Raw genomic sequence first — 57,671 nt, 5'->3', positions numbered from 1 at the left:
TATTGTATTACTCCACAAGAGCTGGAAGAAAAGCAAGAGGAATTGAAGAAAAGCGGAGGGGCGAAGGCGTTAACAGATAAACTCCATGATTTGCAGACGATTTATAGTGACTTTGAAGAAGTGCTGATGGGCAAGTATGTCGACTCGGAGGATTATTTGCACTTACTGGCAGAAGCTATAGCTGTTTCAGATTATATCCAACAAGCGGAAGTGTTTGTGGACGGTTTTCACAGCTTTACTCCACAGGAATACATGGTGCTGCATCAGGTAATGAGACGGGCGAAGAAGGTAACGATCGCTTTAACCATCGATGAGCCCTTTCGTTCTGTGCTGCCTGAAGAAACTCATTTATTCCGCATGACCGGGGAAACGTATGCGACTGTTTATGAATTGGCAAGAGATAGTGGTATACACGTAGAGGAAGATATCATTTTAACTGCGCCAGAACGATACAAGACGGACAGCTTAAGACATTTGGAAGCATCTTTCGACAGCCGTCCGCCTCATTCATTCGAATCAACGGAAAATCTTTGCGTGATGCAGGCAGCAAGCAGGAGAGCAGAAATTGAAGGGGTAGCAAGAGAAATTCGAAAACTTTCCCGTGAAGAAGGCCTGCGCTTTAAGCAAATGGCTGTGCTTGTCCGTAATGGAAAAGAATATCAACAGCTGATTGAGACCGTATTTCGAGATTATGAGATTCCTTTTTTCATTGATCAAAAGCGCCCAATGCTGAATCATCCATTAATTGAACTGATTCGCGCCACGCTGGAAACGATCAGCAGCAACTGGCGATATGAATCTGTTTTTCGTGTCGTGAAAACAGATTTGCTGTTCCCGATGCAGGAGAATTGGCCGCGGCTTCGTGAGAAAATGGATCGGCTTGAAAACTACGTGCTCGCTTATGGCATAAAAGGCGACCGTTGGATAGAAAAAGAAAACTGGAGTTATCGCCGCTATCGGGGACTAGATCAGATAAATAAAATTCAAACAGATGAAGAACGTGCGATTGAAGAAGAGTTAAATGAAGTAAGAAAGATGATCTCTGAACCAGTATCCCGATTGGCCCGCCGATTGAAAAAAGCAGCGACAGGCAAAGAATATGCTGAAGCACTTTATTTATATTTAGAAGAACTTCATATTCCTGAAAAACTAGAGAAGTTCGGCTTAGAAGCGGAGGAGAGGGAAGATCTGGTTGCAGCAAGAGAACATAACCAGGCATGGAACGCGGTCATGGAGCTGCTCGATCAATATGTAGAAGTGCTTGGCGAAGAAGCGCTGACATTAAAAAATTTTTCTTCAGTGATCGACGCTGGGCTTGAAGCGATGAAATTTGCTAACGTGCCGCCTGCTGCAGACCAAGTGACAGTAGCGAATCTTGAACTTTCCCGCTTAAGTGATGTCGATACTGTATTTATGATTGGCGTCAATGATGGTGTATTGCCGGCAAGGCAAATAGAAGATGGCATATTAGCAGATGAAGACCGTGAAAAGCTGCTGGCGGACGGTATGAAACTCGCACTCAGCAGCAGGAGGAAAATGCTGGATGAGGAGTTTACGGCATACCGCGCATTCACTGTTTCATCACGCCGGTTGTATATCTCCTACCCGATTGCCGATGATGAAGGTAAATCATTGCTGCCCTCCTTATACATTAAAAGAATCAAAGAATTGTTTCCGGCTATGGAAGAAAAGTTACTCGTAAATGAACCTTCTGAATTGGATGAGCAGGCGCAGCTGCAATACGTATGTCATCCTGATCCAACGTTAGCTTATTTAGTCTCTCAGCTTCAGTTAAAGGGACTTCACTATCCGGTGTATGACTTCTGGTGGGACGTGTATAACTTTTACATGGACCACCCGCAGCAGAAAGAAAAAGCGAAACGGGTATTATCGAGCTTATTTTATAAAAATGAAGCCGTAAAGCTTGATGAGACAGTCACTACAGATTTGTACGGAGAGGAAATGCTGGCAAGTGTTACACGGATGGAGCTGTTTAACAGCTGTCCATTTTCACACTTTGCCAGACACGGACTAAAGCTGCGGGAGCGGGATGTTTTTCGTCTGCAGGCGCCTGATATAGGCAACTTGTTTCATGGTGCATTAAAGTGGATCGCTGATGAAGTAGAAAGACGAGGATTAAAATGGCCTGAACTATCGAAGGAGCAATGTCAAAGATTAGCGGGCGAAGCAGTGACACAACTGGCGCCTCAGCTGCAAAACCAAATACTATTAAGTTCTAACCGTCATCTTTATTTAAGTAAAAAACTAGAGCAGATTATTTGGCGGGCTTCCTACGCCTTGAGCGGACAGGCGAAAGCGAGCGGCTTTTCTCCTGTCGGTATTGAGCTTGGCTTCGGACCGGGAGAAGAACTGCCGCCATTGTCTTTTACGTTAAAAAATGGTACGAAAATGGCGCTCGCCGGCCGCATTGACCGGGTGGATCAGGCGAAAGGAAAAGAGGGCGTGTATTTGCGGATCATTGATTACAAATCAAGCAGTCGTGACCTCGATTTGACGGAAGTGTATTATGGTCTTTCCTTGCAGATGCTTACTTATTTAGACATTATATTGACGTATTCGCCGCAGATCGTCGGTACCCAGGCTTCCCCAGCGGGTGTGCTATATTTTCATGTGCACAATCCGCTCATCAGCAGCAAGAAAATCATGACATTAGAAGAGATCGAGCAGGAAATGTTTAAGAAGTTTAAAATGAAAGGGCTCATTCTTGGAGAAGAGGAAGCGCTGCAGCTCATGGATATGAACCTAGCGACAGGCATTTCAGACATTGTCCCGGCTTCTTTTACAAAGAGCGGCAAACTAGCTAAAGCATCACAAACAGCTGATAGACAAGTGTTTAAAGGAATGAGAAGCCATATTCGGCAGCTATACCAGCAGTCGGGTGACCAAATTGTTGATGGAAGCGTCGATATTACACCTTATCAATATAAAAAGACGACACCGTGCCAATTCTGTTCTTATCGGCCTGTCTGTCAATTTGATGAATCACTTGAAGAGAATAATTATCGGCTCATTATGCCGAAGAAAGATATACTTGAAAAACTGGCAGAGGAGGGGCAGATGAATGAGTGAATTAATGATTCCTGCTAAACCAGAAGGAACCACGTGGACGGATGATCAGTGGAAAGCAATTGCAGCGAATGGAAGAGATATTCTCGTCGCTGCGGCTGCCGGTTCGGGAAAGACCGCCGTTCTTGTTGAGCGGATTATTCGTAAAGTGATAGATAAAGATCATCCGATAAACATTGATGAGATGCTCGTCGTGACTTTCACCAATGCGGCCGCCGCGGAAATGAGGCAGCGTATCGGAGCAGCACTGGAGAAAGAAATGGAGTTAGATCCGTCGTCGAATCATCTGCGCCGGCAGCTGACGCTGTTAAATAAAGCATCCATTTCAACGCTTCATTCTTTTTGCTTGGAAGTCATCCGTAAATATTATTATTTAATCGATATCGACCCTGCTTTTCGAATTGCTGATGAAGGCGAATTGAAGCTGCTTTGGGATGAAGTGCTCGATGACTTTTTTGAAGAGGAATACGGCAGAGAAAACAATGAAGAGTTTTACCGGCTTGTTGATACATTTTCTAATGACCGCAGTGACGCAGAACTGCAAACGATGATGAATACATTATATGACTTTGCGCAGTCACATCCCCGCCCTGACGAATGGCTGGACAGCCTTGATCAGTTGTATAACGTATCAGGCGGAATAGAGGAAATGGACAGCCTGCCGTTTATGGACTCTTTAAAATTTACGGTTGATCTCTCCTTGGAAGCAGCTGAGAGGAAACTTGTGGAATGCCTCGATATGGTACAAATGCCGGGCGGCCCTGTGCCGAGGGAAGACATGTTTGCCGCAGAACTGCAAATGGTCCGCCGTCTTCGTGCTGCCCTTCCATCGTGGCAAAAGCTGTACGAAGAAATGCAGACCGTTCAATTTCCCCGGCTGAAAACCTATAAAGGGGAAGAGTATGATCCGGAATTGGCCGAACAGTCAAAAGTGCTGCGTTCAGAGGCGAAAGAGGTTGTCAGCAAGCTTCAAGACGAATACTTTTCTCATAAACCGGAAAGTTATTTGAAAAATATGGGTGAGATGAAGGAAACGATCGCTGCGCTTGCTCGTCTTGTTCAGCGCTTTACTCTTAAATTCCAAGTGGCCAAACGAGAAAAAGGGCTCGTCGATTTTAACGATTTAGAACACTTTACGCTGGCCATTTTAACCGGAGAGGAAAATGTTCCTTCTGAAGCAGCGCTTGCTTATCAGCAGCATTTTAAAGAAATCTATTTGGATGAGTATCAGGATTTTAATATCGTTCAAGAATCGATTATCGAGTTGTTAAAGTCAGGTGAGGAAGAAAGCGGGAACTTGTTCATGGTCGGCGACGTGAAACAGAGTATTTATCGTTTCCGTCAGGCGGAGCCGAATTTATTTTTAAGCAAGTACAAACGATTTTCAACGAAAGGCCAACATAGCGGCCTGCGGATTGATTTAGCGCAAAACTTTAGAAGCCGGGCCGAAGTATTGTCCGGGACGAATTTTTTGTTTAAGCAAATCATGGATGAGAAAATCGGTGAAATTGAATATGACCGGCAGGCAGAACTTGTCAAAGGGGCCAGTTATCCAGAACATATGCCGTTTCCGGTTGAAACCATCCTCATTGATCAAACGGATAATAGCTCGGACGATCCAGAGATGGCAGAAGCAGCACAATCTGAACTTGAGGCGAGATGGATGGCTGAAAAGATTAAAGAACTTGTCGCATCAAGGCATCCTGTGTATGATCCGAAAACAAAAACAGAACGCCCAATTCAATATCGGGATGTCGTGCTGCTAATGCGCTCAATGACATGGGCCGGTGTCATCAAAGAAGAATTCAAGCAGGCGGGCATTCCGCTCCATGCGAAAGTATCAGGCGGTTATTTTCAAGCGATGGAAGTAGCTGTGATGATTTCGTTGTTAAAAGTGATTGATAATCCGTACCAAGATGTTCCTCTTGCTTCGGTCTTGCGCTCTCCTATTGTCCGCTGTACGGAAAATGAGTTATCCATCATTCGGCTTGCAGCCAAATCAGGCTCCTATTATGAAGCTGTTCAGGCATTCGCAGCTGTCCGCCCCGAACCGCAATATGAGCAGCTGCATGAGAAAATCAGCAAGTTTTTGGAGAAACTATTAGGCTGGCGTGCCCTTGGCCGTCAAGGTGCACTGTCGACATTGATTTGGCAGCTGTATCGTGATACACACTTGTACGATTTCGTCGGCGGCATGCCGGGCGGAAAGCAAAGGCAGGCTAATTTGCGCGCTCTTTACGACAGGGCACGGCAATATGAAGAAACTTCTTTTCGTGGATTGTTTCGTTTCTTACGATTTGTGGAGCGGATGGAGGACCGGGGCGATGATTTAGGAGAAGCCGGTGCACTCAGCGAACAGGAAGATGTCGTTCGCCTAATGACAATCCATGCTTCGAAAGGGCTGGAATTTCCTGTCGTATTCGTAGCAGGTTTAAATCGATCGTTTAATATGATGGATTTGCGAAAAAATTATTTGCTTGATAAAGAACTTGGCATCGGTGTGAAGTATGTTCATGCGGAGAAGAGAATCAGTTATCCATCATTGCCGCAGCTCGCGTTAAAACAGAAGAAGAGGATTGAACTGCTTGCGGAAGAAATGCGTGTGCTCTATGTTGCATTGACCCGGGCGAAAGAAAAGCTATTTTTGCTCGGCACGGTGAAAGAAGCAGAAAAAGAGCTAAACAGATGGACAAGAGCCCGCCAACAATCGAATTGGCTTTTAGATGATGAGGCAAGAGCTGCAGCTACCTCTTATTTAAATTGGATAGGACCGGCGCTTACTCGTCATGTTGATTTTACTTTGACAGGCACTAGTCATTTAGCGGTGCCGGCTGCTTTAGCGGAACACCCTTCGAAGTGGAGTGTGCAAGTGGTGCCGGCTGCAGCTCTTCAACAGACAGTCATTGACCCAATGGGAGAAGGCGACAGCTGGCTGGAGAAGGTGCAGTCATTTACACCTATTCCTGCTTCTTCTGAATTTAGAGAAGAAATTGAAAAAAGGATGAACTGGGAATATGCAAATAAGCCTGCAACGCATCTGCGTTCAAAGCAGTCGGTTTCTGATTTAAAACGGATGAATGACATCTTTAATGAAGGGGCGGGAATTGATATTTCTAGAGAATACCAGCGTCCTATTTTTCGTCGGCCTTCGTTTATGCAGGAAAAGACACTATCGCCAGCGGAAGCGGGAACAGCTCTTCATACGGTCATGCAGCACGTATCATTGGAGAAGCAGCCTGAGGTGGAAGACATCCAACGGCTGTTAAGCGAACTGATTACGCGAGAGCTGCTAACTGCTGAGCAGACGGCGGCAGTTGACCCTGAAAAAATAGCTGTCTTTTTCCAAACGGACCTTGGACAGGCGTTACTGCAGGCTGACCGTGTACACAGAGAAATCCCATTTAACATGGGCGTGAAGGCGGACGAATGTTACCCTGAATGGGAAGGGCCAGAAGAAATCATCATCGTTCAGGGAGTGATCGACTGTCTCATTGAAAAAGACGAAAAATTATACTTGCTTGATTATAAAACAGACAAAATAACCGGGCGTTTTCCAGGAGGAATGGAGCAGGCTGGACCGATTCTTGAAAAACGCTACCGTGTGCAAATCAATTTGTATGCACAAGCTATCGAACAAATATGGAAGCGGAAAGTGGATAAAAAGTTTCTCTTCTTTTTTGATGGGGCACATTTGCTTGAGGTTGATAGCTGATCGTGTGTAATGGGAGGACGAAATGTGTGCAATTAACACCGATGAAAGAAGAACAGCGTATTACAGCGCTGGATAGCTTACGGGGCTTAGCACTGTTAGGTATTTTCATAGTAAATATGATTTCTTTTCATTCACCTTACTTGTATTATGATCCTTATGAATGGTGGAAAGGGGCAGAAGATGCCTGGCATTATCGCTGGATTGATTTGTTTATACAAGGGAGTTTTTATCCGCTGTTTGCGATGATGTTTGGCTTCGGAGCAGCGATGCAAAGGGAACATGCTATTGAAAGCGGCAGGTCGTATACAGCGGCGGGCATTCGCCGCTTTGCTTTTTTACTATTGATTGGCGTTATTCATGCTTTTTTTATCTGGCCGGGTGATATTTTAATCAATTATGCGGTCTTTGGATGTTTATTGTTGCTGTTTTTACGGCTTTCTGGAAAAATATTAATTATCATAGGTAGTCTTTTATTGTTTTTGCCAAATGTATTCTTGAGTATCCTGCTCGTTCTCATGGCGGCTGTTGATCCGACGAGCGCACTGCATTGGACGGATATAGGCGGCATTGAGAGTTCTATTGCTGCTTATAGCAGCGGCACCTTTACAGAAATCACGAAACAAAGGGCAGCGGACTGGCTGCTTACGAATGGGCCAGCCGCATTTTGGATGCAGCTCATTGCTATTTTCCCGCACTTTCTTATCGGGGCAGGTGCACAGAAGCTGCAAGTATTTAAGAGAGGGCAAGAGCGTCCGGCTGTTGCTTTTGGTGTTTTTATCTCTTTTTTTGTGACAGGGATTATTTTAAAAGCGATGCCGCATGTTCTTGAGCCGAATCTTGCTTACGTATATATTCAAGATTCTGTCGGCGGCCCGCTTCTCGCTGTCAGCTATGCGGCACTTGTCATTTGGACCAGTTCGTTGAGAGGAGCAGGCAAGTTTTTGAAGCCGTTTGCAGCTGCTGGCAGAATGTCATTAACCAATTATTTGCTGCAATCAATCATTGGTACGCTGCTTTTTTACCATTATGGTTTTGATTTGTATGGTCAGATCAAACTTTCTACGGGTGTTTGGATTGCCGTTGCTATCTTTGCTGGACAGGTGATTTTCTCTGAACTATGGTTATCCAAGTGTAAGCGGGGGCCGGTGGAAGCGTTATGGCGTAAAGTTACTTATGGGTTTCAAAAAGAAGGAAAAGTCGATCATCAATAAAGGGGGAGCACATGATGAAATGGATTAGCTATCGTGTAAATGGACAAGAAACGTATGGGGTATATATGGAGGAAGAAAAAGTGATCTGGAACGTGCCGGCATTAGAAGAAAGTGTGTCTGGAAAAAGAACGCTTCCAAATACACTGGTTGAAGGCATTGCTTCTGGAGAAGAGTTCACTCAGCAAGTGAAACAATGGCTAAAAGCTGCTGGAGAAAAAGAAACGAAAGCAACGGCTATTTCTGCAGAAGAAGTTGAGTGGCTGGCTCCAATTCCGCGACCATTAAAGAATATTATGTGCATTGGGAAAAACTATCGCGATCATGCCATTGAAATGGGTGGCGTAGAAAGCATTCCAACCGATCTAATGGTGTTTACGAAAGCGCCTACTTCTGTCATTGCATCGAATGAACCAATCCCCGCTCATGCTCATTTGACGGAAACGCTTGATTATGAAGGAGAACTTGGCGTCATTATCGGTAAAAAAGGAAAGGATATTCCAAGAGAAGAAGCGCTTGACTATATTTTTGGCTACACGATTATTAACGATGTGACAGCCCGCGATATTCAAAAGCGTCATAAGCAGTTTTTTCTTGGCAAAAGCCTAGACGGCACTTGTCCAATGGGGCCGTGGATCGTTTCAAAAGATGAAGTGCAGGATCCGCACCGCTTGAACATTGAAACAAAAGTAAATGGAGAAGTACGTCAGCAGTCTAACACGGAGTATTTGATTTTCCCGATTGATGAAATCATTTCTACACTTTCTGAAGGGATGACACTCGAGCCTGGTGATATCATTGCGACAGGTACCCCGGCAGGAGTAGGTCAAGGGATGAATCCGCCGAACTTTTTGAAATCAGAAGACACAATTGAGATTAATATTGAACAAATTGGTACATTGTCAAATAAAGTCCAATAACGCGTAGTACAATCTTTCCTTCTCTTTTGCCAAAATGATACTATAGAAAGGAAAAGCAGAAAGGAGGGGGACTGACATGGAAAGTTTATTTTTTAACAGTACCCATTTACATATCACAACATGGGTGATCGCGATTATTTTATTTTTTATCGCTCTTGGTAAATATTCAACGGGTGCTCATATGGCATTGAGGCTATTTTACGTACTCGTATTAGTAACCGGTGTACTTCTCTTTATTCGACATCACAGCATTAACGATATGCTGTATGGCATGAAGATGCTTGCCGGCTTATTAACAATCGGGCTCATGGAAATGGTGCTCGTCCGCAAGAAAAAAGGAAAAGAAACGAGCAAAGTACTGATCGGCGCCATTGTTTTGCTGATCGTCACTCTTTACTTAGGATTCAAACTGCCAATGGGCTTGAATTTCTTTGCTTGATGGATCATTTAGAGAAAGGCTGTACCTGCTTCATAAGGCGGGGCAGCTTTTTTTGCAGAAGGGTAATCATTATCACATGATGGATAACGTGGCTAATAGAACGATTCTGCATCTAAGTGGGACATGGATGTTTAATCCTTGTAGATTTAATGAACTTTCTTTTTTGCGTTTGACGGCAGTCGTGGAAAAGCGTAATCTAAGAAGCGATATGATCATTTATTGTAGGGGGAAGCGGAAGTGAAAAAGAAACTATGCTCGCTCGTCTTATTGCCGTTTCTTCTTTTATACGCCTTTCCTGTCGGCGCTGTAGAAAAAGAAGAACGAACGTGGCAAGATGAAACGATGTATTATTTAATGACCGATCGTTTTTATAATGGGGATAATAAAAACGATACAGAAATAAATAACAATGATATGCACGCGTATCAAGGTGGAGATTTTACAGGTGCAGCATCCAAATTAGATTACATAAAAGATATGGGGTTTACTTCCATTATTATTAGTCCGGTTTTCCAAAATGCCGACGCTGGATATCATGGCTACTGGATAACTGATTTCTATGAAACAAACAAACAATTTGGTTCGCTGAAAGAATTGCAGCAACTTGTCAAAGAAGCGCATGATCGCGGCATGAAAGTGATCGTAGATTTTCCGATTACACGGGTCAGTCCTGCCCATCCATGGGTGAAGGACACAGGGAAAGCGGAGTGGTTTAGAGCGAAAAGCGAACAGCAAGAAGAAAAATGGCTCGGACCGATGGCTGTGCTCAATCTAGAAAATGAGGCCGTGAAACAGGAACTAATGAAAGTGGGCAAGTGGTGGATCGAAAAAACGGACGTGGATGGCTACTATTTAAGCGATGCTGTTCATTCCCCAATTTCTTTCCTGCAAGACTTTTCAAAAGAAGTGAAGCAGCAAAAAAGCTCTTTCTTTTTGCTTGGTGAAGGCAGTGAAGAAGAGGACATAGAGCGCTTTAAGGAGGCAGGAATAGACAGCATGATGAATGCTAAACTATCTGCTTCGCTGCGGGAACAGTTTAAAACGGTGAATCAGCCTTCTGATCAAAGTGCTTCCCTGCTGAACGAAACGACAGAAAAAGATTCTTTCTTATCAGCAAATTATTTTGATTCTAACAAAACGGCTCGTTTTACAAAAATGATAGAGCAGGAAAATATGTTTCCTGGCACACGCTGGATGCTGGCGTTCACTTATTTATATACAATACCCGGATTTCCAGTTGTTTATTACGGTTCAGAAGTCGCCCTTAATGGGGAAGAAGGAGTCGAAAGCCATCGCCTGCTGAGCTTCAAAGAAGATCAGGAATTAATTGATCATATGAAGAAGGTTAGTGAATTGCGTCAGAAACTGCCGGCGTTGACAAAAGGAACCTATGAACCGATCTATGATAAAGATGGCATGACCGTCTTTAAACGGCAATATCAAGATGAAACGATCGTAGTAGCCGTTAATAACTCTGATAAAGCGCAAAAAGTCGTTATTCCTGCCGAAGAACTGAATGGAAATAAAGAGCTGCGCGGTTTACTTTCCGGCGGCATGGTTCGTCCGGAAGAAGAGAAATTTACGCTCATCATCGACAGAGAGGAATCTGAGATATTTGCATTAGCTGAAAAAACGGGCGTGAATAAGTTGTTTATCACAGCACTTGCTGCTGTGTATGTCATTTTTATGATCTTCATTTATCTCGTTTGGAAACGGGGAAAAGCAGCACGTGCCAGCAATGACTAACACTATTTTGTTTATGGGCTCCATGACCGCCCGATAGAAAAAACTGAGGATGTCCAAAGGATAAGACTTTTAGGACATCCTCAGTTTTTTTGTTGTGATATTTTATCCGTTTACAATCGTTCCGCCATTAATATGGATCATCTGGCCGGACATGTAGCTGGAGTCATTGCTTGCCAAAAACACATAAGCAGGTGCTAGTTCAGCTGGCTGTCCTGCACGTCCAAATGGTGTGTCCGCACCGAATGCTCCCACCTTTTCAGCAGAAAAAGTAGAAGGAATAAGAGGCGTCCAAATGGGGCCGGGAGCTACGCCGTTGACGCGAATGCCATCTTTAGCAAGTGACATGGCAAGAGAACGTGTAAACGATACAATAGCTCCTTTCGTGGCTGAATAATCAATTAGCGTTGGGTTGCCTTGATAGGCTGTAATCGAAGCTGTATTAATAATGCTTGCTCCTTTTTTCAGATGTGGCAGCACGGCTTTTGTCATATAAAAATAGCCGAAAATATTCGTTCGAAAGGTCTTTTCCAGTTGTTCGGCCGTAATATCGAGCAGGCTGTTCTGCGGATGCTGTTCGCCGGCATTGTTGACAAGAATATCAATTTGACCAAACGAATCCAACGTTTTTTGAACGGCTTCTTCACAAAAATCTTCAGAGCCGATATCACCTGAAATAAGCAGGCATTTCTGGCCTTCTTGTTCGATTAATTTTTTTGTTTCGTTTGCATCTTCATGCTCATTTAAATAAACAATGGCGACATCTGCACCTTCCCGGGCATAATAAATAGCTGCTGCCCGTCCGATACCGCTGTCTGCTCCTGTAAATAACGCTTTTTTGCCTGATAGCTTACCGCTGCCCTTATAATCATCGCAAATGTGATCAGGTTTTGGATTCATTAGCTCTGTTTTTCCGGGCTGTACGTCTTGATGCTGTTTCGGAAATGTTTGTTTTTGTTCTTGTTGACTCATTTAATCACCCCTGATACCAGTTTTGTCATCCATTTATGTTTACCCGGGGAAGATTTATTTAATCGCATACAAAACAAAAACCGGATGGAATGGTTCCACCCGGAAATATTGAATCAGCGAAAGTTAACGAATTGTACATCTACTGCCAAATCGGCTTCGCGGACTGCTGCCATGATTTTCTGAAGGTCGTCTTTATTCTTGCCAGTTACTCGCAGCTGATCCTCTTGGATTTGTGATTTGACCTTCAATCCGCTTTCTTTAATGATCGTATTGAGTTTTTTTGCTGTATCTTTATCGATGCCCTGCACCAATTTTGCCCTCTGGCGGACCGTTCCGCCTGAAGCGCCTTCCACTTTCCCGTAATCAAGGTTCTTTACAGGCACAGATCGTTTAATTAGTTTTCCGAGCAGCACATCCTTGAGTTGTTCGAGTTTAAACTCGTCGTCAGAGAGAAGAACAAGCTCTTCATTATCAAGTGAAATATCACTTTTACTCCCTTTGAAATCATAGCGTGTTTTAACCTCTTTCATTGCTTGCTGAATCGCGTTTGTTACTTCTGAAAAATCTACTTTTGAAACAATATCAAATGAGTTTTCTTTAGCCATTCTTGTGTCCACCTTTCTTTTCATCTATGATTGATGCTGTTTTCATTTAGCTAAACGTTTCGGCAGAGGGAGATTCATTTAAGAAAAACAATGCCATCGTACCTGGTCCTGCATGAGAAGCGATGACTGAGCCGATAATATGGATATCAATCTTTTGACAGCGGAAACGTTCAGTGATTTTGTTTTTTAGCCATTCCGCTGTTTCGGGATCATCGCCATGACTGATGGCGATTCGCTGTGAGTCAATGTGCTTCCCGCGTTCCTCCATAAGGTCCAGCATACGGTTTAACGCTTTTTTACGGCCCCGGATTTTTTCGAGAGGAACGAGTCTGCCTTCTTCCACATGCAAAACGGGTTTGATATTTAACAGCCCGCCGATCCAGGCAGCACCATTAGAGAGCCTGCCGCCTTTCGCCAAGTAGCCAAGGTCTTCAACGGTGAAAATATGCTCCATGTGCTGACAGTGGAATTGTATATCTGCTTTCACATGTTCTTTAGACCAGCCTTTTTTAAGGCATTCAGCGGCCCTCATGACAATTAAACCGTAGCCTAAAGAAGCAGCTTTCGTATCAATAATTGTTAAATCAAGTTCGGGATAAATTTCTTTTACTTGATCGCGCATCATCACAGCCGTCTGATACGTACCGGAGAGAGCCGAAGAAAAGGCTGGATAAATACCGGGCTCACCACTTTTCGCTAGTTCAGTGAATAGTTTTTCTAAAAGGAGCGGGGAAGCCTGGGAGGTTTTTGGCATGTCACCTTGACGGATGGCTTGGTACACCTCTTGTGGCTGAATGCCTTTTATATCTTCATAGTCCTTGCCATTCAAATGAACGTGGAGCGGGATCAGCGTGATTTGATTGCGCTCGAAAAAATCCAATGGCAAATCGCAAGCCGAATCAGCAAATAGTTTCATTTGTTGAATCTCCCCCTTTATCTGTAATAATTGTAAAGGCTTTATTAAAAAATAACAATTAAATTGAATCCAGGATATCGAGCAGCCTGGAGGAGGAGTTGAAAATATATTGCTGAAAGAATCCACTTGGGGATTAACGAAAAAAGTATGTATTGTGATCTTTGGCTCCTTTTTAAATGCGATGGCGATGAACTTTTTCCTCATTCCAGCTAATGTATACTCAAGCGGATTTCAAGGTGTAGCTCAGCTGCTGTCAAATATCTTTACATCATTTACATCGCTTCATGTATCAACAGGGATTCTATTGCTCTTATTGAATATTCCCGTAGCCATTCTCGGCTGGGTAAAGGTAGGTAAATCATTTACACTCTTTAGCTTTTTGTCTGTCTTGCTTTCAACTTTTTTCCTTGAATGGATTCCTGTGAAGGCCTTATCAGATGATATTCTTTTGAATGCTGTTTTCGGAGGTGTCATCAGTGCAGCTGGTGTCGGTTTGACGTTGAAATGGGGGGCCTCTACTGGAGGACTCGATATCATTGCGATGATTCTTTCACGGACGAAAGACCGGCCGATTGGAAATTACTTTTTAGTGATGAATGGTGTCATTATTTTGCTTGCTGGCCTCATTTTTGGCTGGGAAAAAGCATTGTACACACTTGTGGCCTTATATGTATCCACGCGCGTTGTGGATGCCATTCATACACGTTATGCTAAGCTGACGGTAATGATTGTGACGGAAAAATCGGAAGAAATGAAAAGAGCCATTCATGCTAAACTTGTCCGCGGCATTACTGTGATTCCAGCAAAAGGCGGATATTCAGGAGAGCAGCGTGAAATGCTTATGAGCGTCATTACGCGGTATGAATTATATGATTTAGAGCGAATTATTAAAGAGGTGGATCCCCGTGCATTCACGAATATTTTGGAGACATCGGGTGTGTTCGGTTTCTTTAGAAAAGAATAACGAATCAAAAAGCCGGCTTGTACGCAAAAGAAGCGCACAAGCCGGCTTTTTCTTAGATCGTTGGTTTTTCGATCTTAAGGTTTAATTTAGCTTCTAAGAAAGAAGCGACACCGTCTTCTTCATTCGTTAATGTCACTTCATTTGCAATAGTTTTCAGTTCGTCAATGCCATTGCCCATGGCGACGCCGATCCCTGCATATTCGATCATTTCAAGGTCGTTGTCTTCGTCGCCGAAAGCGATAATACGCTCTTTAGGGATATTTAAATCAGCCGCAGCCCGCTGGATGCCGATCGCTTTATTTAATCCGAGCTTTACAAGCTCTATCACATGCCATGGGGGTGACCAGCGGCGATGATGAATCACTTCTGCGTGGACATCACTTAAATGATCGCGGATAAGGGGAGCTGTTTCCTCTGTCGCATGAATGAGCATGCACGTAGGATCATGAATAAGCATCTGCCGCAAATCTCCAGTAGTGACAGCAGGATTTCCCATACTAAATAGATTAATGAGCTTTTCGTCGTGGTAATGAAAGTATAGATCGTCTTGTACTTCAGCAACGATATTATGAAAGTTAAAATCATGGCACGCTTCCACAACTTCCGCAGCTGTTTTCATATCCATTGGCTCATGATATATCCCCCAGCTATTGTTTCGCGGGTGATGAACAAAAGCACCATTGAAATTCACCATTGGTGTTGTTAATTCAAGTTCACGGTAATAGATTCCGCTCGAGCGATAAGGACGGCCTGTAGCGATCATCACTTCATGCCCTTGTTCCCTCGCTTTTGCTAATACTTGTTTCGTACGAGGAGAGATTTTTTTATCATCTGTAAGCAGCGTTCCATCCAGATCGACTACAATTAAATGCTTTTCAGCCATAGACTGCAACACTCCTTTTCATAGTTTCCCTGTTACAAGTGTACGCCTAACTAGATACATATGTCCAATGAAGCACGAATATTTACATAAAGTTTACTTATTTGCCCGAAAATAAGTGTTCAAGCTGATAAATAATGCGTCACTTTGTTATCATAAGGAATAACACATAGTTAGAAGGAGGAAAAAAGCATGGATCAGGATTTAAAAGAAAATATTTTAGGGGCGCTGGAACAAGTGATTGACCCGGAACTGGGCATTGATATTGTCAACCTTGGTCTCGTTTATGATGTAGACATGGATGAAGAAGGGAAAACGAAAGTCACAATGACGTTAACGTCGATGGGATGCCCGCTTGCCGGCGTGATCGTGGATCAGGTAAGAGCAGCCCTTGCAGATATTCCAGAAGTAAAGGAAGTAGAAGTGGATATCGTTTGGAATCCACCGTGGTCACGAGACAAAATGTCCCGCTACGCAAAAATTGCCCTTGGCATCCAATAATTAAAAAAGCATCGGCGATGTGCCGATGCTTTTTTTAATGGCAGGGAAGTAGTGAACAAGTGGGCGAAATGATAAACAAAACCTCGAAAATGTGAATAACACGATCAAGGTCGTGAATAACTCTCATCTAATCTACTAAACTAGATTATTGATTAAAGGAAAATTAATACAAGCGGTCCAACGATAAAGCAGTAAATTGCAAAGTATTTTAAGTTTCCTTGAGCCATGATATTCATGAACCATTTTAATGAGACATAAGACATGATAAATGATCCAATAAACGCTAAAGTGTACGGGATCGCCAGCTGCTTCAGGTTGGGATCACTTAGAATGTCTGAGAAACTTAAAACCATGCCGCCGACGCTGACAGGAATAAATAGCAGAAAAGAGAAGCGGAGGGCGGTTTCCTGTTTCATGCCAAGCCCCATCGCAGCAACAATCGTTGCCCCAGAACGGCTGATTCCCGGGATGAGAGCGACTGCTTGGGCACAGCCGATAATGATGGCATCACTTAATTTCATGTCACCGTCATTTTTGCGGCCTCTTAAATTACGAATGGTCCAAAGAGCGATTCCGGTAATAATAAGTGTAATCGCAACTGTGCGGACAGAAGACAGCTGACCTTCAATAAAATCACCAAACACGACACCAATGACTCCCGCAGGAATCGTTGCGATGATTAAGTATACAATAAACATAAACTCGGACCGATCTTCTGGATTTCGGTCTTTTACATAATTCAATCCATTTACAGCGAGATGCATAATATCAGCACGATAAATAGCCAGTACTGCGAGCAGCGACGCAGAGTTAACAAGCAGTTCGAAAGACAGTCCTTGAATTTCAATACCGAAGAAATGTTTAGCAATTTGCAAATGACCGCTTGAAGAAATAGGAATCGGCTCCGTAAAACCCTGAAACAAGCCTAAAAATAAGTATTTTAGCAGTAAATAAGCGTTTTCCACTATAAAATCCCCCACTGATAAAAGTTTCATTTTATAATGTAGCACGTTCGGGTAAGAAAGTATAAAGATATCCTTTTTACGTTTACAATGTCGTATCGCTTTACAATTTGCCCTACAAGGAAATATAATCTAATCAAAGGTCAATAAAGGTCAAAGGAGGGTGGAAAGTGATATGGATATCGAACGGATGACGCTGTCGGTGCAGGAAGCGCTGGCGCAAGCACAAGAAACAGCGGAAGAAAATAAACATACAGAAATTGATCTTGTCCATTTTCTACTGGCACTTGCCGGCCGGACAGACAGTTTAATGGCGCGGATCATTGAACGAGCAGGCAGCAGTAATACACGCTGGCTTGCCTTTCTTCAGGAAGAGCTGACAAAGAAGCCGTCCATTTCTGGAGAAGGAGTGAAATACGGAGCCTATGTTGCGGCTGCTTTGCAAACTGTACTAAATCAAGCAGATCAAATTCGGGAGAGATGGGAAGATGACTATCTTTCTGTCGAACATATTATGTCTGCCTTATCAGAGACAAATGATTACGAAATCAAAAGGTTTTTAGAAAAAGAACAACTGACAACAGCCAAAATAAATGAAGCCATTAAAGAAATAAGGGGGAATCAAAAAGTGACATCACAGCAGCCAGAAGCAAGCTATGAAGCATTAACGAAATATGGCCGTGATTTAGTGGAAGAGGTTCGTTCAGGGAAGGTTGATCCTGTTATTGGCCGCGACAATGAAATCCGTCATGTTATTCGTATCCTTTCTCGAAAAACGAAAAATAATCCGGTGCTGATCGGGGAGCCGGGTGTCGGGAAAACAGCAATTGTTGAAGGACTTGCGCAGAGAATTGTCCGCAAAGATGTACCGGAAGGATTGAAAGATAAAACGATTTTTGCGTTAGATATGAGCGCTCTCATTGCTGGAGCGAAATTCCGCGGAGAATTTGAGGAAAGACTGAAAGCTGTGTTGAACGAAATTAAAAAAAGTGATGGCAGGATTCTATTATTCATTGATGAACTGCATACGATCGTCGGGGCGGGAAAAACAGAGGGAGCGATGGACGCAGGCAATATGCTGAAGCCGATGCTTGCCCGCGGGGAACTGCACTGTATCGGGGCAACAACACTCGAAGAACACCGTAAATATATCGAAAAAGATCCGGCATTAGAGCGCCGCTTCCAGCAAGTGCTCGTTCAGGAGCCGACAACAGAAGATACGATTTCCATTTTGCGCGGATTAAAAGAACGGTTTGAAATTCACCACGGGGTGAAAATTCATGATCGGGCGATCGTAGCGGCAGCGACACTGTCCAATCGATACATTACTGACCGTTTCTTACCTGACAAAGCGATTGATTTAGTGGATGAGGCATGTGCGATGATCCGGACAGAAATTGATTCCATGCCGAGTGAACTGGACGAAGTGACCCGGCGTGTCATGCAGCTGGAAATTGAAGAAGCGGCGCTGCAAAAGGAAACGGATTCAGCGAGTAAGGAAAGATTAGCTCAGCTTCAAGGAGAATTAGCGAATTTAAAAGAAAAAGCGAATGAAATGAGAGCACGCTGGCAATCAGAAAAAGAAGCGATTGGACAAGTGCAGGAAAAAAGAGAACAGCTGGAGAAACTGAGAAGAGAGCTGGAAGATGCAGAAAATCGCTATGATTTAAATAAGGCGGCGGAGCTTCGCCACGGAAAAATTCCGGCGATGGAAAAGGAAGTGCTTCAGCTTGAACAAGAGATGGAGCGGGCGAATAATAATGACAATCGCTTATTACGGGAAGAGGTAACGGAGGAAGAGATCGCTTCGATCGTTGCCCGCTGGACAGGCATTCCTGTTACGAAGCTTGTGGAAGGAGAGCGTGAGAAACTGCTGCGCTTAGAAAGTATCTTGCATGAACGGGTGGTTGGACAGGAGGAAGCGGTTCAGCTCGTCAGCGATGCGGTACTTCGTGCCCGGGCAGGTATTAAAGATCCAAATCGGCCGATTGGTTCATTTATTTTCCTCGGACCGACGGGTGTCGGGAAAACAGAACTTGCGAAAACGCTGGCTAATACATTATTTGACAGCGAGGAACAAATGATTCGGATTGATATGTCTGAATACATGGAGAAGCACGCGGTTTCCCGATTGATTGGTGCACCTCCCGGTTATGTTGGCTTTGAAGAGGGCGGACAGCTGACAGAAGCACTGCGCAGAAAGCCGTATTCTGTTGTACTTCTTGATGAGATTGAAAAGGCTCATCCGGAAGTATTTAATATCCTGCTGCAAATGCTCGATGACGGCCGAATTACTGATTCACAAGGCCGGACGGTTGACTGTAAAAACACGGTCGTCATTATGACATCTAATATCGGGTCTGAGTTTTTACTGGATCGTAAAGAGAATGAGGAAGAAATTCAGGAAGGAACGAAAGAAAAGGTAATGAGTCAGCTGCGGGCTCATTTCCGGCCGGAGTTTTTAAACCGTGTAGATGACATTGTTTTATTTAAGCCGTTAAGTCTTGCGAATATTAAAGGAATTGCTGAGCGCATGATTGGAGGATTAAAGAAAAGGCTGGAGGATCAGCAAATCAGTCTCGTGCTGACAGAAGAAGCGAAAGAGTTCATTGCAAAAGAAGGATTTGATCCTGTATATGGGGCTCGGCCGTTGAAACGCTTTATTCAGCGCCAGATTGAAACAAAGCTTGCTCGCGCGATCATCAAAGGCAGTATCCCCCTTCATAGCGAGGCAGTGATTGATGTAGAGGATGGAGAGCTTGTTGTGAAATGAAAACTGAAGGTGCCTAGAAATAATGAAAGCAGCTGCTAAGGCAGCTGCTTTCATTATTTCTTATTTAATGCTGTTCTGCATGCTCATTCGTGATTAACGTGGAAAGAACAAATAGGATCACTGTAGCAGCGATAGAGAGAATGAAGCCCGTCATAAAGCTAAATTCAACACCATTCATTGAGCTGACAACGTATGTTAACATTTCTGTTAGTAAAAAAGTCCAAATGAAAGTCATAATGTATTGCATGAAATATCCCTCCTTTAGCAGAAGATATGTATACAAATCAACACTAATCATAGCATAGCCAACAACTAATTTTAAATAAATTTTTGTCATTATATTTAACTTTTTTAATGAACTTATTCAAAAAACCTTTTCTTCTTCATAAATACCAGTAAGATAAAGAAAGGTAGGCGGCTTCGTTTAAAAGGAGAAAGAAAAATGATAAACAAAACGTTACAAATGATAGTGTGTATCTTTTTGACGGCAGGCTTCGCAGGATGTTCAGGCAAGCAGAAATCCGAACAGCTGGAAAAAGTGGGTTTACTTGTGCCCGATACAATTAGCGATCAAGTTTGGGGAACAAAAGGATATAAAGGCATGTTGAAAATACAAGATGCCTACGGATCAGATATTTTTTATAAAGAAAATATTCATTCACAAGCGCTGGCAGAACGGGCTGTGGAGGAATTTTCTCATAAAGGGATCAAGATTGTGTTCGGCCACGGCAATGAATACGCTGATTACTTCAATAAGCTGGCTCCTTATTACCCGGATATACATTTTGTCAGCTTTAATGGCAATGCCGCCGAAAAAAATACGACAAGCTTAAAATTTGAAGCACATGCCATGGGGTTTTTCGGAGGTATGACAGCGGCACATGAATCAAAAACAGGTACAATTGGCATTGTGGCTACTTATAAATGGCAGCCAGAAGTGAAAGGCTTTGTAGAAGGGGCTAAATTTGAACGAAAAAATATTCGGATTGCCATCCAATACGTCAATGACTGGGATGACTCAGATAAAGCCTTGCAGCTGCTGGATCATGTGATTAATGAAGGTGCAGATGTTGTCTATCCGGCCGGAGATGGCTATAATGTACCTGTTATTGAAAAATTAAAAGAAAAGAACTTGCACGCGATCGGCTATGTATCTGACCAGTCTGAACTTGGAAAAGAAACGGTGCTGACGAGTACCGTGCAGCATGTAGATAAACTTTATCTGCTCGTTGCCAATCAATTTACTAAGGGAACGCTGAAATCAGGGAATCTTCACTTTGACTTTGCGGACAATGTGATCTCGCTAAGCCCTTTCAGCTCCAAAGTGGATCAAGCTTTTCAGAACAAGACGAGAGGGTATATAGACGAATATATCGAAACAGGCAAGCTGCCGAATAAATAGGTAAATGGGGGAAACAAAAATGAATGAAAACAAAAACATGGAATTTATGCAAATTGCTATGAAATACTTGCCAGAAGCCCAAGAAAAGCTGAAAGCGTCAGGAATTGACTTTTCTATGGATTTAATCGAACCGTTTATGGGGATGTTTTTGAATGTCATGAATGAAGCGTATGAGCTTGGCAAGAAAGAGGCACAGCAAACGGCTGAATAATCACTGGCTCTGTTAGCGAACGAGGTTCGTAGTTAGCTTAGCTTGGCTTTGTTAAACGTGCCTGTTGATTTCTGCTGCAGGTGCTCGCTTTCCGCCTGCAGGGTCTCTCGTGGACACGCTTTTCCCGCAGGAGTCCCGCACCTTCCGCTCTAATCAACAATAGTCATTAACGCGGTCTTTAGTTCATTTTAGCTTCAAAGGGACAGTCCTCATCATTGGCGCATCGCTGATTGAGCGGCAGTCCTTTTTTTGTAAAGGATAGGGATGTCATCAAGATAAGAAATGTCTATCGAATGAATAAGAAAAGACAGCTGGAGCAGGCAGGCGACAATATTCATCTATTGCAAAATCAGCCTTTTTTCAGTAAAATTAGCACCAAGTCTTAATAATTGATGATACATGATAATAAAGTTGTTGAAAGAAGGGAACCTGATGAACGCAGGGGTTATTGGAATAGGACATTTTGTACCTGAAAAAGAAGTAACCAATCTTGATTTGGAAAAAATAATGGATACATCCGATGAATGGATTCGTACAAGAACTGGTATAGAATCTAGAAGAATTGCGGGAGATGACCTCAGTACATCTGAGATGGGAGTAAAAGCAGCCAAAATAGCATTAGAAGATGCAGGGATTTCACCTGAAGAAGTTGGGTTGATTCTAGTGGCGACTGTTACACCTGACTATCCATTTCCATCGGTAGCAACAATGATTCAACAGGAAATTGGTGCGAAAAACGCGGCGGCTATGGACATTAGTGCGGCTTGTGCTGGGTTTATGTATGGAATCGTGACAGCGAAACAATTTGTTGAATCACAGGCCTATAAGCATGTACTTGTTGTCGGTGTGGAGAAGTTGTCTAAAGCAGTGGACTGGGAGGACCGGAATACAGCTGTTCTATTCGGTGATGGTGCCGGTGCAGTTGTTGTGAGCGGAGTATCCGAGGGCCGCGGCATTTTGGCCTTTGAACTTGGAGCGGATGGTTCAGGCTTCCAGCATTTATATCAGGACAAGTATATTCATATGAACGGCCGGGAAGTATTTAAATTTGCTGTGCGCCAAATGGGTGAATCATGTGTGAACGTATTGGAAAAAGCAGGTCTTCAAAAAGAAGACGTTGATTTTCTGCTGCCTCACCAGGCGAATATTCGTATTATGGAAGCGGCTCGTCAGCGGCTTGATCTCCCGCAGGAAAAGATGTCTGTTACGATTAATAAATATGGCAATACATCATCTGCCTCCATTCCGATTACATTAATGGAAGAATTAAATGCAGGAAAAATCAAAGAAGATGATTTGCTGATCATGGTTGGATTTGGTGCCGGTCTTACATGGGGCGCTATTGCGATGAGATGGGGACGCTAGATTCATATAGTAAATGAAGGAGTGAAAACATGGAAAAACGAAGAGTAGTCATTACCGGGCTTGGCATTGTTTCGCCTGTTGGAAATAACATTGCAGAAGCGTGGGCTAATATTTTAAGTGGAGTGAGCGGCATTAAGCCGTTAACAAGAGTAAACCCAGATGATTATCCAACAAAAGTGGCAGCTGAAATTACAGATTTTAATCCGGAAGATTTCATGGATAAAAGAGATGCCCGCAAGATGGACCGATTTACTCAATATGCAGTAGCAGCAGCAAAAATGGCTGTTCAAAACGCTGACTTAACGATCGATGAATCTAACGCCGACCGCATCGGGGTTTGGGTAGGTTCAGGGATTGGCGGCATGGAAACATTTGAAAGTCAATTTAAAACATTTCTTGACCGCGGCTACCGCCGTGTCAGCCCTTTCTTTGTGCCAATGATGATTCCAGATATGGCTGCTGGACAAGTGTCTATTTTCTTGGGAGCAAAAGGAGTAAACTCTTGTACAGTCACAGCGTGTGCAACAGGAACAAACTCCATTGGCGATGCCTTTAAAGTGATTCAGCGCGGTGATGCCGACGCGATGATTACTGGTGGATGCGAAGCGCCAATTACGCAAATGGCAGTGGCTGGTTTTTGTGCGAATACAGCTCTGTCTAAAAACCCTGATCCGAAAACAGCAAGCCGTCCATTCGATGCCAATCGTGACGGTTTCGTTATGGGAGAGGGAGCGGGAATTGTCGTTCTCGAAGAGCTGGAGCATGCGAAGAAACGCGGGGCCAACATTTACGCAGAAATTGTCGGCTACGGTTCTACAGGGGATGCCCACCATATTACTGCGCCAGCCCCAGACGGAGAAGGCGGTGTGAGAGCGATGAAAATCGCGCTTGAGGATGGCGGCATTCATCCTGAAGAGGTAGATTACATTAACGCCCATGGAACGAGTACGCCATACAACGATGAATTTGAAACGACTGCCATTAAAACGGTATTCGGTGAACATGCTTACCAACTTGCAGTCAGCTCAACAAAATCGATGACGGGTCACCTGCTCGGTGCAGCTGGAGGAGTAGAAGCGATTTTCACTGCTTTGGCAATCAAAAATAATATGCTTCCTCCAACAATTAACTACGAAACACCAGATCCAGAATGTGATTTGGACTACGTACCAAACATATCACGGAAAAAAGAAGTAAACGTCGCTCTCAGCAACTCTCTCGGCTTCGGCGGCCACAATGCGACGATTGCTTTGCGCAAATATAAACCTGAATAAGTAGAGAATACCAACAAAGAGGATGCTTGGGCATCCTCTTTGTTGTGCTGTGATTGATGATATATACATAGTGAATCAGGATAAGCATGGAGCGAATCATGGTTTCTCTTTCTTTATTCATGATATCTTTTTATTTACTCATGCCCGCCCTTTTCTCCCCATTCAAAAATAATCAGATAATAGTGTAACATTCCCATTTTTAGCATCTTTTTTATATGAAGGCATACATATATAGGACAAGCTGCTGCAGCTTAATTAATTTTATAAAGGAAGAAGAAAATGGCCATACGCCTAGTTATCTTTTTAACTGGATTCGGCTTGTCTGTTCTTGGGGGAGTAAGCTGCATCATGTATTTAAATTTGCTGGCAGCCGGTCTGACGGTTCAGGGATATATTGACTTTATTTTAGAGCGGACAGAATGTTATTTGTTAGCCGCTGGTATTGTAATGATGACGGCCGCGATCTACTTTCCAACGAGAAGGTAAAGAAAAAATAAACGAATGAGGAATAAATTTACTTCGCTTTGCCCATACTTGAAGACAAATAGATGAAGAAGTGAGGAGGTTCATTATGTTATATCTTCATGATGTCTGGGTAAATTGGTTTGAAGGGGAGGAAAACGGATACAATGTGTGTCATTTTCACGAATGGCGCAAAGATGATGCTGTCGAACTTCTGGATCAGGTCCCGTTACTTTTAATAGAAGAGGATTTATTTTATTATATTGAAAATTATTTAGATGAATTACCGAAACAGCTTCTAGAAGATGTCCGCAAAAAAGCGTTCCTGCGAAGAAACCATGAACGCATTCAGCTTGAACATTGCTTCGTCGTTACAGACGGCAAAGGGATCCTTGCCGTTGACACAATGGGCTATACGATTCCTGTTAGAAAAAGCCGTCTCGTTCCTAGGCAGGAGCAGCTTGCGTTTGAAATGTTTGAAGTGCATCCGGTTACTGCCTATGAGTTGGAAGCAAAACCAACAGAAAAGGAGTATCATATTCTATCGCTTGCTCCTGAAAGTGTAAGAGGATTAACGAGAAAGGAAAGACAGTTGAAACAGCTGCTTTTCATGGCTCTTGATCAGTTGTTTTCTTCAAAAAATTCAGCTGAGATTCGCTATTGGTACACAGAATGGATGCCAGAGAAATATGTGGAAATCCAAAACATGGACGTTGAAGAAATTAAACAGGTCTTTCTTGGAGAAACAATGGAGGGCTGGACGAGCCGTCATGACCGGCTTTGTGAAAATATCATAAAAGGACAGCCGTTTTTTGAAAAGCTGTGGGAAGTAGAGTATACCTCAAAAATGAATCAATTAAATGAAAAAAGCTGAACCAATGGGTTCAGCTTTTTTCATTTGGCTTTGTTAAATGTGCCTGTTGATTTCCGCTCCAATCTACAAAGGGGCAAAATCAACACTAGTCATTAACATAGTCTTTCATTTAATAGTGAGAAAGGCGCTTCTGCTTTTCGGATTGTCCAGCTCCAGCGCCTACCCCCTCGAGGTACAAGACAATCCTCCCAGAAAAGTAAAGAACCCTTTTCTATGAGGCTCGTCTTGTGCTTGTCGGGGGTGAGCAAGGCGCTTCCGCTTTTCTACATCACTTTCTTTTTCTTCCGAGTCCCATGGCGTTTTCCATTTTCTTTAGCGTTTTTCCGGCTGTTTGGTTTGCTTTTGCTGCACCTTCGTCGAGGATGCGGTCGAGTTCTTCTGATTCAACGAGCTCGTAGTAACGCTGTTGAATTGGCTCTAGATGACGGATGACGACTTCAGCAAGATCTGCTTTAAATTCGCCGTAGCCTTTCCCTTCGTAACGCTGTTCGATTTCTTCAATCGGCAGCTGCTCAAGGACAGAGTAAATGGAAAGAAGGTTAGATACTCCTGGTTTTAATTCTTTGTCAAACTTTACAATGCCATCTGAATCTGTCACTGCGCTTTTAATTTTCTTTTCGATTTGTTTTGGATCATCAAGTAAAGAAATAAAGGCTTTCGTATTTGGATCGGACTTGCTCATTTTCTTTGTTGGATCTTGTAAAGACATTACCCGGGCGCCTGCTTTGGGAATCCGGACTTCAGGAATGGTGAAGATGTCATTATATTTGCGGTTAAATCTTTCAGCCAGATCCCGCGTCAGTTCTAAATGCTGTTTTTGATCATCGCCCACTGGCACTAAATTAGCATTATAAAGCAGGATATCAGCAGCCATAAGAGGCGGGTATGTTAATAATCCAGCAGAAACGGCTTCTTTCCCGGCTGATTTGTCTTTAAATTGTGTCATTCGCTCAAGTTCACCAATATAGGCTACACATTGAAGCATCCATCCTGCCTGTGCGTGTGCAGGTACTTCTGATTGAATAAATAACGTGGCTTTTTCGGGATCGATCCCGACAGCTATGTATAAGGCAGCAAGGTTACGGATGTTTTGGCGCAGCTTCAGACGATCTTGTGGAACTGTAATAGCATGTTGATCAACAATACAAAAGAAGCAATTATAGTCATCTTGTAATTCAGTAAATTGTTTCAGCGCGCCTATGTAATTACCGAGTGTAATCGTACCGCTTGGCTGAATGCCAGAAAATATAGTTTGCATAAATAACCCCTCATTTCTTCATTAAAAAAATTATAAACAAATCCTAACTATCTTTCAAGATAGGGAAGCGAGTGCAAGGACAAAAGTAAGAAGGATGACGAACCCGCCGCCTGCTAAAAAAGGATACGTCCACTCGCATGTCATCTTCTTTCCATCTTCTTTATGAAAGTCTTTTCTATCTTTTAAAGTATCAAATTCAGCTATATACCTTTCTGCTTTTGTTGACTTATGAAAGGTTTTAAAGCTGGATCGCATTCCGTTAAAAAAGCCGCCTTCCCAAACGAATAAACATGCACCCGCTGTTGTACAAAAAAGGGCGGTTAAAAAAGCATAATCTACAAAACAGTTCCAGAATGGAGAAGAAAACAAGGCAAATACAGCAGAAATAACGAAAATAGACCCGATCATCACGAAAGATCTCTGCAAAGTTTTCATAGATCGTCCTCCCGTCTTTTATCATAGCAAATCGAACAAGTATAGCAATATAAAGCAAGGATGCTCTACTTTCTAAATAAATGAAACTAGGGGAATAGAATAAACGCTGGAGGTAAAAAATGATAATAAATTAACGGCTTGTTTGCTTTGAAAAAGGGGGGATGGATATGAAGCAGAGAAAATACCCTCTCTTTCTCGCACTATTGCTCTCCTTAAGTATGTTGTTAGCTGCATGCAGCGAGGATAAAGAGAATGAAAAGAAAAATCATATTTTGAATGTTACGGAAACGCAGGACATTCCTTCGATGGATTCGGTGTTGGCCACGGATGCCGTATCTTTCAATGTATTAAACAACACAATGGAAGGGCTATACCGCTTAGGTGAAAGTGACAAAGTAGTAGAGGGAATAGCCAAAGGAGAACCGAGAGTAAGTGAAGATGGGAAAACGTGGACATTTGCACTTCGCGATGCTAAGTGGTCGAACGGTGATCCTGTGACCGCTCATGATTTTGTATTTGCTTGGAGAAAAGCATTGAATCCAAAGACAGCTGCTGAGTATGCGTATATCATGTATGATCTTCAACATGCTAAAGCAGTCAACGAGGGAAGAAAATCTCCAGAGGAACTTGGTGTGAAAGCACTAGATGACAAAACGCTGGAAGTGAAACTGGAACATGCAGTGCCATATTTCAAACAGCTTGTTACATTTGGCACGTTCCTGCCGCAAAATGAAAAGTTTGTAACAGAACAAGGAGAGAAATTTGGTTTAGAAGCGGATACGACTTTATACAACGGACCATTTACATTGGCTCAATGGAAACATGAAGATAAATTTAATATGGAGAAAAATCCCCAATATTGGGATGCCGATACGGTGAAGCTTGAGCAGATCCATACAAAAATTGTAAAAGATACACAAACAGATGTGAACTTGTTTGAAAGAGGCGTCGTCGATCAAATTAAACTTTCATCTGAATTTGTAGACAAATATAAAGGAGAGAAAGGATTCTTCACCATGAAAGAATCATCCATTTTCTTCTTGCGCTTCAATCAAACAAAGAATGACTTGTTAAAAAACGCAGATGCCCGCAAAGCGATTGCCATGGCTATTAATAAAAAAGGAATGGCGGATGTCCTTTTGAATAACGGCTCTGTGGCTGCTAATTATTTTGTCCCTAAAGAATTAGGAATAGGACCGAATGGAAAAGATTTTCGAGAAACAAGTGGCGAATTTTTAACAACAAATATAAAAGAAGCGAAAAAACATTGGAAAGCAGCAAAAAAAGCACTTGGACGCGATACCTTTACACTGGAGTTACTAAATTATGATGATGATTCAGCTAAAAAATCTGGTGAATTTATTAAATGGGAGCTCGAAAAAAAACTTCCAGGCTTAATGGTCAACATTAAACAGCAGCCATTTAAACAAAAGCTCGATTTAGAAAAGAAAATGGATTACGACATGTCTCTCAGCGGCTGGGGAGCCGATTATTTAGATCCAATGACATATTTGGATGTGTTCGTAACAGACGGTGCTCATAATCAGCAAGGGTTTTCCAATGCAAAATACGATCAATTGATTCAGGAGGCAAAAACGACTTTGCTCCTTCAACCAGAAAAACGCTGGAGAGCGATGATGAAAGCAGAAAAAATCCTATTAGAAGACGAGGCAGCCATTGCTCCTCTTTATCAACGGTCACGTGCTTTTTTGAAGAATTCTAAATTAGAAGGGGTACTGTTCCATAAAGTAGGGGCAGATCAATCTTATAAGTGGGCTGAATTTAAGGAGTGAGAGGTAAGTACCCTCATTTTCTTTGTTGAATGCTATGTGAATGACTAGTGTTGATGCTGCCCCTTTGTTGATAAGAGCGGAAATCAACAGGGGAGTTTAACAGAGCCTTGTTGAAATGAGACGAGTAAAGGAGTGCTATGATGGCCAGGTTTGTTTTGGAACGGTTTGTTTATATGCTGCTTACTTTGTTGATTATTGCCACGATGACTTTCTTTTTAATGAAACTGCTTCCGGGCTCCCCGCTGGCTAATCAAGAAAAGTTAAGTCCGAAACAACAAGAGATCATCCTTGATAAATACGGATTAAATGATCCTCTGCCTGTGCAATACGTGAACTACATGGCTAATTTGTTCAAAGGGGATTTGGGCGTATCGTTTCAATATGATAACCGGCCAGTGACGACGCTGATCAGTGAACGTATTGGGCCCTCTGCCTATTTAGGCTTTCAAGCTATTGTATTTGGAGCAGGTATTGGAATGATATTAGGCACAGCAGCCGCATTAAAACAAAACAGTCTCATTGACTATACAGCGACGACGATTGCTGTTCTTGGCATATCGATACCATCTTTCGTTTTTGCGGGCTTGCTGCAGTACTACTTGGCTGTGAAATATCCGCTATTCCCCGTAGCTGCCTGGGAAGGATTTGAATACACTATTCTTCCGACGATCACTTTATCAGTATTCGTAATAGCCACAGTCGCGAGGTATATGAGAGCCGAGCTTTTAGAAGTATTAAGTGCAGATTACATTATGCTCGCCCGGGCAAAAGGAATCAGTTCTGCTGCCATCATGTTTAGGCACGCCTTGCGTAACGCGCTTATTCCGATTATTACATTGTTAGGTCCTTTAGCTGTAAATATTATGACTGGTTCGCTCGTCATCGAAAAAATTTTCAGTATTCCTGGAATCGGTGAGCAGTTTGTCCGCTCGATTATGACAAATGATTTTCCGGTTATTATGGGCATTACTCTTTTTTATAGTGTGTTGTTTATTTTCATCGTTTTTATTGTTGATATTCTTTACGGTGTGATTGATCCGCGTATTCGGTTAGGTGGAGGAAGGCATGAATGAATAAGGAAAGCCCAGATCAAAAACATCAGCTGTCAAGGGAGCTCTTTCAGCTGGCAGATGAACAGATGAAAGAGGACGAGAGGATTAGCAGACCGTACTTGAATGTTTGGCAGGAGACATGGCTGAGACTGAAGGCGAACAAGGGGGCGCTTGCTGGATTAACGTTAATCATCATTATTATCTTCATGGCTGTCTTTGGTCCATCGATGAGCCAATTTACGTATAAAGAGCAAAATATTTACCATGCAAAATTGCCGCCGAAAATTCCTGTATTAGAGAATATTGATTGGCTTCCATTCAATGGAGAAAATGAAGCCGGAATAGACCTTTATAAAGCAAAAGCTGTAAAGGAATATTACTGGTTTGGCACAGACGAGCTAGGGCGGGATTTATGGGCGAGAACGTGGTATGGCACACGTATATCTATTTATATTGGACTATTGGCCGCGGCGATTGATTTCTTAATTGGCATTGCTTATGGAGGAATTTCAGGATTTTACGGAGGTCATGTGGATAACATGATGCAGAGGGCGATCGAGGTTTTAATGGGGATTCCTCATTTAATTGTCGTCATTTTGTTTATTCTCGTCTTCGAGCCGGGGATTTTTTCGATCACGATGGCGATGGTGATTACTGGCTGGGTGAACATGGCAAGAATTGTCCGCGGACAATTTCTGAAATTAAAAGAGCAAGAGTTTGTCTTTGCCTCGCGTACGCTGGGCGCATCCAGCCGCCGTCTCATTTGGAAGCATCTCATGCCGAACGTGATCGGACCGGTGATTGTCACAACGATGTTTACGATTCCAAGTGCGATTTTCACAGAAGCTTTTTTAAGCTTTATTGGTCTCGGGATTCGTCCGCCGGAAGCCTCACTAGGCTCCTTAGTCAATGATGGATTTAAAGTGCTGCAAATTTACCCGCACATGTTAGTGATTCCATCCGTGATCATCAGTTTGCTGATTCTAAGCTTTAACCTGCTGGCTGATGGTCTGCGCGATGCATTTGATCCGAAAATGCGGACATAAAAAGATGGAAGGACGGACATTAGAATGAAAAAAGTATTGGATGTTCAAAATTTGCATGTCTCTTTTGAGACGCATATAGGGGAAGTCAAAGCGGTGCGAGGTATCAGTTTTCATTTAAATAAAGGAGAAACGCTGGCTATTGTAGGGGAATCAGGATCGGGAAAATCGGTTACAACGAAAGCATTAATGCGCCTCATCCCTCATCCTCCGGGGAGAATGAGAGAAGGAAAAATACTGTTTGAAGGAAGAGACTTAGTGCAACTTTCGGAAAAAGAAATGGAAACAGTGCGCGGAAAAGAAATCTCCATGATTTTTCAGGACCCAATGACATCCCTAAATCCAACAATGACGATTGGCAGGCAATTGATGGAGCCGCTGATGAAACATCAAAACATGAACAAAAAGACGGCAGAGAAACGGGCAATAGAATTGCTTGGACTCGTTGGAATGCCTAACCCAGAAGGGCGCATGAAGCAGTATCCCCATCAATTTTCAGGGGGGCAGCGCCAGCGGATTGTTATTTCGATAGCACTTGCCTGCCGTCCCAAAATTTTGATTGCAGATGAACCGACTACCGCCCTAGACGTCACCATTCAAGCCCAGATTTTAGAACTCATGAAGGATTTACAGAAAAATCTGGAAACGTCGATCATTTTTATTACACATGATCTTGGTGTTGTGGCGAACATTGCCGATAGAGTAGCCGTGATGTATGGAGGACAAATGGTGGAAATAGGTACAGTAGACGAGGTTTTTTATGATTCGCGCCATCCGTATACGTGGGGGCTGCTTTCTTCTATGCCGAGATTAAATGCCGATGAGCGGATGGAATTGCGCACCATTCCGGGAACACCGCCGGATTTATTACAACCGCCCAAGGGAGATGCCTTCGCTTTACGGAGTCAATATGCGCTGAACATTGACTTCCAACAAGAACCGCCGATTTATCAAGTGTCACCTACTCATTTTGTGAAATCTTGGCTGCTTCATCCAGATGCACCGGCGTTTAAGCCACCGGCAAATGTGCAGCAAAGTTTGCGGACAATGCCAAATAACTTCGACAAGCCGAGGTTATTCAAGGAGGCACACTGATGTGAATGAAAAACTGCTGGAAATTAAACATTTAAAACAATATTTTAACGAAGGCCGTCCGAATATAGTTAAGGCTGTCGACGACATATCCTTTGATATTTTCCGTGGGGAAACACTTGGACTTGTTGGTGAGTCGGGCTGTGGAAAGTCAACGATAGGCCGAACGATCATCCGCTTATACGAAGCGACGGGAGGTCAAGTGCTTTTTCAAGGGAAAGATGTACAAAGTAAGAAGTCAAAAGAAGAATTAACACAATTGAATCGTAAGATGCAAATGATTTTTCAGGACCCCTATGCTTCATTAAATCCGCGTATGAAAGCAGCAGATATTATTGCCGAGGGAATAGATATTCATGGTCTCGCCAAAACGAAGAAGGAACGGATGGATAAAGTGTACAACTTACTAGAAACGGTCGGTTTGAATCGCGGGCATGCGAACCGTTACCCGCATGAATTTTCTGGAGGACAGCGTCAGCGAATCGGAATTGCCCGGGCACTCGCTGTAGAACCTGAATTTATTATTGCGGATGAGCCCATTTCTGCCCTAGATGTGTCGATTCAAGCGCAAATCGTCAATTTGATGAGGAAACTGCAAAAAGAAAAGGGGCTGACATACTTATTCATCGCCCACGATTTGTCCATGGTGAAGTACATTAGTGACCGCATCGGTGTGATGTATTTCGGCAAGCTTGTAGAGCTGGCGCCTAGCAGCGATTTGTATCATCGTCCGCTCCATCCTTATACACAATCGCTGCTTTCTGCTATTCCCGTTCCTGATCCGGAGTATGAAAGAAGGAGGCAGCGAAAAAGATACGATCCAGCTGTCCACAACTATAAGGCTGGAGAGCAGGTAGAAATGAGAGAAGCAGCCCCCGGCCATTTTGTATACTGCTCTGAAAAAGAATGGAAGCAGTATAAAGCAAATGCTTAAACATCTCTAAAGATGAAGACTATGTTCATGATGATTGTTGATGCTTCTCTTTTGTTGGTTAGAGCGGAAATCAACAGGGGAGTTTAATAAAGCTAAAAGGGATAAAAAGAGAAAAATAAAATAGTTGTGTTTTGTTTAAACTATAGGGGCAGTGGGTAAACAGAAGAGGAGCACTTGTTTTAAAGGCGATGTTAAATAGCGCCATGGGTAAAATGAGCTGAGAATCAATATCGAGCTGTAATCAGTCTATTTTAAAAAATGTCAGCGCTGTGTGAAATTATTATAATTATTATTACAATGTAATGAAAACTGTATTCATGGGCCATTTGATCATGTATAATACATAGTGTAGCCAGGTGTTTGAAGAAGTTTGAATCGACTGCTTCACGAATGGATATTCCTCATGAAATAACAGGTATTATATTCTAAACTTTAAGGAGTGTGATTGAGGAATGGTTACTTTATATACTTCACCAAGTTGTACTTCCTGCCGTAAAGCGAAGGCTTGGTTAGAAGAACACGAAATTCCATACGTTGAAAGAAATATTTTTTCCGAGCCTTTGAGCATCGAAGAAATTAAAGAAATATTAAGAATGACAGAAGATGGTACGGATGAAATCATTTCTACGCGCTCAAAGATCTTCCAAAAGTTAAACGTAGATCTTGAGACGCTGCCGCTGCAAAATTTATTTGAACTCATTCAGTCAAATCCAGGGCTGCTTCGCCGTCCGATCATTCTGGATGAAAAACGTTTGCAGGTGGGCTATAACGAGGATGAAATTCGCCGCTTCTTGCCTAGAAAAGTCCGTACGTTCCAGCTTAAGGAAGCACAACGGCTTGTCAACTAAAGAAGAGAGACCTTCATACCAGAAGTATGGGGGTTTTTTATTTCTTTAACTATGATCATGGCTAGTGTTGATGTTATTGCTTTGTTGATTGAAGCGGAAATCAACAGGAGAGTTTGACAAAGCTATTTCTTAACGCTTGAACTTCTAATAACATTGGGATAGAATTTCAAGATATTAAATACATTTGGCAATCAATATATTTTCATTTACTGTACGTTTAGCATACAATAGTATTAGATAGAGGTATACCAACAGGCCATTCAGGGAAATGCCTAATAATAAGGGGAGCTCGTCCTTAAGGTACCCTTAGGTAGAAGGGAGAGGTAGTTATGGAAATCGAACGCATCAATGACAACACGGTTAAGTTTTACATTTCGTACTTGGATATAGAGGAAAGAGGCTTTGACCGCGAAGAAATCTGGTATAACCGGGAACGGAGCGAAGAACTTTTCTGGGACATGATGGAAGAGATACACGATGAGGAAGATTTTACAGTCGATGGGCCGCTATGGATTCAAGTACAGGCTTTGGATAAAGGTTTAGAAATATTAGTGACACAGGCAAACTTAACGAAAGACGGTCAACGCATCGAACTGCCGCTGCCTGAAGATAAGTACCAGGATTTCCCAGTAGATGACCGTTTGGAAGAGCTGCTGGATGAACAATTTCATGAGAATGAAGAAGAAAATGAAATGAAGGAACCGATATTAGACTTTGTACTTTCATTTAACGACTTTGAAGATTTAATCCAGTTAAGTAAACGGACAGATCTCGATGAATTGTCGACGCAATTATACTCCTACAATAATAGATATTATTTGTTCGTAGAATTTCCGGAAGACATGTTTGATGAGGAAGAAGTAGAAAATGCATTAAGCATTTTACTGGAATATGCGAATGAGTCGGGCAGCACGATTCACCGTCTTCAAGAGTATGGAAAATGCGTAATGGAAGATGACGTATTTCAAACTGTTCGTAAACATTTTAACTAATGAAAACAAAGGCTGTCCTAAAGCAAAGAGTCAGACACCTTCGTCTCCATAATTTTTATATGGGGATGTGAAGGAGGGGCTGGGCGCTTACGGAACAGCCTCTTTTTTATGTATCAAAGGAAACAGCAGCAGAAGCAGAGAGGCTGGAGAAGGGTAATGAAAAATACGGTAAAAGCAGCTGGGTTTATTTTGGTGATCATAGGGCTTTATATACTGTGGGCGGATCACTATATGGGCGGGCTGTTGAAATATATGAGTGTCGCGTTGACGCTTTCTGTGATCGTGATTAGTTTTTTAATCTTTTTTGAAAATCGCAACCCAACGCAAACCATTACGTGGCTTGTTGTATTAGGGGCTTTTCCATTGTTTGGGTTTGTTTTCTATTTAATGTTCGGAAGGAATTACCGAAAAGAACGGATGTTTAAGAAGAAGTATATTCTTGATAAAGAAACATATCAAAAGTATAAGATCACCCATACGAAAGACGATTTGAAACAGCATTTTCAAAAACATGGAGAACATAAAATCTACGCCTTGGCTGAGAGGCTTGGAAATGTCGGAATTTCTTTTCATACGGAAACAGAACTGCTGACGAATGGAAAAGAAACGTATGACTCCATTTTAAAAGAATTAAAAAAAGCAAGACATCATATTCATTTGGAGTATTATATTGTGCGTGCAGACGGCATCGGCAATGACATTAAAGACATCCTAATCGAAAAAGCAAGAGATGGAGTGAAAGTGCGTTTTTTATACGATGCGGTCGGCTCATGGAAACTGTCAAAGGCGTATATTCAAGAGCTTAGAGAAGCTGGAGTAGAAATAGTAGCGTTTGGTCCAGTGAAGATGCCCCTTATCAACAGTAAATTCAACTTCCGAAATCACCGAAAGATCATCGTGATTGATGGAAAGGTGGGATTCGTCGGCGGATTAAATATTGGTGACGAATATTTAGGGAAGGACGCTCATTTTGGATTTTGGCGTGATACCCATCTGTATGTGCGCGGAGAAGCTGTTCGTTCACTGCAGCTAATTTTCTTGCAGGATTGGTATTATATGACGAATGACAGTTTTATTACACCAGGCTACTTAACACCTGAGCCTGAGAAGAAAGTAAGAAGAACAGGCGGCGTTCAAATGATTGCAGGCGGTCCGGATAATGAGTGGAGTGTGATCAAAAATATTTTCTTTTCCATGATCACATCGGCACAGGAGTTTGTCTGGGTAGCCACCCCGTATTTCATTCCTGATGAGGATATTTTTTCTGCTTTGAAAATAGCTGCTTTAAGCGGAGTAGATGTTCGCTTGTTAGTGCCGAAGCATCCTGATAAGCGAATTGTCTTTCATGCGTCCCGATCTTATTTTCCAGAGCTTCTTGAAGCAGGAGTGCGTATTTTTGAGTATAAAGAAGGGTTTATGCACAGTAAATTTATCATTGTTGACGGTGAAATGGCTTCGATCGGAACATCGAACATGGATATGAGAAGTTTTCACTTGAACTTCGAAGTCAACGCCTTTTTATATCATACACATAGTATCGAATCACTAGTAAGAGAATATATTAACGACATCAATGCCTCTGAAGAAATTCATTTAGATGATTTTAATAGCCGCCATATCGGTTACCGTTTCATCGAATCCACATCCAGGCTTTTGTCGCCGTTATTGTAAAAGCAAAGGGCATTAGACTTTGCTTTTTGGTTGTGAATGAGGCTGTGTTAAACGTGCTTGTTGGTTACTGCTTTAGGTGCTCGTTTTTCGCGGGCGGTCTCTGTTACTTCTGCGGCGGCTCCTCTGGACATGCTCTTTCCGCAGGAGTTTCGTGCCTTCTGCTCCAATTAACCAAGGGGAAAAATCAAAAATGATTATGAATTAAAGAAGTCTGTTTATTAATGGCGGCAGGGCTGGAAAAAAGAGAACACCTTCGAGTTTATTGTTCCCTTGCAGGAATGAACAGGAGAATGGCGAATAGGAGTAAGTAAGGAAGGAGGAGTGTTCTATGCTTGTCGCTGTTGACCAATATGGACAGGCTGTTAGTTTGGCAAACCGGCCAAATGAACAGTTGATCCATGAGGTTCGATCTTCACGCCATTTTTGCCCTTCATGCAGACAGCCAGTGATTTTGAAAGCAGGGGCGATAAAGATTCCTCACTTTGCTCATGCATCTTCTCATGCATGTGAGGCGTTTTCTGAAGGAGAGTCCGAGCGCCACTTGAAAGGGAAAGCTGATATGCATAACTGGATCAGACGTACTCATGAAGTGGAGATGGAAGCCTATTTGCCAGAAATTTCGCAGCGTCCTGATTTGCTCGTTGACGGTAAAGTGGCTATGGAATATCAATGCTCTCATATGTCAGTTGATTTGTTTGTAAACAGAACGGAAGGTTATAAACAGAACGGTTTGTTTCCTTTCTGGATCTACGGTGGTCCGCCCATTAAAAAGCGGGCGCAGCTGTATCATTTTTCTGTGTTTCATCGCCTCTTTTTTCAATATTCTCCGCTGTTCGGCTTCTGGTTCCTATCGTATTGCCCCGATCGTGAATTATTTATTCTTTACTCTCAGCTTATTCCCGTTCAATCTTCACTTTACTTTGCTTCTGTGCAAATGATTCCGCTTCATTCTTTACCTTACCCGCCGTCGTTTGCGAAAACGTCTGGTTCCTTTCTTACCCTTTCTGACTGGTTCAGGCAAAAGCAGCATTGGCTGCAAAAGCAATTATATTTTAGGCAAGGGTTATATCATCCCTTTTTAAGCACAGTATATAAAACAGGACACAATCCATTTTTACTGCCGCCATGGGTCGGAGTGCCGATACGCTTCATGGCGCTCATCAAAAATCACCCGGTCGAATGGCAGTTTTATTTATGGAACGATTTACTCGTCCATAAGCCAAAAGCAGAATCAAAAGAAGCGGCTGCTGTTCTCCAGGAGCGGGTGAGGAAAGGGGACTTACAGTTGAATATGTTTCCGCTTTTCTCCTTTCCCACTCTGTTAGATCTGATAGAGGAGTATTTATTGCTCTTTCAATCGATAGGAGCTATGAATGAGAAAGAGAGTAAGACGACATTGGAACAGATGGAAAAAGAAAGAAGGTTTACAGAGGACTTTGAAGAATTAATCATGACTCGGCTTATTTTTTGAGTTTTTCCACATACAATAATATGATTGAGAAGAAGAGAAAAATATGGAAAACGGAGGGGTTAGAGATGACAAACGAACAAGCAGTAAAGCCATTGCCAGCGAGAGAAGAGGTACAACCAGAATTAACGTGGCGGCTTGAAGATATTTTTGAGAATGACAGTGTATGGGAAGAGGAATTTAAGCAAGTGAAACAACTGTCAGAACAAGCGAAAACGTATCAAGGAACGCTTGGGGAAAGCGCAGAACACCTCTTCCGCTTTTTCACTTATCAAGACGAGCTGCTCGAGCGCATGGGCAAACTGTATACATACTCCCACATGCGCTACGATCAAGACACGACTAACTCCCATTATCAAGGAATGGATGATCGTGCTAAAAACTTATACACTCAAATTGCGAGCGCCCTTTCTTATGCGACTCCAGAAATTTTAGCGATCGATGAAGCAAAGCTGAAGCAGTTCGTCGCTGAGTATGAGGGGCTGAAAATATATCGACAAGCGATTGAAGAAATTAATTTGCAGCGTCCGCACGTATTATCGGCAGCAGAAGAGAACCTGCTGGCCCAGGCTTCGGAAGTGACTTCTGCTTCTAGCAACACATTCGGTATGCTAAACAACGCAGATTTAGAGTTTCCTGTGATCAAAGATGAAAATGGTGAGGATGTACAAATTACACACGGCCGCTACATTCAATTTTTAGAATCGAGCGACCGCCGTGTAAGGGAAGAAGCATTTAAAGCAGTGTATAAAACGTATGGACAATTTAAAAATACATTTGCAAGCACACTTAGCAGCCAGGTAAAGAAAGATAATTTTTATGCGCGTGTGCGCCATTATAATAACGCGAGGGCAGCAGCGCTTGCCGGCAACAACATTCCGGAAGCGGTATACGACAATCTCGTTAGTACAGTGAACAAGCATTTGCCATTGCTTCACCGCTATGTTGAATTGCGTAAAAAAGTGCTCGGTGTGGATGAGCTTCATATGTATGACTTGTACACGCCGCTCGTGAAAGATATGAAAATGAAAGTAACTTATGATGAAGCAAAAGAGTACATGGTGAACGGTTTGGCACCTTTAGGAGAAGAATACATCCAGACGATGAAAAGTGGATTAGAAAACCGCTGGGTGGATGTTGTTGAAAATAAAGGCAAGCGCAGCGGAGCTTATTCTTCTGGTGCGTATGGGACAAATCCATACATTTTGATGAACTGGCAGGATAACGTAAACAACTTATTTACGCTTGCCCACGAATTCGGGCACAGCATGCACAGCTACTTTACTCGGACGTCCCAGCCTTACGTATACGGTGATTACTCGATCTTTGTCGCAGAAGTGGCTTCTACGTGCAACGAAGCGCTGCTAAATGACTATTTGCTTAAGAACTTAGATGATGAAAAGAAACGTCTGTACATTTTAAATCATTATCTTGAAGGTTTCCGAGGGACGGTATTCCGCCAAACGATGTTTGCTGAATTTGAACATAATATTCATATGAAAGCACAAAATGGGGAAGCGCTGACAGCAGAGGCGCTGACGAAAGAGTATTATGAATTGAATAAAAAATACTTTGGCGATGGAATGGTGATTGACGAAGAGATCGGTCTTGAATGGGCGCGTATTCCGCATTTTTATTACAATTACTATGTGTATCAATATGCGACAGGATTCAGTGCAGCTACTGCGCTCAGTGCACAGATTTTAGAAGAAGGGCAGCCAGCTGTAGACCGTTACATTAACGAATTCTTGAAAGCAGGAAGCTCTGACTATGCCATTGAAGTATTGAAAAAGGCCGGTGTCGATATGACAACAGCGGATCCAATTGAAGAAGCATGCAAAGTATTTGAACAAAAACTGAATGAAATGGAACAACTTTTAAAATAGGAAAATAGAGGATACCACGCGGGTATCCTCTATTTCAGTCTTTTTTGTCTGTTTACGACATATACCGGCAGAAATAAGACAAAAAATAAAAACGGTGCTGTCAAGTATATAGGATATAAGTTAAGTAAGCCGAGTACATTAAAGAAAAATGCAGCAGCCACGAGAGACAGATAAAGCCAGAAAACCATCCATTTCATTTGTTGACCTCCTGCAAATTCGTACCATTATATGTTAGTTTACGCTTACTATTCCATTGTTATGACAAATGTGTGAAAGGGCTTGTCTTTCCCTGTTTGCCCATGATAAGATAACAAACGTGAAGTTGATCACATACAAACATATACCCCTTTGTTTGACCGTGAAAAATTTCTCCCATCCCCTTTGTTCGTAAGAAAAGACCTTGTAGCTGATACAAGGTCTTTTCTTTTTGAAAAAAATGAATGATCCATTCCAACTGATCGTATTAATGAATGTATTCCCACATAGAACCAAACTTTACTGGAACTTTGCGAACTTTGCGTTGAAGGAGAAGTTTTTTCATTTTTATTTCGACTTCGCTTTCGGTCCAATTATAGATGATGCTGATTTCCTTCGTGCCAATAAAGCGAAATTGCTTTAGAAAATCTTCTAGTGAAGGAGGGGATTGAGGTTCAGGTAGTTCGTCAAGCATCTCTTCTATAATTTGTACGTAAATGTCGTAAGAATACAGACCGGTAATTTTGATTCCTTCTTCTTCAATATTCTCGTTAAAGAAAACGAGGGTTGGCGCTTCCTCTACTTCCATTTCTGCTGAAATCGTTAAATCGCATTGAAATGCTTTTGCCACGCTGGAAGAATGAATATCGTTTAAAAATTCTGTCTTGTCAAGCTTAGCTTCTTCCGCGCATTCTATTAAGACAGCAAGATCAGAAATGTTTTGTTCACCAATAAACAACAATTCCTGCACTTTTCGCAAAAAACGACTTCCCGCTCGACGACCCTGCAATTCTGCAGCTTTAATGGCAATGGACGTGAGGAAAGGGGAAGAGACAGGATTGTCGATCCAAAGAGTCTCGTTACATGACATACCAGTTCTGACTGCGGTTTCTTTCCAATGCTGGGCTCTGACTTCGCATGTATGCTTTTGAAGATTTAATGCTGCCAGTCTGCCGGTTAGTACTTGTTTCAATCGGAAATAGCGGCCATATTCAATATGCAGCTTTCGAATCAAAGGCTCCAGTGCCCAGCATTCCGGACAGAGTGGATCCACAAACATGTATATCTCCAACGGCTTTTGCGGAGAGGAATCCATCAGATTAGGAAGCAATGATTGTTTCAATAGTCTTCACCTAGTTCTTCCGATTGATTAACCATATGATTAGCAGTTAATTCAAGCCGGTGATAGAAGAAGTCACGAATATCACCGTGCAGTCCCACTTCATCCATTGCCTCTCGCATACAAGCGAGCCAAGCGGAGGCGCGTTTTGGAGTAATCGGAAAAGGCATATGGCGCGCCCGAAGCATCGGATGGCCATGTTCTTCGGTATATAGAGGAGGCCCGCCTAAATATTGTGTTAAAAATTGTTTTTGCTTACGGGCTGTTTCTGTCAAATCGTCAGGGAAAATTGGAAATAAGTCAGGATGTTGACCAACTTTTGAATAAAATATATTAACGAGCTTCGAAAGCTTTTCTTCACCGATGTATTCAAATGGTGCTATTGATTTTTCTCCCATACCAATAACTCCTTTTTTCCTTGTAGTTGTAGATTTATTTTATCAAGGGGATTGTTATAATACAAATAAAGTGCTTATGACTATTTTTTACAATTTTCGTGTAAAATGATGGAATAGGGAGGCTGTATCCGACACGTGAAAAAAGACCGAAGAAAAAGAAATCGGTCTTTTGTAGATGAGCCCTCATTAACATAGCCTTTAACTAAGTTATTAGGCGTAATAATTTGCAGTAATTTTCCGTACATAATTTTGTGTTTCTTTAAATGGGGGAATGCCGCCGTATTTTTTTACATTGCCTGGCCCTGCATTATATGCCGCCAGAGCGAGTTTGAGATTACCCTGAAATTGATCAAGCATTTGACGGAGGTATTTCGTACCGCCAAACACATTTTGTTCGGGATCATATACGTTAGATACCCCCAAGCCGCGGGCGGTAGCAGGCATTAGCTGCATAAGGCCTGCTGCTCCAGCATGGCTCCGTACATTTGGATTAAAGTTTGACTCTTGGCGGATTACTGCTTGAATTAATTTTTTCGGTACGTTGTATTTTTCTGCTGCTCTTGTAATGATGTCATCAAAATCTGTTTTGGCTGACGTGCTTACCGGTTGAAGGAGATCGGCTCCAGGTTTGGTCGGAAGAGCACTCGTTATATCTGTATCCGCTAAAGAGTCTTTAAGAGAGCTTCCATCGGCAAGGTCGAGTCCTTGCATTAACGCTTGCTGAAGGACAGCGCCAAACACCTGGCTGGGAGCCGGTGAGGTTGTTGAGGATGCACTAGGGTACGACGCCATACTTTGCATGACAGTTGTTTGAAACATCGTTTTAAATAGATCGCTGCTCATAGTAAACTCCTTATTGCTCACCAGCTGACTGGCGCAGTTTCTCATTGTAAAATCTTCTCACTTTATTATCGGCTTGATTGAGTGGAATTTGATAGCTTTTTAACAGATCCATAAAGATTTTTTCACCACTTATTCTCTCTGTTGCTTCGTATTCAATTTCATAATCTTCCCGATTTAAATAAAAGCTGTTGTCAAAGACGAGAAGCCCTTCTTTAAATTCTATTTCTGCTCTTTTCGTAGATAACGTACCAAAGTGTTTTAACTGAGTCATGTCGTCTATGAAGTGCTGAAGTCTTTCTTTCACTAATCCAATTGGAAAAGCACTACCCGCTAAAAGTGCTTCTGCTTCCGAACGAGAAATCATTTCGTTCGTTTCAAGAAGTCCGTCTGCTGCAGGCTCTTTTAATGTTAATTCAAATGTTCCGTCTTTCTCACGAATGCGCAGTGCACAGCCCCCTTGCTTTAAAAGAAAGGATTCCGAATCAAAGTAATGATTATGCTGAACGTGAAAATCTTCTGGCTGAATATGAAAGGCATCCGCGAGCCGCTCAAAATCGGCTTGACTTACCATATTTTTAAATTCAATTTCTAATTGCTGACTCATATTTTCCCTGCTTTCTTTAAATTAGTTACCTTTATGTATAGCTCTGTATTTGCGATGAACATATGTGTTAAAATATGAAATGGGTTTTTTACCGGTATTTAGCCGCTCCATCCGTCTTAAGATGAAGATTAGCGGACTGGATGGCTTGTCTTATGTTTGTCGCGGCTAAACAGGCGTTTCCGCTTTTAAATTTTAACATAGCGGGCACGGAAAGGGGAAAAGAGGATGAGAAAAACGATTCATTTTACAAAAGCATCATGGAATGAAAATGGAATGGAGCTTCATGCAGAAACATCCGTAAAGATGACGGGCATTCAAGCAGCTGGACAAATGATTGTCGATTCCGATGCAACGGCTTTTGTCTACTTAGCAGAAGAAAATAACGAATTTATGTACTTATACATACATGAAACAGTGTGGGGAGACCTCCAGAAAGCGTTGGAAGAGGAGGCTCGTCTTTTTGCAGCAGGTGAAGACGAGAACCTAGAACTCATCAGCTGGGCAGAAGAACTGGCTTATTTAGTCAGTAACATCGAAGGGAACAGCAACTATGGAGAAAAAATGGTAGAAAGAGTAGAGGCCGTTTTTTTTCGTGAACAATAATGCAGTAATGTCTGAGAGGGAAGAAAAGTGACAAATTGGGATGAGTTTTTAATACCTTATAAACAAGCAGTGGATGAGCTGAAAGTAAAGCTGAAGGGAATGCGGACACAGTTTCAACATGAGGACGAGCATTCGCCGATTGAATTTGTGACAGGCCGTGTCAAGCCGGTCGCAAGCATTCTTGATAAGGCAAAGGATAGAAACATTTCACTTGACCATCTTGAACATGAGATGCAAGATATCGCTGGTCTCCGCATGATGTGTCAGTTTGTCGATGATATTATAAAAGTGGTCACAAAGCTGCGCATGCGGAAGGACTTTAAAGTGATTGAAGAAAAAAATTACATTTCCCATAAAAAGCCGAGCGGTTACCGTTCCTATCATATGGTCATTGAGTATCCTGTGCAAACGATTAACGGTGAGAAAAAAATATTAGCAGAAATTCAAATTCGTACGTTGGCAATGAACTTTTGGGCAACTATTGAACATTCATTAAATTATAAATATGATGGACAGTTTCCAGAAGAAATTAAAACGAGGCTGCAGCGTGCCGCAGAGGCAGCGTTCCGGCTCGATGAGGAAATGTCGCTCATTCGTGAAGAAATTAAAGAGGCACAGGCCTTTTTTACGAAGAAAAAAGAACAGGCCAGCGATCACATAACGAAGGAATAGAAAGGAAGGTGGTTCGACATGAGATTTGCTGTAACGTCTAAAGGAGATGCGGACTCTAACGCATTAATGCATAAGATCCGTGCCTATTTACTGGACTTTAAGTTAACGTATGATGAAAATAAGCCGGATATTGTGATTTCAGTTGGAGGGGATGGCACGCTTTTATATGCTTTTCACCGCTACATTGAACGCCTTGACAAGACAGCTTTTGTTGGGGTTCATACGGGACATCTCGGTTTCTATGCGGATTGGGTACCGGATGAAATCGAAAAGCTCGTGATTGCTATTGCCCGTACTCCTTATCAGATCATCGAATATCCGCTGCTCGAAACTATTATCCGTTATCAGAACGGAGGCAAGGAAACGAGATATCTCGCGTTAAATGAGTCCACTGTTAAAGCGGCGGATGGAACTCTCGTTATGGATGTGGAAATCCGTGGAGATCATTTTGAACGGTTTCGCGGCGACGGCCTCTGTATATCTACACCATCGGGAAGTACGGCTTATAATAAAGCCTTAGGCGGCGCTATTTTGCATCCATCCATACGTGCGCTGCAGCTGGCGGAAATGGCATCTATTAACAACCGCGTGTTCCGGACGGTCGGCTCGCCATTAATTTTGCCAGCGCACCATACGTGTATGCTAAAACCAGTCAACAGATCTGATTTTCTCGTGACGATCGATCATTTGACGCTGCTTCATAAAGACGTAAAATCCATTCAATATCGGGTGGCTAGTGAAAAAATCCGCTTCGCACGTTTCCGCCCATTCCCATTTTGGACACGGGTGCACGATTCGTTTGTCAGCAGTTAACGCGATGAAATTTCACTTACATTGGACAGCAGCGGAGCGGGATGATCAGAAGCTCTTGCGCGACTTTTTAGCCCAACAGCAAATTTCCCGGCGGGCACTGACGGATATTAAATTCGGCGGCGGCCGGATTTCCGTTAATGGCCGGGAGGAAAATGTTCGGTTTGTATTAAAAACGGGAGACAAAGTGGAAGTGACTTTTCCGCGAGAAGTGCCAAGTGAAGGGATCCTTAGGGAACGACTTCCACTTACAGTCGTATTTGAAGACGATTATTTACTCGTTGTGGAAAAGTCAGCAGGCATGAGTACCATACCATCACGGGAACACCCCACAGGCAGTCTTGCGAATGGATTGCTCGGTTACTATGACGATCACGGCATCGAAGCGACTGTACATATTGTGACGAGACTCGATCGAGATACGTCTGGTCTAGTGCTCATTGCTAAGCATCGGCACGTTCATCATTTATGTTCAGAAATGCAGAAGAAACATACGATATCTCGAACGTACGAAGCGTTGGCAGGCGGGGTTTTTTCTGTTCAAAAAGGGAAGGTTGAAGAGCCGATCGGGCGCAAAGAAACGAGCATTATTGAACGGGAGGTAAGAGAGGACGGCCAGTATGCCTGTACTACCTTCGAAGTGATTGAATCATTTTCATGGTTCACTCATGCAGCTCTTAACTTGCAAACCGGCCGCACTCATCAAATTCGTGTCCATCTGGCTCATATCGGCCACCCGCTTCTCGGTGACGAACTGTATGGCGGGGAGTTAACCGCGATCAGCCGCCAGGCGCTCCATTGTTCAAGACTATCATTTTTGCATCCGATTACAAAGAAGCCGATGTATTTTGAATGTCCGCTTCCCGAAGATATGCGGAGAGTAATAACAATAAACAGTTGAAAGTGCCAAACAGTGAAATAGCTAATCGTACTAAAATAAAGAGACTCTGCCGCACGTTTTGGCAGAGAAACGATCAAGGAGCTGTCTCAAAACTAAAGTGTCAGACCTCACATCAACAATATACTGTATATTAGAAGGATGAATATCCAATGCATACAGTGTATTGGGGATGAGGTCAGATCTTTATGAGACAGCTCCTTTCTTTATGAGATAGGCTATGCTAAAATTCCCAGTTGATTTCCGCTGCAGGCGCTCGCTTTCCGAGGGCGGCCCGAAAGCCTCCTCGGTCGCTGTCGTTCCTGTGATGTCTCCTTTGGACACGCTTTTCCCACAGGAGTTTCGCGCCTTCTGCTCTAATCAATAAAGAGGCAGCATCACCAATAGACATTAACAAAGCGATTAAATAAAAATGTTAGGTTTTGTTCCAGGGACTAGCTGTTTTTTTTCACAAGTCTTCGATACGGCGGAATTTCTCCGTAATGAAAGGCATGGAAGAAGGAACGGAGACGGTTTCTTTTTCAGGATAGCGAAAGGCTGTTAAGGCTCCGCCGAAGACAGCACCTGTATCAATGTTGGCAGAATGATTAACGATTCGGACTTCTTTTGTTGGTGTATGACCATAAATAATCCACGGTTTCCCGTGGTAGTGTGTCGCCCAATCGCGCCGAATAGGAAAGCCGTCAATATCGGAGGCGCCAGTAATGTCTCCGTAAAGGACAAATGTTTTGACTTTAGAGTTATATTTGCCAATGTAGTCTTCACGAATGCCTGCATGAGCAATAATTAAGTTTCCGCCATCGAGCACTTGATAAAGAGGCGATTGTTCATATAATGTCACAAACTTCTTTTTTACGCGTTTATAATCGCGGGTATCCAGTGCATTCAGTTCAGCCGCTGTCGTTTCCAGTCCGTTGTTGATCTTGACTTTGTTGCCAATCAGCATTCGATACAACTTATTACAGTGATTGCCGGGAGCGTAATAAGCTAGTTTTCTCTCCCATAAATCGTAGACGGTTTCAATGACGCGGACAGATGCAGGGCCACGGTCAGTTAAATCGCCGACGAAACCGAGAATACGGTTATCCGGATGGATAGGGAGGCCGCTTTCCCATGAATAGCCGAGTTTTCTTGTCAGTTCTTCAAATTCTGGGAAACAACCATGAATGTCTCCAATAATATCAATATTCACGCAGAAAATGCTCCTTTCATTTGTCATTTGTGACGCATAATAATCTGTAGTGAAAGAACATATCGTTTCCTTTTGATATAGTAATAAAAAGAGTAGAAAACATCACGGAAAAGGAGGTTCTTCGATGGAAGAGCATGCCTCATTACTTTCACTGGTTATCGTTATTGTTGCCGCTTTTTTAACTCCTATTATGCTTCATCGGCTGAAGCTGAACTTTATTCCAGTTGTTATTGCAGAAATTATTGTCGGCTTACTGATCGGGAAGAGCGGTTTGGATGTAGTTTCTCAAGATGTCTGGCTTGAAACCCTGTCTACGCTTGGTTTTCTTTTCTTAATGTTTTTAAGCGGAGTGGAAATTGATTTTACCGCGTTTTCTATTAAGAAAAAAAATGCTCCAAGAATGCTGCCGGGGAAGAAAGAGCCGAATTCATTTGCCGCGGCTTCCATCGTTTTCACCGGTATCTTAGCGTTGTCTTTCGGGTTATCTTATTTATTCGTGTGGTTCGGATTGATTGATGATGCCTTTTTAATGACACTAATTATTTCGACGATTTCGCTTGGTGTGGTCGTGCCAACGTTAAAAGAGGCCCATTTAATGAAAACGGTGATCGGACAGATTATTTTGCTTATCGCAGTTATTGCGGACCTTGTTACGATGATTCTGCTCGCTGTGTTCGTATCGGTGAATGGAACGGATGGAGGAAACATGTGGCTGCTGCTCGTATTGTTTGCGGCTGGTGTGTTACTTTATTTCATTGCCAAGCGCTTTAAAAATAAACCTCTTTTTGAAGCGTTGTCCACTAGTACGGTACAGATTGGTACGAGAGCAGTGTTCACATTAATGATTGTGCTCGTCGCTTTGTCTGAATATGTGGGAGCGGAAAATATTCTTGGTGCTTTTCTTGCGGGTGTACTCGTTTCCCTGCTTGCGCCGAATCATGAGCTTACCCGACAGCTTGACTCGTTTGGTTATGGCTTTTTAATCCCCATTTTCTTTGTAATGGTCGGTGTAGAGCTCGATCTGTGGTCACTGTTAAGTGATAAAAAAATGCTTATGCTCATTCCGTTATTGATGATCGCTTTTCTTGTTTCTAAAGTGCTTCCGCTGTTTTATTTAAAAAAGTGGTATGACATGAAAACAGTACTTGCATCTGCCTTTTTACTAACGTCTACTTTATCACTTGTGATTGCCGCAGCAAAAATTGCCGAACGGGTCGGGGTGATTACACCACAAATGAGCGGCTTGTTAGTTCTTGTTGCTGTACTTACTTGTTTAATCACACCTACTGTCTTTAAAAAGCTGTTTCCCCCTCATATGAAAGAGGAGAAACGAATCAAAATTGCTTTCGTTGGAGCCAATCAGTACACGATGCCGATTTCAAAAGAATTGAAATCTGCTTTATATGACACGGTTGTTTATCGAAAAAAGTCGCAATCTGAAGAAAGTAATTTAAGCAATTCTGTTTTTGATGTCATTGAACTCGATGATCTTTCCGTCGTTACATTAGAGAAAAACGGAGTATTTGCCGCTGATATTCTCGTGTTTGCGACGGGCGACTTAGACCAAAATGCAGAGCTCGCGACAGCAGCAAAAGAAAAAGGGGTAGATCGGGTGATTGCCCATGCTGAAAAAGAGGAAGTAGAACAGCAGCTGATTGAAAAAGGCATTGAAACGTTCTCGTACTTTTTGTCTGCGAAAGCGCTGCTGCGCGCCTTGATTGAATCACCGAGCATTATTAGTATTTTAACGAATAAAGAAACATCATTGTATGAAGTAGAACTGCTCAACGATAATTACGAAGGTCTTACGCTCAGGAATTTTCCATTTACAGGAGATGTCATCTTCGTCCGAATTTTCAGAGGGAACGACTCAATTGTTCCACATGGAGATACCGAGCTTCGTCTGTATGACCGGCTCATTTTAACCGGTTCGAAGGAATATGTGGATGAGTTAAAACTCGAGCTGGAATACGGAGGATAAATAGGAAAGGGCATCCCCCAGCTGGAATGTACGGCTGGGGAATTGCCCGGCTAAGCAGCTAGTGACTGTTTCATAGATACAGGAAATGAAATGAAGCTGTCTCAAACCAAAATACCAGATTCCCCATCAATAATATGCTCTGTATTAGAAGGATGGACATCCACTACATACAGTTATTGATGGGGAGTCAGATCTTTGTGAGACAGCTCCAGCATCACAGTTAACCTATAATATTGTAGCCGGAGTCAACGTAAATGACTTCTCCTGTCACACCTCGTGACAGATGGCTTAACATCGCAACTGTCATGTCGCCTACTTCTTCTTGTGTAACATTACGTTTTAAAGGTGCTTTTTCTTCAATGATTCTTAGTATATCGTTAAAGCCAGGTATGCCTTTAGCCGCTAGTGTTCTAATGGCTCCCGCTGAAATAGCATTCACTCTAATATCATCTTTTCCTAATTCGAGTGCTAAGTATCTTACACTTGATTCAAGAGCCGCTTTTGCGATCCCCATAACATTGTATTTTTCAACTGCACGCTGTGCGCCTAGATAACTCATGGTCACAATAGAACCACCTTCTGTCATAAAAGGCTTTGCTTCTCTTGCGATGGCAATTAATGAATAGGCACTTGTGTCATGAGCAAATGCAAAACCATCCCTTGATGTATTAATAAACTCACCATGTAAATCTTCAGCGTGAGCAAAAGCGATGGAATGAATGATTCCGTGAATGACTCCTACTTTTTCACCAATTTCCGTAAATGCTCTGTGGATACTTTCATCGTCATTTGCGTCACATTGGAAAATCAAATCTGTTGGATGTTCGTTTTTTTCTAACAGCCTGGTCAACTTTTGAAGAGATCTGTCTAAACGGTATGTATAGATTACATTAGCCCCAGCTTTATAAAGAGATTGTGCAATCCCCCAAGCAATACTTCGTTCATTGGCAACCCCAGTTACAACTATGTTTTTCCCTTTTAATTTAAGTAAATCTTCCATAGTATCCTCCAATTAATTATTGATAGTTGGTTCATCTACATTTTTATTATATCTGGTTTTAGCATCTGATACTATGTTTGAATGTACTATTGTTCATGAATTATGTCTTATTATTTTTCATGAATGAGTGAAAACGAGCATATAAATGAAAGGAAAGCCCTGCAGGAGGTGCGAATATGAAAAAAACCGAAGAAAAGCGCGAGCCGCTTCTGTATATTCATCAGCCTCAATTTGTTTACCCTGAACCTGTGATGCAAAGTACGTATCGCTCAAAAGATGAATTAAAAGAAACTGAATTAGCTGAGACAGAAACAAATCAATTAGAAACCGCACAAGAAGAGATGGATCACGTGAAAGATAAACAACAGAAAAAAGAGAAGAATAGAAAGAAGAAACTTTATGAAGCGGTGAAAGCGGAACAGCCGATGATTGAAGAGGTACAGCGGCAGGAAAAAGAGGTGAAGAAAGACCTTATAAAAAACGAACAGCTGAAGGAGGAGGAAGAGGAAACAGAAACAGAAACGAAGCAGCATGTGTGGAGGGGAATGCGGCCGGTTAAACGATTTCAAGAGATGGAAATGGATGAAAAACTTCAGCATTTAATGAGTCAATTTACGACACTTCCATGCATATTTGAATGCGAAGAGATCTCTCATAAAGGTGTACTTGAAGAGGTGACACCCGAACAAATCAAAGTAAAAACAATTCAAGGTGAAAAAGTCGATATCGAGCGGAAGGATCTAAAGCGGATCAGGCTGCTAGGCCCGTTATAAAATAAAACTTCATTCTTTAGCAGAATAAATGAGCTGGCCGGTAAGGAGTTATCGGCCAGCAAATAAAAAGCAGCGGCAAACGCCGCTGCTTCTTTCTGCGTTAGTCACAAATGTTTAAGTTGACATCTCTGATACATTGAACAGCGCAGAAGCAGTTCAAGTCAACTGTGATACAGCTGTTTGTTCTATCGAAATCTTCCACTTCGCAGACTGCACAAAGGTCAATACCGCAGTCGCTGGCAAGATTCACAGTTCGATCATGACCGTTTAAAGGTTTTAATACGCGCAGGCGTGCACAGCAGTTGTCAAACACTTCTTCAACACGGAAGAAGATGGATACGCATGCGTCACATGGACCAGTTACATTTTCAGGTCTAAAGAAAGCAAAGAACGGGGAACCGTCTTTAAGTGTGAGTGTGAAGACGCGCGTGTCAGCATTACGGCGTCGTGGTCCTGCTAAATCGCCAAGCGGTTCATTGAAGCAATCTTTACAGTCTTTGCAATCGTCGCGGTCCGCTTCATCTTGAAGATCTTGAATAGCCCGCAGCACCTCGCAAACACAGCTGTCATGACGGCGACCATGATGATCATCGTGGTGTTTACCGCAGCTCATGAATATTCTCCTTTCTCTAAGTTATTTCGTTACAATATCAACATATGTCATTCTTGCTAAATGGGTGTAGAAGATTAGTGTGATTGGGCAATAAAATTTTTATCATTTGAGGAAAAAGAAGAAGAATGGCTTTTATGCTTATGGATCTTACAGCTCTCTTTTCCATCCCTTTCTAGGGGATTGTAATTAACTTAATTGTATATAAAATCATATGATAAGTTAGGCAAGGAAAAGGAGGTAATGACTTCATGAGCCAGTCTTCGAGTCAAAACAATGATAGTCAAAATCAAAACCAAACGAATAACAGTCAAATAAAAAAAAGTAAATCATGTGGCTGTTCCAAAACGAAAAGAACAAACAATAAATCGTCTGAATAAAGGCGATTTTTTCTTTTGGATAAATAAAAATAGGAAAACGGAAAAAACTAAGTAATAAACGCTAGAAGAATGGAGGAAGAAAATGAAAGCGGTCATTTATGTGCTTGCGGCCATCGTCCTTGCAGGGTGCAGCCCTCAAGAGGAGAAGGAAGACAGCCGGCTCGCTTTAATTAAAACGACGAATCCAGAACCGATTCAGCTCGAACATAAAGGGCCTTCCGTGGAAGATATTCGCAAAGACGTAGAGAGCATTGATGAAATATACGATGCAGCGATTGTTAAAGGTAGCCATCATATACTTGTCGCTTATAAAGTGAAACATCTTGAACGGTTTCGCATGAAAAAAATTGAAAAGGCACTAAAAACACACCTTGAAGAACAATATGGAAAGGAAAAGTTTGTCGTATCGAGCGATTATAAAATTTTTCTTGAAGCGATCAGGCTGCGAGAAGACATAGATGCCGGAAAAATAAATGAAAAAGAAGCAGACAAGCGGCTCCATGAAATTATTAGTCTGAAAAGAGAACGAACGTAAAGGAGAAGGCTGATGGCTAACAACAATGAAAAAAAGACACCTACCCAGCAACAATATGACAAGCTGAATCAAAAACATGAATTAAAGCGGCCGCTTCTTAAAAATTGTGTGCGTGCTTTTTTCGTGGGCGGATTGATTTGCACAGTTGGTCAGGCAATTACTTATTTCTTCATTTACTTTTTTGACTTTACCGAACAGACAGCCGGCAACCCGACAGTGGCGACCATCGTCTTTCTTTCGATGCTGTTGACGGGATTTGGAGTGTATGATCACTTAGGACAGTATGCCGGAGCAGGAAGCGCTGTACCTGTGTCGGGGTTTGGAAATGCAGTGATTTCAGCAGCAATCGAACACCGTACGGAAGGGTTTGTTCTTGGGGTTGGCGGGAATATGTTTAAGCTGGCGGGCTCCGTTATTTTGTTCGGTGTATTTTCGGCTTTTGTCGTAGCGCTAATTAAAACCATCCTTATTCAATGGGGAGGATTATAACCCTCTAACGCTTTACTTCACTTGTAAAATGCAGAGAACTCTCCTGCATGAAGCGTTTTAAAGAGGCAGGAACATTCTTCTTGGTGATAATTAATAGGAAGGGAGTGGTAATCAATGCTGGCAATGTTTTTTTGGGCTTTTGTGATTGGTGGACTTATCTGTGTGATCGGCCAGTTGCTTATGGATGTTGGGAAACTGACCCCCGGACATACACTGAGTGCAATGGTCGTTGCAGGAGCCATTCTTGCTGGATTTGATTTGTATGAACCGTTAATTGATTTCGCTGGAGCAGGAGCGACCATTCCAATTACAAGCTTTGGAAATTCACTCGTTGCAGGTGCTATGCAGGAAGCGGACAAGCATGGCATTGTCGGCGTGCTGACTGGTATGTTTGAAGTAACGAGCTCCGGTATCTCCGCTGCCATCATTTTTGGATTTATCGGTGCGGCAGTCTTCAAACCAAAAGGATGATATCCGTGAGTTTTGCCCAAACCAATCTTCGTTTTTCTCATATAGTAACAGTGTACTAAGAAAAAGCGAGGTGATACAAATGGGCTTTGGTTACTGCGGATACGGCGGTGGATACGGCGGCGGATATGGCGGCTGCGGCTATCGTGGAACATCTACTTTTACATTGATCGTTGTGCTTTTCATCTTGTTAATTATCGTCGGAGCAAGCTTCTACTGCTAATAACAGGTGAGACCGACTGAACGGGGCTGTTTTAAGCCTCGCTTCAGCCGGTTTTTTTGTTTTGTAATAAAGTGCTTTGTACATTATTCTGCTTCCACGTATCTTTTGGCTGAGAATCGTCTCCATTTTTGTTCGGGAAGTGAACGTTTTAATGAATGAAGCATAAGATGAAAAGGAGAAGAAGGGGGATGAACAAAGGTGGAAAACGGATTTTTCAAAAACATTGAACAAAAAACGGGTGTGCGAATGAAAGATGTAATCGAGTTAGCGAACTCTTTACAAAATGCGAACTTTAAAGACGAACGGACAGTTAGGGATGTTATTAAGCGTGTATCGGCGCTGGCCAACAAATCAGTTCCACAGCAGCTGGAAGATCAAATTGTTCAGTCCATTGTGAAAGACGGCCGCAAACTAGATATGCAAACGATTACGGATATGTTAAATAAAAGAGAATAAAATTAGAATTTTCAGAAAAATATGTTTTGTTTTTTAGAAAAGGGGTAAAGAAAAAAGGGGGAATGTTTGTAGGGAGAGGGGAGAAGGAAGATGGGCTATATCTTACCAATCACACACTATCAATATAGTCAGTATCAAGAACGAATAGTGAATAGCGCGGGCAACAGGTATTCATTGATCGGTTCTGTAGAAAGGATTTCTTTTAAGAAGGCTAACGATGGTTATCCCGATCCATACACAGCCTCTGATCACCGCACAGGGGCCCGTCTTTCAAAGAAAAAAGAGCATGAGGCTTTTCAAGTGCATCTTGCAAAGATCAGCGGCAAGGGAGTTCATATTAATAAGACCGTGTAATGGAGTAACATACACAGTCTAAAGAACAGAGGGATAAAGGAAAAGGGCTGTCTCGCAAGGTCTGATCTCACTCTACATACATGATAGACAATGTATGATTGATGTAGGATTTGACACTTTCGCTTTGAGACAGCCTTCTCTTGGCATGTATTTAAAACGTTTTTTTCATTGTTTTATGAGGTATGCCGGCATCTATAAATTCATCTGAAATCACTTCATAGCCAAGTCGCTCGTAGAACGGAATGGCATGAACCTGTGCATCAAGTTTGAGGGCAGGAATATCCCGCTCCTTGGCATGCGCTTCGACAGCCTCCATAATGAGGCGGCCGGCACCTTTGCCGCGGTAAGTAGGCAGAACGCAAATGCGTTCTGCTTTGCCAAGGCCGTCCTTGATACGGAAACGACCGGCACCGCACGGTTTTTCGTTATCATATAAAACGAAATGAGCCGCAGCTTCTTCATGTTCATCAATTTCTATTTCGAGTGGGACACCTTGTTCTCCGACAAATACTCTTTTGCGGATGTCGTATGCATCCTCACGCTCTTGGTTGTTATTTACAGTAATGACTTTCACAGATGTATTAACCCTTTCCAAGTATGAATGTTTCGTACACAGTCCATGAACCATTCTCTAATTGATAAAGCAAATGGAAGCGATCCACGGTTTCATCATGGTCAATGGAGAGCATTTGCAAAGAGTTATACACATCATCATGCTCTAAGTTAGATAAGTCTTGTCCAATCGTTAAATGAGGAACAAAAGCATGCTGTGATTGATTTCCGAGTGAGCCTTCCAGCTCTTCATTTAAAGTAGTAATGGCTTCATTCGGATCTACTTTAAAATAAATAGTATTGTTTAACGGATGGAACGACTTTACTTTGCTTAGATGAAAAGCAAAGGGTTGGTGCTTCTTAGCGATTTCTGATAATTGGCCAGTTAGACTTTTTAGATCACTTTCATTAGCATCAAATGCACTTTTTAACGTAATATGAGGTGGAACAAGTGAATAATGGGGATCGTACCGCTTTCTGTATGAGTTAGCTAAATCCTGAAGTTTTTTTGCTGGAAAAATAACGATACCTAATTTCATGCATTTCCACTCCTTATAAAATAAAAGTTAATTATGCTTCATTTTACTATTATAACAAATCTTCTAAATTTTCTAAAGGAAAGCGACTTATTCAAACATAGTCAGCAGTGCCCGCTTTAAATCCGGCTGCCAAAACTTCCACGAATGCCCTCCTTGAAACTCATCATAAAAGCAATCGAAGCCTTTCTCGGAGAAGAGGCGATGAAGCTCCCGGTTCGGTGACAAGAAATCATCTGTCTCTCCATTCATTCTCGTCACGTTCGTTTCTTCCAGGCCAATGACGTGGTACAAACTTAAATGTTTAAAGTCTTTTGCTTCATTTACCGCCTGCAGAACTTTATGATCGACATGGGGAGAATGCATGATCACTTTTCCGAACGTATGTGGATAATGAAGAGCAGCCATTAAAGAAACCGTTGCTGCCAGCGAGTCGCCAGCGAGCGCTCGTCCGTAGCCAACGTGATAACCCGGATACTTTTCATCTAGAAACGGAACAAGCTCATGTGCTAAAAAGCGAATGTACGCTTCTTGTTTTGACCCATCCGGATGATATTTGTCCCACCGGTCTTGTACATTGCGATAAGGCACACCGACAATGATCACATTTTCAATCTGCTCTTCCTCTAACAGTTCATCCGCTATACGCGGAATGCGTCCCATCTGGAAATAGTCTTTCCCATCCTGGGCAATTAACAGCGAATATTTATATAACGGAGAAAAATTCGCTGGAAGATAGACGAGCAGCTCAACCTCTTCATTGAGCTCCTTTGAGTAAATTTTTTCATCATGAATCGTGCCGCGTTTTGTCATCATAGCGATCCTCCAAACCAATATGTAGTCATCCATCTTTGATTTTAGCACAAATGAGCCGGATGGTAAGGAAGGAAGCACTGCAAAAAAGCCGCAGGAACTTGTCATCCTTTAGCCGTCCTCTGCAGCTTCTTATGTATGGCGGATAATGTACATTGTATGAACAAAAGCATCAAATTATGCATGTTTTCATCGAATGAAATAAAAAAAGTGGCTGATTGATGAAAAGGTGTGACGCTGGCTAAATACCTTTACCCAAAGTGAGGGATGGATAAACCATACGTATCTAGAAGCAAAAATGCTGGTAGTTGTTTGTAATAAAATATCAGTATTTGATGAAGCAGAAAAATAAAACCCTTTAAAGAAAACTTTTCTAAAAAAACCGTTGACAACCGACTATATATTTCATAAAATAAGAGTTGTCAGTTGAACGATTCCGTAGCTCAGCTGGGAGAGCGCTACCTTGACAGGGTAGAGGTCGCTGGTTCGAACCCAGTCGGAATCATACTTATTAAAGCCGTAAAACCTTGATATATAAGGGTTTACGGTTTTTTTGTGCTTAATAGGAGTTTCTTTCAGCGGCTTTGCTTATTTTGTTCGACCGGATAAATCACATAAACAAGAGAAACTCGCAAGATCTAAAAGGTCATTTCTTCAAATATCTGGTTTGATGATAAAATAGTACCCGGGAAATAAGTCGTTATGGATGATTTGTATAAAAAGTAACGATATACGATAAAGGGAGGGGGCGTATGATTGTATATGAAGCTACAAAGACGGAGTTTCTAGAGGATGTGTTTCATGATGAGCTCGTTAATAATATATGCAAAAACTATAATGAGAAAATAGGTCGGATTAATGAGCGGGAAATCCGGGCTTGGGATAATTCTATGCAATACATGTATCGTGTGTTAGGTGATCATGAAATTCCGAACGATGCCGGGGTGGCGATTGAGTTTAAAATCCCGCACACATCTAAGAGAGTGGATTTCCTGATCTCGGGGGAAGATGAGGGACAAAACTGGGTCGTTAAAGCAATGGGGCGCTGTAGAGGCTGTTAAGGGGAAAGAAGCAATCGTCAAAACTGCTATGAATAAAGGGATCGTTGAAACGACTCATCCTTCTTACCAGGCGTGGTCGTATGCTTCATTAATAGAAGATTACAATGAAAATGCTCAGAGTCAGGAAATGACATTACATCCTTGCGCTTATTTGCATAATTATATCCACCAAGGTGAGCAAGATCCGCTGACGGACTCGGTATACCAATATTACATTGAAAAAGCGCCGGTTTTTGTTAAAGGACAGGCAAAGAAGCTGCGCGATTTTATTAAACGTTATATTAAAGAGGGAGATAATAAAGAAAATCTTTATAAAATCGAAAATGGGCGAATTCGTCCGTCGAAGTCACTACAGGATTCTTT

General features: G+C 42.3%; 56 protein-coding genes, 1 tRNA gene and 1 pseudogene (2 of these 58 cut by a window edge). 39 read left to right on the top strand and 19 right to left on the bottom strand.

The annotated features are described in order from the left end of the window. The 6 genes from addB to QYG89_RS09175 all read left to right on the top strand — a co-directional run. Positions 1–3,090, top strand: the 3' portion of a protein-coding gene (addB, locus tag QYG89_RS09200; RefSeq protein ID WP_404316700.1) for a helicase-exonuclease AddAB subunit AddB. The gene continues 396 nt to the left of window position 1, outside the view; 3,090 of the gene's 3,486 nt are visible here — the last part of the coding sequence; its start codon lies off the left edge, out of view; its stop codon occupies positions 3,088–3,090. Then, a complete protein-coding gene (addA, locus tag QYG89_RS09195; RefSeq protein WP_404316699.1) occupies positions 3,083–6,799 on the top strand; it encodes a helicase-exonuclease AddAB subunit AddA in 3,717 nt (1,238 codons plus the stop codon). Before addB ends, addA begins: the two co-directional genes overlap by 8 nt. A gap of 26 nt (positions 6,800–6,825) precedes the next feature. Beyond that, complete coding sequence (locus QYG89_RS09190) at positions 6,826–8,010, top strand: DUF418 domain-containing protein (RefSeq protein WP_404316698.1); 1,185 nt, start codon at positions 6,826–6,828, stop codon at positions 8,008–8,010. 14 nt (positions 8,011–8,024) lie between these two features. Continuing rightward, a complete protein-coding gene (locus QYG89_RS09185) occupies positions 8,025–8,927 on the top strand; it encodes a fumarylacetoacetate hydrolase family protein (RefSeq protein WP_404316776.1) in 903 nt (300 codons plus the stop codon). A gap of 76 nt (positions 8,928–9,003) precedes the next feature. After that, positions 9,004–9,366: a YisL family protein gene (locus QYG89_RS09180; RefSeq protein WP_404316696.1), complete on the top strand. Its 363-nt coding sequence runs from the start codon at positions 9,004–9,006 to the stop codon at positions 9,364–9,366. Between the two features lie 237 nt (positions 9,367–9,603). Further along, a complete protein-coding gene (locus QYG89_RS09175) occupies positions 9,604–11,112 on the top strand; it encodes an alpha-amylase family glycosyl hydrolase (protein ID WP_404316695.1) in 1,509 nt (502 codons plus the stop codon). Between the two features lie 102 nt (positions 11,113–11,214). On the opposite strand, the gene QYG89_RS09170 is transcribed toward QYG89_RS09175, so the two are convergent. The 3 genes from QYG89_RS09170 to QYG89_RS09160 all read right to left on the bottom strand — a co-directional run bounded on the left by QYG89_RS09170 (position 11,215) and on the right by QYG89_RS09160 (position 13,602). Further along, a complete protein-coding gene (locus QYG89_RS09170; protein ID WP_404316694.1) occupies positions 11,215–12,081 on the bottom strand; it encodes an SDR family oxidoreductase in 867 nt (288 codons plus the stop codon). A 113-nt stretch (positions 12,082–12,194) separates the two neighbouring features. Further along, on the bottom strand, positions 12,195–12,686 hold the full coding sequence (locus QYG89_RS09165) for a YajQ family cyclic di-GMP-binding protein (protein WP_404316693.1): 492 nt from the start codon (positions 12,684–12,686) through the stop codon (positions 12,195–12,197). Between the two features lie 46 nt (positions 12,687–12,732). Further along, positions 12,733–13,602: a DegV family protein gene (locus tag QYG89_RS09160; protein ID WP_404316692.1), complete on the bottom strand. Its 870-nt coding sequence runs from the start codon at positions 13,600–13,602 to the stop codon at positions 12,733–12,735. A gap of 109 nt (positions 13,603–13,711) precedes the next feature. Between QYG89_RS09160 and QYG89_RS09155 the strand changes: the two genes are divergently transcribed. After that, the gene (locus QYG89_RS09155; RefSeq protein ID WP_404316691.1) at positions 13,712–14,566 is read left to right on the top strand and encodes a YitT family protein; all 855 of its coding nucleotides are present in this window, start codon (positions 13,712–13,714) and stop codon (positions 14,564–14,566) included. Positions 14,567–14,618: 52 nt separating this feature from the next. On the opposite strand, the gene QYG89_RS09150 is transcribed toward QYG89_RS09155, so the two are convergent. Next, entirely contained in the window at positions 14,619–15,449 is an 831-nt protein-coding gene (locus QYG89_RS09150; protein ID WP_404316690.1) for a Cof-type HAD-IIB family hydrolase, read from the bottom strand. 189 nt (positions 15,450–15,638) lie between these two features. On the opposite strand from QYG89_RS09150, the gene QYG89_RS09145 reads away from it, so the two are divergent. After that, positions 15,639–15,947: a metal-sulfur cluster assembly factor gene (locus QYG89_RS09145; RefSeq protein ID WP_404316689.1), complete on the top strand. Its 309-nt coding sequence runs from the start codon at positions 15,639–15,641 to the stop codon at positions 15,945–15,947. Positions 15,948–16,099: 152 nt separating this feature from the next. On the opposite strand, the gene QYG89_RS09140 is transcribed toward QYG89_RS09145, so the two are convergent. Further along, a complete protein-coding gene (locus QYG89_RS09140; RefSeq protein WP_404316688.1) occupies positions 16,100–16,912 on the bottom strand; it encodes an undecaprenyl-diphosphate phosphatase in 813 nt (270 codons plus the stop codon). 172 nt (positions 16,913–17,084) lie between these two features. On the opposite strand from QYG89_RS09140, the gene clpB reads away from it, so the two are divergent. After that, entirely contained in the window at positions 17,085–19,682 is a 2,598-nt protein-coding gene (gene clpB, locus QYG89_RS09135; protein WP_404316687.1) for an ATP-dependent chaperone ClpB, read from the top strand. 64 nt (positions 19,683–19,746) lie between these two features. Here the strand turns inward: clpB and QYG89_RS09130 are convergent, their stop codons facing one another. Continuing rightward, entirely contained in the window at positions 19,747–19,929 is a 183-nt protein-coding gene (locus QYG89_RS09130) for a YjzD family protein (RefSeq protein ID WP_404316686.1), read from the bottom strand. 195 nt (positions 19,930–20,124) lie between these two features. Here QYG89_RS09130 and QYG89_RS09125 point away from each other — a divergent pair, with 195 nt between their 5' ends. The 6 genes from QYG89_RS09125 to QYG89_RS09100 all read left to right on the top strand — a co-directional run bounded on the left by QYG89_RS09125 (position 20,125) and on the right by QYG89_RS09100 (position 25,270). Continuing rightward, positions 20,125–21,084, top strand: coding sequence for a BMP family ABC transporter substrate-binding protein (locus tag QYG89_RS09125; RefSeq protein WP_404316684.1), 960 nt, complete (start codon positions 20,125–20,127; stop codon positions 21,082–21,084). A 19-nt stretch (positions 21,085–21,103) separates the two neighbouring features. Further along, positions 21,104–21,295, top strand: a complete 192-nt coding sequence (locus QYG89_RS09120; protein WP_404316683.1) for a ComZ family protein — start codon at positions 21,104–21,106, stop codon at positions 21,293–21,295. 432 nt (positions 21,296–21,727) lie between these two features. After that, positions 21,728–22,660, top strand: coding sequence for a beta-ketoacyl-ACP synthase III (locus QYG89_RS09115; protein WP_404316682.1), 933 nt, complete (start codon positions 21,728–21,730; stop codon positions 22,658–22,660). 29 nt (positions 22,661–22,689) lie between these two features. Beyond that, positions 22,690–23,934 (top strand): beta-ketoacyl-ACP synthase II, encoded by a 1,245-nt coding sequence (gene fabF / locus QYG89_RS09110; protein ID WP_404316681.1) that lies wholly within the window; start codon positions 22,690–22,692, stop codon positions 23,932–23,934. Positions 23,935–24,213: 279 nt separating this feature from the next. After that, a complete protein-coding gene (locus QYG89_RS09105) occupies positions 24,214–24,420 on the top strand; it encodes a hypothetical protein (RefSeq protein ID WP_404316680.1) in 207 nt (68 codons plus the stop codon). Between the two features lie 85 nt (positions 24,421–24,505). After that, on the top strand, positions 24,506–25,270 hold the full coding sequence (locus tag QYG89_RS09100; protein WP_404316679.1) for a DUF3603 family protein: 765 nt from the start codon (positions 24,506–24,508) through the stop codon (positions 25,268–25,270). 268 nt (positions 25,271–25,538) lie between these two features. On the opposite strand, the gene trpS is transcribed toward QYG89_RS09100, so the two are convergent. Then, positions 25,539–26,528 (bottom strand): tryptophan--tRNA ligase, encoded by a 990-nt coding sequence (trpS, locus tag QYG89_RS09095; RefSeq protein WP_404316678.1) that lies wholly within the window; start codon positions 26,526–26,528, stop codon positions 25,539–25,541. A 54-nt stretch (positions 26,529–26,582) separates the two neighbouring features. After that, entirely contained in the window at positions 26,583–26,963 is a 381-nt protein-coding gene (locus tag QYG89_RS09090; RefSeq protein ID WP_404316677.1) for a DUF3899 domain-containing protein, read from the bottom strand. Between the two features lie 167 nt (positions 26,964–27,130). Between QYG89_RS09090 and QYG89_RS09085 the strand changes: the two genes are divergently transcribed. The 10 genes from QYG89_RS09085 to pepF all read left to right on the top strand — a co-directional run bounded on the left by QYG89_RS09085 (position 27,131) and on the right by pepF (position 39,742). Further along, on the top strand, positions 27,131–28,756 hold the full coding sequence (locus QYG89_RS09085; RefSeq protein ID WP_404316676.1) for a peptide ABC transporter substrate-binding protein: 1,626 nt from the start codon (positions 27,131–27,133) through the stop codon (positions 28,754–28,756). A gap of 140 nt (positions 28,757–28,896) precedes the next feature. Next, complete coding sequence (gene opp3b, locus QYG89_RS09080; RefSeq protein ID WP_404316675.1) at positions 28,897–29,829, top strand: oligopeptide ABC transporter permease; 933 nt, start codon at positions 28,897–28,899, stop codon at positions 29,827–29,829. Further along, the gene (opp3C, locus tag QYG89_RS09075) at positions 29,826–30,854 is read left to right on the top strand and encodes an oligopeptide ABC transporter permease (protein WP_404316674.1); all 1,029 of its coding nucleotides are present in this window, start codon (positions 29,826–29,828) and stop codon (positions 30,852–30,854) included. Before opp3b ends, opp3C begins: the two co-directional genes overlap by 4 nt. Positions 30,855–30,878: 24 nt before the next feature. Beyond that, complete coding sequence (locus tag QYG89_RS09070; protein ID WP_404316673.1) at positions 30,879–31,946, top strand: ABC transporter ATP-binding protein; 1,068 nt, start codon at positions 30,879–30,881, stop codon at positions 31,944–31,946. 1 nt (position 31,947) lies between these two features. Then, entirely contained in the window at positions 31,948–32,877 is a 930-nt protein-coding gene (locus tag QYG89_RS09065) for an ABC transporter ATP-binding protein (RefSeq protein ID WP_404316672.1), read from the top strand. 452 nt (positions 32,878–33,329) lie between these two features. Further along, positions 33,330–33,725 (top strand): transcriptional regulator SpxA, encoded by a 396-nt coding sequence (spxA, locus tag QYG89_RS09060; RefSeq protein WP_049660716.1) that lies wholly within the window; start codon positions 33,330–33,332, stop codon positions 33,723–33,725. A gap of 329 nt (positions 33,726–34,054) precedes the next feature. Then, the gene (gene mecA / locus QYG89_RS09055; RefSeq protein WP_404316671.1) at positions 34,055–34,717 is read left to right on the top strand and encodes an adaptor protein MecA; all 663 of its coding nucleotides are present in this window, start codon (positions 34,055–34,057) and stop codon (positions 34,715–34,717) included. A 156-nt stretch (positions 34,718–34,873) separates the two neighbouring features. Beyond that, positions 34,874–36,388 (top strand): cardiolipin synthase, encoded by a 1,515-nt coding sequence (gene cls / locus QYG89_RS09050; RefSeq protein ID WP_404316670.1) that lies wholly within the window; start codon positions 34,874–34,876, stop codon positions 36,386–36,388. 328 nt (positions 36,389–36,716) lie between these two features. Further along, positions 36,717–37,859: a competence protein CoiA gene (locus QYG89_RS09045; protein WP_404316669.1), complete on the top strand. Its 1,143-nt coding sequence runs from the start codon at positions 36,717–36,719 to the stop codon at positions 37,857–37,859. A 65-nt stretch (positions 37,860–37,924) separates the two neighbouring features. Then, positions 37,925–39,742: an oligoendopeptidase F gene (gene pepF / locus QYG89_RS09040; protein WP_404316668.1), complete on the top strand. Its 1,818-nt coding sequence runs from the start codon at positions 37,925–37,927 to the stop codon at positions 39,740–39,742. A 29-nt stretch (positions 39,743–39,771) separates the two neighbouring features. Here pepF and QYG89_RS09035 read toward each other — a convergent pair whose 3' ends face one another. The 5 genes from QYG89_RS09035 to QYG89_RS09015 all read right to left on the bottom strand — a co-directional run bounded on the left by QYG89_RS09035 (position 39,772) and on the right by QYG89_RS09015 (position 42,902). Further along, on the bottom strand, positions 39,772–39,939 hold the full coding sequence (locus QYG89_RS09035) for a hypothetical protein (protein WP_404316667.1): 168 nt from the start codon (positions 39,937–39,939) through the stop codon (positions 39,772–39,774). Positions 39,940–40,205: 266 nt separating this feature from the next. Continuing rightward, positions 40,206–41,033, bottom strand: coding sequence for a ClpXP adapter SpxH family protein (locus tag QYG89_RS09030; RefSeq protein ID WP_404316775.1), 828 nt, complete (start codon positions 41,031–41,033; stop codon positions 40,206–40,208). A 23-nt stretch (positions 41,034–41,056) separates the two neighbouring features. Beyond that, positions 41,057–41,455, bottom strand: a complete 399-nt coding sequence (locus QYG89_RS09025) for a globin domain-containing protein (RefSeq protein WP_404316666.1) — start codon at positions 41,453–41,455, stop codon at positions 41,057–41,059. A 210-nt stretch (positions 41,456–41,665) separates the two neighbouring features. Further along, entirely contained in the window at positions 41,666–42,298 is a 633-nt protein-coding gene (locus QYG89_RS09020; protein WP_404316665.1) for a lytic transglycosylase domain-containing protein, read from the bottom strand. 10 nt (positions 42,299–42,308) lie between these two features. Then, positions 42,309–42,902, bottom strand: coding sequence for a CYTH domain-containing protein (locus QYG89_RS09015; protein ID WP_404316664.1), 594 nt, complete (start codon positions 42,900–42,902; stop codon positions 42,309–42,311). Positions 42,903–43,127: 225 nt separating this feature from the next. Between QYG89_RS09015 and QYG89_RS09010 the strand changes: the two genes are divergently transcribed. The 4 genes from QYG89_RS09010 to QYG89_RS08995 are packed head-to-tail and all read left to right on the top strand — an operon-like array spanning position 43,128 to position 45,888. Next, positions 43,128–43,505: a UPF0738 family protein gene (locus QYG89_RS09010; RefSeq protein WP_404316663.1), complete on the top strand. Its 378-nt coding sequence runs from the start codon at positions 43,128–43,130 to the stop codon at positions 43,503–43,505. Positions 43,506–43,532: 27 nt separating this feature from the next. After that, on the top strand, positions 43,533–44,177 hold the full coding sequence (locus QYG89_RS09005) for a GTP pyrophosphokinase (protein ID WP_404316662.1): 645 nt from the start codon (positions 43,533–43,535) through the stop codon (positions 44,175–44,177). 18 nt (positions 44,178–44,195) lie between these two features. Continuing rightward, positions 44,196–44,990 (top strand): NAD kinase, encoded by a 795-nt coding sequence (locus QYG89_RS09000; RefSeq protein ID WP_404316661.1) that lies wholly within the window; start codon positions 44,196–44,198, stop codon positions 44,988–44,990. A 4-nt stretch (positions 44,991–44,994) separates the two neighbouring features. Beyond that, positions 44,995–45,888 (top strand): RluA family pseudouridine synthase, encoded by an 894-nt coding sequence (locus tag QYG89_RS08995; RefSeq protein ID WP_404316660.1) that lies wholly within the window; start codon positions 44,995–44,997, stop codon positions 45,886–45,888. A gap of 445 nt (positions 45,889–46,333) precedes the next feature. Here QYG89_RS08995 and prpE read toward each other — a convergent pair whose 3' ends face one another. Then, positions 46,334–47,077, bottom strand: a complete 744-nt coding sequence (gene prpE / locus QYG89_RS08990) for a bis(5'-nucleosyl)-tetraphosphatase PrpE (protein WP_404316659.1) — start codon at positions 47,075–47,077, stop codon at positions 46,334–46,336. Positions 47,078–47,201: 124 nt separating this feature from the next. Here prpE and QYG89_RS08985 point away from each other — a divergent pair, with 124 nt between their 5' ends. Next, on the top strand, positions 47,202–49,058 hold the full coding sequence (locus tag QYG89_RS08985) for a monovalent cation:proton antiporter family protein (RefSeq protein WP_404316658.1): 1,857 nt from the start codon (positions 47,202–47,204) through the stop codon (positions 49,056–49,058). Between the two features lie 220 nt (positions 49,059–49,278). On the opposite strand, the gene fabI is transcribed toward QYG89_RS08985, so the two are convergent. Next, positions 49,279–50,058, bottom strand: coding sequence for an enoyl-ACP reductase FabI (fabI, locus tag QYG89_RS08980; RefSeq protein WP_404316657.1), 780 nt, complete (start codon positions 50,056–50,058; stop codon positions 49,279–49,281). Positions 50,059–50,234: 176 nt separating this feature from the next. On the opposite strand from fabI, the gene QYG89_RS08975 reads away from it, so the two are divergent. Further along, a complete protein-coding gene (locus QYG89_RS08975) occupies positions 50,235–50,831 on the top strand; it encodes a CotO family spore coat protein (protein ID WP_404316656.1) in 597 nt (198 codons plus the stop codon). Between the two features lie 100 nt (positions 50,832–50,931). Here QYG89_RS08975 and QYG89_RS08970 read toward each other — a convergent pair whose 3' ends face one another. Further along, positions 50,932–51,444 carry a CotY/CotZ family spore coat protein gene (locus tag QYG89_RS08970; protein ID WP_404316655.1) on the bottom strand — a complete coding sequence of 171 codons (513 nt, stop codon included), beginning with the start codon at positions 51,442–51,444 and terminating at the stop codon, positions 50,932–50,934. A 459-nt stretch (positions 51,445–51,903) separates the two neighbouring features. Here QYG89_RS08970 and QYG89_RS08965 point away from each other — a divergent pair, with 459 nt between their 5' ends. The 6 genes from QYG89_RS08965 (at position 51,904) to QYG89_RS08940 (ending at position 54,346) form a co-directional block, all read left to right on the top strand. Then, on the top strand, positions 51,904–52,356 hold the full coding sequence (locus QYG89_RS08965; RefSeq protein ID WP_404316654.1) for a sporulation protein: 453 nt from the start codon (positions 51,904–51,906) through the stop codon (positions 52,354–52,356). A gap of 12 nt (positions 52,357–52,368) precedes the next feature. After that, a complete protein-coding gene (gene spoVAC / locus QYG89_RS08960) occupies positions 52,369–52,845 on the top strand; it encodes a stage V sporulation protein AC (protein ID WP_404316653.1) in 477 nt (158 codons plus the stop codon). A 114-nt stretch (positions 52,846–52,959) separates the two neighbouring features. Further along, positions 52,960–53,316 (top strand): stage V sporulation protein AE, encoded by a 357-nt coding sequence (spoVAE, locus tag QYG89_RS08955; RefSeq protein ID WP_404316652.1) that lies wholly within the window; start codon positions 52,960–52,962, stop codon positions 53,314–53,316. Between the two features lie 79 nt (positions 53,317–53,395). Continuing rightward, complete coding sequence (locus tag QYG89_RS08950; RefSeq protein WP_404316651.1) at positions 53,396–53,536, top strand: YjcZ family sporulation protein; 141 nt, start codon at positions 53,396–53,398, stop codon at positions 53,534–53,536. Between the two features lie 198 nt (positions 53,537–53,734). Further along, on the top strand, positions 53,735–53,992 hold the full coding sequence (locus QYG89_RS08945; RefSeq protein ID WP_404316650.1) for a stage VI sporulation protein F: 258 nt from the start codon (positions 53,735–53,737) through the stop codon (positions 53,990–53,992). Positions 53,993–54,082: 90 nt separating this feature from the next. After that, complete coding sequence (locus tag QYG89_RS08940; RefSeq protein WP_404316649.1) at positions 54,083–54,346, top strand: hypothetical protein; 264 nt, start codon at positions 54,083–54,085, stop codon at positions 54,344–54,346. A gap of 151 nt (positions 54,347–54,497) precedes the next feature. On the opposite strand, the gene QYG89_RS08935 is transcribed toward QYG89_RS08940, so the two are convergent. The 3 genes from QYG89_RS08935 to QYG89_RS08925 all read right to left on the bottom strand — a co-directional run bounded on the left by QYG89_RS08935 (position 54,498) and on the right by QYG89_RS08925 (position 56,250). Beyond that, positions 54,498–54,920: a GNAT family N-acetyltransferase gene (locus QYG89_RS08935; protein ID WP_404316648.1), complete on the bottom strand. Its 423-nt coding sequence runs from the start codon at positions 54,918–54,920 to the stop codon at positions 54,498–54,500. Between the two features lie 7 nt (positions 54,921–54,927). Next, on the bottom strand, positions 54,928–55,437 hold the full coding sequence (locus tag QYG89_RS08930; protein ID WP_404316647.1) for a YjcG family protein: 510 nt from the start codon (positions 55,435–55,437) through the stop codon (positions 54,928–54,930). An 87-nt stretch (positions 55,438–55,524) separates the two neighbouring features. After that, on the bottom strand, positions 55,525–56,250 hold the full coding sequence (locus QYG89_RS08925) for an alpha/beta hydrolase (RefSeq protein WP_404316646.1): 726 nt from the start codon (positions 56,248–56,250) through the stop codon (positions 55,525–55,527). Positions 56,251–56,679: 429 nt separating this feature from the next. On the opposite strand from QYG89_RS08925, the gene QYG89_RS08920 reads away from it, so the two are divergent. Then, positions 56,680–56,752, top strand: a tRNA-Val gene (locus tag QYG89_RS08920). A gap of 247 nt (positions 56,753–56,999) precedes the next feature. After that, a pseudogene (locus tag QYG89_RS08915) lies at positions 57,000–57,671 on the top strand (ATP-binding protein) (its annotated part continues 5 nt past the right edge of the window); the annotation flags it as partial.

The organism is Bacillus lumedeiriae, assembly GCF_044891285.1.
Lineage (GTDB): Bacteria > Bacillota > Bacilli > Bacillales > Domibacillaceae > Pseudobacillus > Pseudobacillus lumedeiriae.
This window is presented reverse-complemented; position numbering and strand designations above follow the sequence as displayed.

What these genes read in the sequence shown, in the direction of transcription:
- addA (WP_404316699.1), top strand. Translation starts at nt 3,083, where the DNA reads ATGAGTGAATTAATGATTCCTGCTAAACCAGAAGGAACCACGTGGACG.
- QYG89_RS09185 (WP_404316776.1), top strand. Translation starts at nt 8,025, where the DNA reads ATGAAATGGATTAGCTATCGTGTAAATGGACAAGAAACGTATGGGGTA.
- QYG89_RS09180 (WP_404316696.1), top strand. Translation starts at nt 9,004, where the DNA reads ATGGAAAGTTTATTTTTTAACAGTACCCATTTACATATCACAACATGG.
- QYG89_RS09170 (WP_404316694.1), bottom strand. Translation starts at nt 12,081, where the DNA reads ATGAGTCAACAAGAACAAAAACAAACATTTCCGAAACAGCATCAAGAC.
- QYG89_RS09165 (WP_404316693.1), bottom strand. Translation starts at nt 12,686, where the DNA reads ATGGCTAAAGAAAACTCATTTGATATTGTTTCAAAAGTAGATTTTTCA.
- QYG89_RS09160 (WP_404316692.1), bottom strand. Translation starts at nt 13,602, where the DNA reads ATGAAACTATTTGCTGATTCGGCTTGCGATTTGCCATTGGATTTTTTC.
- QYG89_RS09150 (WP_404316690.1), bottom strand. Translation starts at nt 15,449, where the DNA reads ATGGCTGAAAAGCATTTAATTGTAGTCGATCTGGATGGAACGCTGCTT.
- QYG89_RS09145 (WP_404316689.1), top strand. Translation starts at nt 15,639, where the DNA reads ATGGATCAGGATTTAAAAGAAAATATTTTAGGGGCGCTGGAACAAGTG.
- clpB (WP_404316687.1), top strand. Translation starts at nt 17,085, where the DNA reads ATGGATATCGAACGGATGACGCTGTCGGTGCAGGAAGCGCTGGCGCAA.
- QYG89_RS09130 (WP_404316686.1), bottom strand. Translation starts at nt 19,929, where the DNA reads ATGCAATACATTATGACTTTCATTTGGACTTTTTTACTAACAGAAATG.
- QYG89_RS09125 (WP_404316684.1), top strand. Translation starts at nt 20,125, where the DNA reads ATGATAAACAAAACGTTACAAATGATAGTGTGTATCTTTTTGACGGCA.
- QYG89_RS09120 (WP_404316683.1), top strand. Translation starts at nt 21,104, where the DNA reads ATGAATGAAAACAAAAACATGGAATTTATGCAAATTGCTATGAAATAC.
- QYG89_RS09115 (WP_404316682.1), top strand. Translation starts at nt 21,728, where the DNA reads ATGAACGCAGGGGTTATTGGAATAGGACATTTTGTACCTGAAAAAGAA.
- fabF (WP_404316681.1), top strand. Translation starts at nt 22,690, where the DNA reads ATGGAAAAACGAAGAGTAGTCATTACCGGGCTTGGCATTGTTTCGCCT.
- QYG89_RS09105 (WP_404316680.1), top strand. Translation starts at nt 24,214, where the DNA reads ATGGCCATACGCCTAGTTATCTTTTTAACTGGATTCGGCTTGTCTGTT.
- QYG89_RS09100 (WP_404316679.1), top strand. Translation starts at nt 24,506, where the DNA reads ATGTTATATCTTCATGATGTCTGGGTAAATTGGTTTGAAGGGGAGGAA.
- trpS (WP_404316678.1), bottom strand. Translation starts at nt 26,528, where the DNA reads ATGCAAACTATATTTTCTGGCATTCAGCCAAGCGGTACGATTACACTC.
- QYG89_RS09090 (WP_404316677.1), bottom strand. Translation starts at nt 26,963, where the DNA reads ATGAAAACTTTGCAGAGATCTTTCGTGATGATCGGGTCTATTTTCGTT.
- QYG89_RS09085 (WP_404316676.1), top strand. Translation starts at nt 27,131, where the DNA reads ATGAAGCAGAGAAAATACCCTCTCTTTCTCGCACTATTGCTCTCCTTA.
- opp3b (WP_404316675.1), top strand. Translation starts at nt 28,897, where the DNA reads ATGGCCAGGTTTGTTTTGGAACGGTTTGTTTATATGCTGCTTACTTTG.
- opp3C (WP_404316674.1), top strand. Translation starts at nt 29,826, where the DNA reads ATGAATAAGGAAAGCCCAGATCAAAAACATCAGCTGTCAAGGGAGCTC.
- QYG89_RS09070 (WP_404316673.1), top strand. Translation starts at nt 30,879, where the DNA reads ATGAAAAAAGTATTGGATGTTCAAAATTTGCATGTCTCTTTTGAGACG.
- spxA (WP_049660716.1), top strand. Translation starts at nt 33,330, where the DNA reads ATGGTTACTTTATATACTTCACCAAGTTGTACTTCCTGCCGTAAAGCG.
- mecA (WP_404316671.1), top strand. Translation starts at nt 34,055, where the DNA reads ATGGAAATCGAACGCATCAATGACAACACGGTTAAGTTTTACATTTCG.
- cls (WP_404316670.1), top strand. Translation starts at nt 34,874, where the DNA reads ATGAAAAATACGGTAAAAGCAGCTGGGTTTATTTTGGTGATCATAGGG.
- QYG89_RS09045 (WP_404316669.1), top strand. Translation starts at nt 36,717, where the DNA reads ATGCTTGTCGCTGTTGACCAATATGGACAGGCTGTTAGTTTGGCAAAC.
- pepF (WP_404316668.1), top strand. Translation starts at nt 37,925, where the DNA reads ATGACAAACGAACAAGCAGTAAAGCCATTGCCAGCGAGAGAAGAGGTA.
- QYG89_RS09035 (WP_404316667.1), bottom strand. Translation starts at nt 39,939, where the DNA reads ATGAAATGGATGGTTTTCTGGCTTTATCTGTCTCTCGTGGCTGCTGCA.
- QYG89_RS09030 (WP_404316775.1), bottom strand. Translation starts at nt 41,033, where the DNA reads ATGGATTCCTCTCCGCAAAAGCCGTTGGAGATATACATGTTTGTGGAT.
- QYG89_RS09025 (WP_404316666.1), bottom strand. Translation starts at nt 41,455, where the DNA reads ATGGGAGAAAAATCAATAGCACCATTTGAATACATCGGTGAAGAAAAG.
- QYG89_RS09020 (WP_404316665.1), bottom strand. Translation starts at nt 42,298, where the DNA reads ATGAGCAGCGATCTATTTAAAACGATGTTTCAAACAACTGTCATGCAA.
- QYG89_RS09015 (WP_404316664.1), bottom strand. Translation starts at nt 42,902, where the DNA reads ATGAGTCAGCAATTAGAAATTGAATTTAAAAATATGGTAAGTCAAGCC.
- QYG89_RS09010 (WP_404316663.1), top strand. Translation starts at nt 43,128, where the DNA reads ATGAGAAAAACGATTCATTTTACAAAAGCATCATGGAATGAAAATGGA.
- QYG89_RS09000 (WP_404316661.1), top strand. Translation starts at nt 44,196, where the DNA reads ATGAGATTTGCTGTAACGTCTAAAGGAGATGCGGACTCTAACGCATTA.
- QYG89_RS08995 (WP_404316660.1), top strand. Translation starts at nt 44,995, where the DNA reads ATGAAATTTCACTTACATTGGACAGCAGCGGAGCGGGATGATCAGAAG.
- QYG89_RS08985 (WP_404316658.1), top strand. Translation starts at nt 47,202, where the DNA reads ATGGAAGAGCATGCCTCATTACTTTCACTGGTTATCGTTATTGTTGCC.
- fabI (WP_404316657.1), bottom strand. Translation starts at nt 50,058, where the DNA reads ATGGAAGATTTACTTAAATTAAAAGGGAAAAACATAGTTGTAACTGGG.
- QYG89_RS08975 (WP_404316656.1), top strand. Translation starts at nt 50,235, where the DNA reads ATGAAAAAAACCGAAGAAAAGCGCGAGCCGCTTCTGTATATTCATCAG.
- QYG89_RS08970 (WP_404316655.1), bottom strand. Translation starts at nt 51,444, where the DNA reads ATGAGCTGCGGTAAACACCACGATGATCATCATGGTCGCCGTCATGAC.
- QYG89_RS08965 (WP_404316654.1), top strand. Translation starts at nt 51,904, where the DNA reads ATGAAAGCGGTCATTTATGTGCTTGCGGCCATCGTCCTTGCAGGGTGC.
- spoVAC (WP_404316653.1), top strand. Translation starts at nt 52,369, where the DNA reads ATGGCTAACAACAATGAAAAAAAGACACCTACCCAGCAACAATATGAC.
- spoVAE (WP_404316652.1), top strand. Translation starts at nt 52,960, where the DNA reads ATGCTGGCAATGTTTTTTTGGGCTTTTGTGATTGGTGGACTTATCTGT.
- QYG89_RS08950 (WP_404316651.1), top strand. Translation starts at nt 53,396, where the DNA reads ATGGGCTTTGGTTACTGCGGATACGGCGGTGGATACGGCGGCGGATAT.
- QYG89_RS08940 (WP_404316649.1), top strand. Translation starts at nt 54,083, where the DNA reads ATGGGCTATATCTTACCAATCACACACTATCAATATAGTCAGTATCAA.
- QYG89_RS08930 (WP_404316647.1), bottom strand. Translation starts at nt 55,437, where the DNA reads ATGAAATTAGGTATCGTTATTTTTCCAGCAAAAAAACTTCAGGATTTA.
- QYG89_RS08925 (WP_404316646.1), bottom strand. Translation starts at nt 56,250, where the DNA reads ATGATGACAAAACGCGGCACGATTCATGATGAAAAAATTTACTCAAAG.